This is a genomic window from Microcoleus sp. C2D2 (genome assembly GCF_036702495.1).
Taxonomy (GTDB): Bacteria; Cyanobacteriota; Cyanobacteriia; order Cyanobacteriales; family Microcoleaceae; genus Microcoleus.
Window position 1 is genome coordinate 1 of the sequence record NZ_JAUBTO010000005.1, and the last position, 57,671, is coordinate 57,671.

Here is a 57,671-nt window from a genome sequence, read left to right on the forward strand (position 1 = left end):
TAAAGGTTTCATCCTATTTTACCTTTTTTTGTCTACCCCCTTGACAATTTGCACTTTTTCTTAACTTGTCACAAATGACACAGGAGAAAAACCTTTCGACACCTCTCCGCTGCGTGATCTTTTAAGAGATATCACCGAGCAAGTAGGTTACAACCTGATCAAAGATTTGCCGTTTGATAGCGCAATTCTTGCAACAAATGTATACTTCGAGGGCTTGAAATTAAAAACTAAAACCTATTGGCTTACGAATATTGCAAAAGTTGCCAGCGTACTGCCAAGTCAAACTGACGAATTGGCGATTGCTCAAAACATTAAGGAACACCAGCTTGAGCTTAGATTGGTTTCTTCGTTAATGTGTTCCACTGCTATTCCACAGACTTTCCCTGAGCAAGAACTTTACTACCAAGGCAATCCCATCCCCCCTCTCAATCTCCCTTTCGTTCTCCGTATTAAGAACAGTGCCAATATAGCTGCCAATTTTGTCGATGGGGGAGTTGGCGATGGTATGGTTTTCTCTGATTATCAAGAGTTTTTCGAGGCCTATGGTGAAAAGTTTGATAAGATTTACTTCATTTCTCCCAATTTTGCCAAGACCGAAGCAGAGGCTTTGCAACGAATCAGTGTAGCCAAGCGTAGCGGTGCCCTTGAAGAAGTTGAAGAACCAGAACCCGCTATGGATCCTTTATTGATTATGGACACCTGGACAAATGAGTTCCTTAAAGACATCAAAGATTACAATTCTGACGGCGATTTGGCAGACAATATTTATTATTGTAAGCCAGAAGTAGAAGGTTTTAATGCTTTGAATTTCAGCAATGAAAAAGAACAATACGATGCCACAATTGCCTGGGGAAAGAACAACCCGGACAAGATTGCCATTGATATTAACAGTCTTACACTGTAGTTAGTCTAGGGCGATTGAGTGTTGTTCTATCAAAGGTTTTTTTGGGTAACACAAGCATCGTAGTAGATCAAGTGGCATGGTTATAGCCAATAACTCTTAAATCGCAAAAGAAAAACTCAACTCGGCTTGTCCGAGCCAGAAAATGACCCGCTCTCCGAAAGAACCCCTAGGAGTCTTAATCCCTCAAGAAAAAGAAAAGGCTCTTTATGAATTCTAGGGTTCTAGAAAGGCATTCTAACAGAAACCTCCTACCTTAAGTTTTAGGTTTCTGTTTAACTGTCTTGCTATCTGTCCTAAATGTCCTTTTACTTACTTTCTCGGTAAGGTAAGATCAATTCGTAAACTTGATAATTGATAGGAGTTGTCAGATGTCGATACCAAGAGAAGAACTGGAACAAATCTTTAAGAGGGCTGATATCGACCAAGATGGTTTTGTAATTGTACCAGAGATCCTAATGGCGGGTGGTCAGCATACAGGCTTATTGGAATCGTTGATGAGTGGCGACACAGATCAAGATAGACGGCTGAGCTTAGAGGAGTTCCTAAAGTACATGGAGCAGAAGCAAGCTTAAATCTAACAGGTTTAAGGACATCTGTGGACCACTCTAATCACTCTAGGACTTAAAGGCTGTCCCCTAACTAAAGAGGTGTTGACCGCTAGCACGGGTCACCTTGAGCGTGAGTATCCCTTCCCTTGACCTTCGAGCAGCTAGTGTATGACTTCCGGGGTAAACTCCAGGAAGTTTTACCAGTGATACTCTCTATGTTGTGAAAATCTAGTAATAACTGTCTTAACTATACTTCTAATTTTTTTTGCTTAACTGTCTTAACTGTCCTTACATTTTCGCTCTGGCCTTGAGAAGCTCTTAACCAATAGCAGTACATCAGCAATTATAGAAAGAATTTAATAGGTAAACAGTAAGTAGAAACCTGGGCAATATTCAATACGCTTGGGTTAAAACTGTTTATTCCGGGCGAGATCCCTTGCAGCATCCCCCTGATAGTCGGGGGACGCAAGAGTAAGTTCTTGTCCCCCCCTTAAGAAGGGGGGCTAGGGGGATCGGGCTCGGGCCCAAGCGTATTGGGGCAATATTTTTTTCTATAAATCGTGTATACTAAATAGTGAATCATCAAAAAAACAAGAGGTAATGTATGAGCAATATTCAAGAAGTACTACCTGCTTCAGAATTCTTGAAAAAGAACTTAGGTATTTCCGAGGTTCCTACTGAAGCATATCTTAACTATGGATATGCACTGCTTGCTATTGCTGGAGCAGACGGAGAGGTTTCAGAAGCCGAACTTAACTGGTTAGTAAATCATCAACGCATGGCTGGGGCTCCTGAAGAAGTAATAGAAAAATACAAAACCTTTGAGTACAAAAACGCAGATTTAGAAGCCCTGCTGGCTAAGGTTTCAGTAGATGTTTCTACTTGGTCAAAATCAAGGTCATTGTTGTATCATGCAATTCAAATGGCTCGTGCCGATGAGGATTACTCAACTGAAGAGCAAAAAGCTGTAAAAAAAGCAGCTAAACTGCTGAAAGTTGAAGATGATATTGCACTTGCTCTCAACCGATTGGTAGAGACCGAAGAAGCAGTAACGGCATTACGCAAAGCGCTACTACAGACTGAGGTTTTAGCTTAATTTAGCAGAACCCCAAAATCCCCAGCAGGTTGATTTAGAGGGTGTGGGGTTCCCACACCCTACACCAACATAGAGTGCAAGCTGCTATGAATTTCCTGGTGGTGTGGGGTAAAATATAAGGACACCTCCATTTCTTGTGCGATCGCGCAGGGTACCCCAAGGGAACTTGGAGGTCTTTTTCTTTCCCTACCCCCGCCACCCAAATTTTTGGTCAAATGAAACCAGAATTCAATTTTTTTGAGCATTGGTATCCTATGATACCAGTCGAAGACTTAGATCCCAAGCAACCAACTTCAGTAACACTTTTGGGACTGCGTTTAGTTATCTGGAAACCCAAATCATCTGAAACTTTCCAAGTGTTTTTAGATCGTTGTCCCCACCGCCTTGCGCCCCTAAGTGAGGGGCGCATTGATGACGAAACAGGGAATTTAATGTGTAGCTATCACGGTTGGCAATTTGATGAACAGGGAATTTGTACTCATATTCCCCAAGCGGAAAATCCAGAACTTGTGAGTAAGAATAAAGAAAATCTGTGTGCTGTAGCACTACCAGTTCGTCAGGAACATGATTTACTCTGGATTTGGCCAGATGCAAAATCAAGGGAACAAGCTGCAAATACACCCTTACCTTTATCACCGCAAATAGATGCAACTAAAGGCTTTGTTTGGTCTTCTTTTGTACGAGATTTAGAATATGACTGGGAAACCCTTGTGGAAAATGTGGCAGATCCGAGTCATGTTCCTTTTTCTCATCACGGCGTGCAGGGCGATCGCAAACAAGGAAGACCGATTGCGTTCAAAATTGTGCAATCAACACCCAATTTGATTGAAGGGGTAATAGGTGGACCTTTTCAAAGAAAAATCACTTTTGAACCACCTTGTCGCTTGGAGTATGCGGTCAGTTTTGGCGGTGACGGCAAACAGTTGGGATTAATCACCTACTGTATACCTGTGTCTCCTGGGAAGTCTAGAATTGTCGCTCTATTTGCCCGTAACTTTGGTCAAACTCTCTATCGTCTCAAACCCCGTTGGTGGGATCACATCACCAATCGCAATGTTGTTCTTGATGGAGATATGGTTCTTCTACAGCAGCAAGAGTATTTTCTCCAACAAGTAAAATCTACCGAAAGCTGGAAAACTGCCTATCAGTTACCTACAAGTGCAGACCGTTTAATAATTGAGTTTAGGAATTGGTTCGATCGCTATTGTCACGGACAACTACCCTGGAGCGAAGTTGGAATCAATGTTCCACCGACACGGAATATCAATAACGATCGCCAACAAATGCTCGATCGCTACAAACAACACACCCAACATTGTAGTAGCTGTCGAAAAGCACTTTTGGTCGTGCAACGCTTGCAGGCATTGCTTTTAGTCTACTTTGTGATTACTGTTTGCGCTGTTGCTCTCCTTCCCGATGAATTGCGACTTTATGTGGGTTTACCCTTAATTGTGATAGCACTACTAGGTCTAGGAGCTTACGCTTGGCTGAGATTCTGGCTTAGTCCTAGATTTTACTTTGTGGACTACATCCATGCACACAAATAAAGGCAATTTTCAGGCACTTTTCTAGGAAACGCTATAGTTCAGGTAGAATCAAGAAATAAAAACAACTTTTATGCAAGCCATCAAGCTTAACTTGTGGCGATCGTTTGTACAGAGTGACATCTCCCACATCAACTGAGTACAGTATGATGTGGGCTTCTTGCAGCCCGATGAAGGGTATGCAAAATTTCCTTCACGGTACTGTCATCCATAGTTCCTACTACAGAAAGATTCCCGTTACGGCGTTTTATACTGGGGAAAATGTCCAACCCCAGTTTCTTCAAGTTAATCGCGGCATTTATATCACGATCGACCATTAAAGAATGTTGTTCATCCCAATATTCTCGAATATTACAATCTGCGAAAACAATTTCATTCCGATAGCACAGAAGCATTGAGGTGTATGCAGGTTTTTGCGAAACGACGACTGATCCAGCTTTTTCGGCTATGTATTCCAGCGTCTTAAAGAATTGACCAAATGCAGCATCCAACCAAGACTTATTTAGTCCTGCAAAGGCTGATTGACCGTTCGGTAGGTAAGTCCCCTCATCATCTTGCTTAACTTTATTCCGTTTTGTTAAGCTCTTGAGATTTAAGTCTTCGTGAAAATAGAACTTAGCGCCTGACCTCACAAGCTTGTGAGCCGTCTTATAGTGGAAATCTTGACGAGAACGAGCTATTTTTTGGTGCTGTTTAGCTTCTTTTTTGGCTAAGAAGCGCCTAGCTGCTTTGCCTCGTTTCCGCTTGTTCCGCTTTCTCGAAATACGGTCTAACTTAGCTTGATTTTTGCGAAGTGGTTTTAACGAGGGTAGCTTTTCACCTGAAGACGTTGCCAAATAAACATCTTCGTGCAGCACTGCATCCAAACCCACTGAGTTATCCCATGTAGGGTTAACCTTGTCAAAAGTGAATTCGGGAACAGAAGCATCTTCAAGCATTAACTGAATAAACCAACCATCAACCTTCCTAGTAACACTAGCTTGCTTGATGGTAAATCCATCAGGGACCCTGCGGTGCATCCGAACTTTTACGACACCTAACTTTGGCAATCGAACATACATCCAATTCTTGCGAACCAGTTTAATCCAATCACTGTTAGCCGTCGAAAAAGTCATTGTGCGATAATCCGCTTCAGTCTTGAATCGGGGTTTACCCGATCGCCCACCCTTGCTGTCCCCAGCGATAAACCGTTCAAAGGCTTTATCTACTCGCTTAGAAACATCTTGCAAGATGGTTGAGTCTACCTGTTTAAAATCTAGTAGCTCACCACTATGAAAGACTTTTACCAAATCCTTTTTAATAATCGGCAATTGTTGTTTTTGTGAGTAGTAGTTTGGTTTTTCCCTAGGCGCAGAGATACTAACAATCAACGGACAAGCATTAACAGTAGTGCGGTTCATTTCCCACCAATCAAAACGATCGCCTAGCTGGCGATTATACCAGTAACGGCAAATCCTTAGCCAATGGTTAAGAGTTAGCTTTTGCTTGATGTCGGGATCAAACTGATACTGATATGTTGTTTTCATTGCGTTACGACCTTTACGCATTTATTTTTACGAAAATACCAAAAAATCCTATACATTGTCAAGCAATTGAATAATTATATTGAACAGTAAAATTAATTTATTAAATAAAGAGGTTGTTCGTCTTGTCATCCACCCATTCACGGTTCAAAACTGTATATTGAATTGGTCAACGGGTGGAATCCTCACCTCACACGCCTTTCATCCCACACTAATCGAAGCGATATAGTGTGGGGATTCCCGTCTGGTCAGCTAAATAGTTTACGACCCTCAACCAGTTGAGATATCGCGCCGTACCCCAACAACCGCGCGATATCTCAGCTTCGTCAGTTAGGGTAAGAGCATTGGCGCAACTATTGGGGCAAACAAGAGGCATGACAGAAAAACTCTTTTGTCACTTGCATCTTAGCCACAATCCTGCACTTGATTAGACCTCTTGCAAAAGTCCTTTTCATAAATTTATAGGACGGGCTCTTCGGCCCGTCCCACAAGAAAAAATAACTCTTGTGGGATGGGCCGAAGAGCCCGTCCTAGTTATTTTTGCAAGAGGTCTATTGAATGCGCGTTTCCGTTCTGGCGGAAATTTGGTGAGAAATTTTTCTGAAATGACCAGCTAGGTAACGTTTCAGCCACCGTATGGCCGCTCGTTGCAGCGAAGCTACCCTTTCCCCCCTCTTGATGTCCTTGGGCTTGCAAAAACAGCCTCAGTAACACTTGCAAGCTATCCCGTGGATAGCCACGCGGCATCAACCCCAACAGAGTATAATAAGAGCCCTTGGGCAAAGCTGTAGTATCACCACCCCAAGGGGTGGGTGGGCAAGAATTTTTTTCATTGTTCTTGCTAGCTTTTGGTTTCACGCCCTTTTCTCATTAAATACCCCTCTTTGGCAACTAGAGCATTTGTACTGGTTTAAGATGTGAGTAAAACTAAACGCAAACGAGGAGTTATACTAACTTCCATAGGACTTAAACGGTTACAGTCAGCAATTCTTTCTGTAGAGATAGCAGAAAATAAAGGCAAACACTTAAGTCTAGAAAAACTAAGCTCGCGCATTGATGTTTCCACTAAAACTCTGAGTAGATTATGGTCTTTAAGTGAACGTGTAGACCAAAAAACTGTAAAACTCTGCTTTAGCGCCTTTAAGCTGGAATTACACAGCGAAGACTACACTATCCTTAATGAAGCAAATGAGGCTGAAACATCTGAGTTTTTGTCGGTTGGTTCAAATACAGAAGATTCATCTCAACCTTCAGAATTTACCTCATTTGTCGAAGAACATCACGAACAAACTGAACAGATAAAAAAGCATTGGTTATACCCGGATGGCCCCGTACCTCTAAATTCTCCCTTTTATATTGAACGTCCTCCACTAGAGAGAAAGGTTTATCGAGAAGTAACTCAAAGTGGTTGCGTGATTCGGATTAAGGCTCCAAAACAGATGGGTAAAAGTTCTCTTGTGTTGCGGCTTTGTGCCTTTGCAGAGAAGCAAGGGTATCAGACTGTGAATCTGAATTGCTACCAATTTGATAGTGAGTGTCTAACTGATTTAAACAAACTGTTGCGTCGTCTTTGCTGGCAAATTGCCACAGAATTAGGTATTGAACCCAACTTCAAGGAAAAATGGAATGAAGAAATTGGCTATAACTTGAGTAGCAGCTTCTATTTACAAAACTATTTACTCAGTCATTGCCAAAGTCCAGTGGTTTTGGTGTTGACGGAAATTGACCGTTTTTTTGAATATCCTCACATTTGTAAAGACTTTTTTGCTTTGTTGCGGTCGTGGTGTGAGGAAGCACGACACAATCCCAACTGGCTAAAGCTGAGGTTAGTAATAGTTTACTCTACGGAAGAGTACATCTCTATGGATATTAACTTCTCGCCTTTTAATATTGGTCTACCAATTCGTCTGAACGAATTTACTCAAGCACAAGTAGAAGATTTAGCTATGCGGTATGGCTTAAACTCATTTGAAGCTAAGGATTTTGCCCAACTGATGTCGCTAGTAGGAGGACATCCTGCACTGATTCAGATTAGTTTGTACTATCTTTGCTCTCAAGAAATGACCCTGCAAGAACTGATACAAAATGCGCTCACCAATGGTGGCATCTACCGCTATCATTTATGGCGACAGTTAATTAAACTGCAAGAAAATCCTAGACTCGCAAAGACTTATACTGAAGTTCTGGCAGCAAATCAGGGTATTTCTCTTAATTCTATTGAGGCTTACAAGCTTGAAAGTTTGGGATTAATTCGCTTAGAAGGCGATCGCGTCTTACCGCGCTGCGAACTTTACCGTACCTATTTTGCAAAACAGCTATCGACAATTGTTTGATAGAGCAACAGCCAGCTTTACAGAAAACTTTTGTCAATCAACGCAAGATTGCCAGTCCATTGTGAGCAAGTTCTGTGCTAATTTCTATGAGTTAATACGGTGGCGTTAATTTAGCATCTGAGCAGTAGGTAAGCAGCACTTCAATTTAAAGAGGTTGCTTCCTGTTGTGATTGCGAATTGCATCAGCTATTTCATCAACTTTGTCTGCTCTCACTCCCACACAATTGTTAGCTTAGCTAGCTTGACAAAATCTACGTTTGTAAAGCTAAGAATTTCTTGGCGATCGGACTTTCCTTGAGTACCTTTTTTTTGATACAGTTCAATTAATCCAAATAATGAATTTTTGATTAAAATTATAATAATTGGAAGTTGATGCCTAGCTAAGGTTTCTAAATCGCTGCTTCCGGAATGAAAACCCCCATCACCGCACAACAAAAATACTTTTTTATTTGGATAAATCAATTGGGCGGCAGCGGCAGATGGCAGTCCACTACCAAAACAGGCTAAACCTGCGTCAGTAAAGAATTGCTTTGTTCGCTCTGTACGGCTGAATAGGACTGCGTGGTGGCGATAGTAGCCAATGTCAGCAATTAAAATACCTTCATCTAAATGTTCATTTATACATTTAATAATTTGTATGAGATTCAGTGGAGTGTCATTAATAGGATTTTTATGCTAGTAAATTTCGTTGTATCGTTCTTGCAATTTTGAGATAATTAGCGGTTGTTTAGGTGTTTCTACATCCAATCTTTATGCTTTGAAAGTATGCTTAATGTCTCCCAATAGTTTGTAGTCTGGCTTGTCTTTAAAATTGATTATTTGGCTATTACTTACGCTACTAATATGAATAACTTGCTTTTTACTACCATAAGACCACACTGTCTATAAAAATGGTGTGCCACAGTTACCTGAAATACGGTAGTTACCTAAAATACGCTGTACTACATCAAGCTGTACTGCTAAATAGCAATATTTACTTTTAATAATTTATCTACAAATTGCTAATCATTATGTTACTGTAGGTATTTGATAATCACACTTAAATATGAGATATCAAGTAGGGGGTAGTCTCGGCAGTGACGACCCCACATACGTTACCCGTCAGGCAGATGAACAACTTTATGCCAGCTTGAAAGCTGGCAATTTCTGTTATGTATTCAACTCTCGTCAGATGGGCAAGTCATCGTTACTACAACGCACAAGTTATCGTCTTAAGGAAGAAGGGCATAGCTGTGTTTACTTAGATATGACTCGCTTGGGTATTGAAGATATTACACCAGAACAATGGTACAAAGGCATTATTATCAGCTTATTATATAGTTTAAAACTAGCGTCACAAATTGAGTTTCAGCGTTGGTGGGAAATGCAAGCAGGTATTTCCTATGTGCAAAAACTACACCTATTTTTTGAAAATTTCTTACTACCAAATTTCAAGAGCGATTTTTTACGAAACGGCAAAGTTAAACGCATTTTTATTTTTATTGATGAAATTGATAGCCTGCTGAGTTTAAGTTTCCCAATTAACGACTTTTTTGCTTGGATTCGTCAGTGCTATAACCTACGGCCACATAACTCAAATTTTGAACGCTTGGGATTTGCACTATTTGGTGTAGCTAGTCCCTCCGACTTGATTGCTGATAAACGCCGCACGCCCTTTAACCTTGGTAAAGCAATTGAGTTACAGGGCTTTGGACTGCATGAAGCCACGCCCTTGCTTCTAGGATTAGAAGAAGTAGTCAGTCAACCACAAGCAATACTGCAAGAGGTTATTTATTGGACAGGTGGACAACCGTTTCTGACACAAAAACTCTGTGATTTGATTACTGAAGTTGCCTTTGAAACTACTGCAGGAATGATTACCCTACCTGCAGGTACAGAAGCCTTGTGGGTAGAGCAATTAGTACGATCGCAGATTATTCAAAATTGGCAGTCACAAGACGAACCCGAACATTTGCGTACTATTCGCGATCGTATCCTATTCGACGAACAACAGGCAGGGCGGTTGTTGGGTATTTATCAACAGGTGTTGCAAGCAGAAGAGGCCGGGGATCCGGGGAGCACAGGAGAAGAGTTTTTCCCTGTGTCCCTGTGCCCCTGTGCCCCTGTGCCTCTTCATTCTGTTCTAACTGATGATAGTCGAGAACAGACACAACTTTTGTTGTCCGGTTTAGTTGAGAGACACAACGGATCTCTCAAAATTAAAAATCCTATCTATCGGAATGTTTTTAATGCTCAATGGGTGTTAAGACAACTAGATAATCTCCGTCCCTACTCGCAAACATTTAACGCTTGGGTAGCATCGGGTTACAAAGATGAATCGCGTCTGTTGCGAGGACAAGCTTTAAAAGATACTCAAAATTGGGTAGTGGGCAAGAGTCTGAGCGATTTGGATTATCACTTTTTAGCCGCAAGTGTTGAATGCGATCGCCGAGAAGTGCAAATGGCATTGGAAGCAGCACGGGCCAAAGAGGTAGAAGCACGACTGGTACAAGAGAAAAGAACGGCTTTATTACAGAGATATCTATTAGTTGCAGTAAGTATTGGGTTGCTCGTTTCTAGTAGTTTGGGAATAGGAACTTTCATTTTGTATCACCAGACTCGCCAAAGTGAAACTCAAGCCAAAAACAGCGAAATTCGAGCGCTTGTATCTTCTTCTGTTGGATTGTTTGCCTCAAATGGCAGATTGGATGCACTTGTAGAAGCAATCAAAGCAAAAAAAAGACTGCAAAAATTAGGTAAATCAAATACAAATCTTGCACCTCAAGTAGAAAATGCACTGCAACAAGCAGTTTATGGAGCAGATGAGTACAACCGTTTTGGGGGTCATACAGCAGCTGTTCTAGCTGTAGATGTCAGTCCTGACAGTTCTCTAATTGCCTCAGCAAGTCTAGATCGCACAATCAAGCTTTGGCGACGTGATGGCACACTAGTTGCAACTCTCAAAGGTCATAAGGGAGCAGTTAGGATAGTACATTTTAGCCCTGATGGTCAAACACTCGCCTCAGGGGGTGAAGATGGCACTATTAAACTGTGGAACCGAAATGGTCAGTTGCTAAGAACTTTAAAAGGTCACACGGCTTTAGTCTGGGGAGTAGCTTTTAGTCCCGATGGTCAGTTCCTTGCCTCTGCCAGTTGGGACAAAACGGTGATAGTCTGGAAGCCCGACGGCACAAAAATCAATAGGTTTCAAGGTTACCTAGATGGATTTAATGGAGTAGCCTTTAGTCCCGACGGTCAGCTTATTGCTGCCACAAGTATAGACAAAACAGTCAAACTCTGGAAACGAAATGCTACAGGCTGGCAAAACCCCAAGTTAGTACAAACTCTCCAAGGTCACACTAGTTGGGTTTTAGGAATAGCTTTCAGCCCTGATGGTAAGACTATTGCTTCATCAAGTGATGATAAAACTGTCAAACTTTGGCACCGAAATAGCATAGATGGGAGCTACCGCCAGTATCAAACTCTTCAAGGACACAGTGCTGGGATTTGGAAAATTGCCTTTAGTCCCGATGGTCAGACTATTGGCTCCGCTAGTCTCGACAAAACAATTAAACTTTGGAACATTGATGGTACAGAACTGAGGACACTTAAAGGACACACAGCGTCAATTTGGGGAGTGACTTTTAGCCCCGACGGCAGCTTTATTGCTTCGGCAGGCGCGGAAAGCGTTGTCAGACTCTGGCAGAGTGAAAACCCATTCCAAAAGTCTATCATTGTCCATCAGTCCGGGGTTTGGTCAATCGCTATCACCTCCGACAGTTCGACCCTAGCCACAGCTAGCCACGAAAATGCCGCGAAATTTTGGAGTCGCGAAGGCAAATTACTCAAAACTTGGACTGAATCTGGAGGCTCAATCTCCCAAGTTTCATTCAGTGGAGATGATAAATTAATTGCTCTTAAAATTAACAATGATACGGTAAAACTCAAGAAGCCAGACGGTACCAATGTTGCTACTTACAAAGTTCCTGACAGCAAAATCATCGAAGCGCTAATAAGTCCTGATGGTCAAACGCTGGCGATCGCAACTGTTAAAAAGATTGTTCAGATATGGCAGCGCTCACGCCCTGCACCGCAGATCCTCAAAGGACATCAAGCAGAAGTGTGGCAAGTTGTATTTAGTCCAGACGGTCGATTCATTGCTTCAGCCAGTGGCGACAGTACCGTTAAGCTGTGGACGCTTGACGGTGAGCCAGCGCTGCGGGAGGGTTTCCCGCAGCAGGCGACTGGCAAACTCCGAAGGGGCAGATTGTTCAGAACTCTTGTAGGACACAGTGCAGCAGTATGGAGGGTTGCTTTTAGCGCTGACAGTAAAATGGTAGCTTCTGGAAGTGGTGACAATGCTGTTAACCTGTGGACACTGGATGGGAAGTTGCTGAAAACTTTCAAAGGTCACAGTGCTGCGATTTGGGGAGTTGCGTTTAGTCCCAATGGAAAAATACTTGCTTCTGGTAGCGTAGATGCTACTGTCAAACTCTGGAAGCTTGATGGTACGGAAATAACGACCCTTAGAGGACATACCGCTGCGATTAGGCAAATTGCTATCAGCCCCGACGGTAGTTTTCTAGCTTCAGGGGGTGATGACAACACGCTCGTTCTTTGGAATTTGCAGCGAATTCTCCACCTAGATGCACTGACTTATGGTTGCAAGTTGGTGCAAGATTATCTGAAAACTAACACAGCAGTTGAGAAAGGATCTCGATCCCTCTGCAAGGACTTTTAGAGCCTATCCGAAAAATCCGTTACGCTCTAAACTGACCTAATAGACAGCCATAAACTCTCGTCAATCTCAACAAAGATATCCGCAAGGTGGATTTGGGCGGATTTGGTATAATATCAATTCCGGCAGTCAGGCCGGAATGATATCAAATCCGCGCCCAGAAAGTCGGGCGTAAAGTCGAACCCCGAGGCCAACAAATAATTCGCGCCATTTTCATTTTTTTGACCCCTCCTTCTACAGTCAACACTCAACAGTCAACAAGCAGCGACGGTGCAGCCGGAATCGATATAATAAATCAAGACTGATAAAGCTTTTCTACCATTAGAGCCAAGCGTTTCATAGCAGTTTCAATCTCATCATTTGTCGCAGTCAAACTGATGCGCAAACACTCGTGCTTGTGCTGCCAATCTTCCCGCAAACCTGGAAAGAAAGAACTTCCAGGCACGACAATTACGCCGACTTTCTTCAACTCTTGATACAGTTCCCAATCAGTCATTGGCAAATCTTTCAGCCACAGCCACGCGAAAATTGCTCCTTCGCCCCGGTGCAAAAACCACGGCAAATCCTTCGGCATTGCTTGTTCAAGGGTGCTTTCTACGATCGCAAATTTGCTTTGATAGTACGGCCGAATTACATTGATGGAAATATCCGCAAGAGCGCCGGAAGCAATGGCCCGAGTTGCGATCGCCTGTCCGTATCTCGGCGAATGAATGCACATATTGGTCTGAAAAGATTCTAATATTTGAATGATTTTTTCATCGCCGATCGCAATTCCGATTCTTTCACCCGGCAATCCGGCTTTCGACAAACTCATACAGTGCACGATATTGCCCCCAAAAATCGGCGTCATTTCGGTAAAATTCAAAGACGGGAAGGGAGGGCCGTAGGCGGAATCAACCAACACCGGCACGTCGAAAGCGGCCGCTAAATCGGCAATTTTCTTAACTTCGTCGTCGGTGAGAACGTTGCCGGTGGGGTTGCAGGGACGGGAAAAAATGACGCAACCGGTGGTTTGGTCGATCGACAGTTGGCTGAAATCCGGGCGGTATTTGAACCTGTGAGCACCCGCATCAATATCGAGGGTGGGTTTGCAGGCGACTACCGCTTCGGGAATCAAGCTAACGCCGCCGTAACCCGTGTAGTCTGGGCTCAACGGTAGGACGATATTTTTAAGGCTACCCCCCCTAGCCCCCCCTTGGTAAGGGGGGGATTGATTGGCCGTTCCCCCCCCTTGGTCAGGGGGGGGGGCGGTGTAGCCGCCGAAAGCGTTGGCTGCGTAGAAGTAAATCGATTGACTTCCCGGAGTAATTAGGATATTGCGATCGGTCAAATTCAATCCGTAACGCTGGTTGAAATCCGCCAAAACCGCATCGATAAACGGCTGATAACCTTGACTGGAACCGTAGCGACAAACCACCTCACCGTATTCCGGGCCCGCCAAAAGTTCCGCAGTGCAGTCGCGCCACAACTGCTCGACTTCCGGCAAAATCACCGGATTTCCGGCGCTCAAATTGATAAACTCCTGCCCGCTGCCGGCTCTGAGTGTTTCAATAATATCTTTCATAATTGCCCGAACTCCCGTGAGGTGGGACATCTGAGCGCCAAATTGAGTCAGGGCAGGGTTCATAGCAAATGCAGCGACAATGATAGAAGTTTACAGTTTACCCATAATAACTCCTGTCGCAGGCGTTAGCGTAGCTTGTCTGGGGCATCGGTTGTCGATCGAGCGTCTGACTAAAAAAATGGGATACAAGCCTCCCCCTTCTAGGGGACTTTCGGTTCGGAATCTCTCCGAGAGGTTTTTGAATAAACAGCACCGCATTTATTCAGGTGTACTCTACAATGGTTGTGTGTTAAATCTAACCTACGAGTACAAGCTCATTCCTACCGATACGCAACGCCAGACTTTCGACCTGTGGCTCAATATTTGCCGCAAGGTCTACAACTTTGCATTGCGAGAACGAAAAGATTGGGTTAATTCTCGTAAGTGTGATATCAATTCGTGCAGCATTAAGCAGGAATACATGATCCCTGCTGATGCACCGCGTCCAACCTTTGCCCGCCAATGCAAATCATTAGCATTCGCAAAGAAGTTAATTCCTGACTTGAAATTGCCTCACACCCATGTCTTGCAGCAGGCGTTGCGCCAACTAGAGGCAGCGTTTGTGGCGATGTGGGAACGAGGACACGGTTTTCCTAGATTCAAAAAACGGATGCGCTCATTTGTGTTTCCTCAATTGAATCTAGAATCCGTTAAACAGTTTGATGGTACCGATTGGGTCAACCTACCCAAGATTGGGTTAGTAAAAATGCACCTGTCGCGTCCAATCCCTCAAGGGTTTGAGGTTAAACAAATTCGCGTTATTAAAAGGGCTTCTGGCTACTATGCTATGCTCACTTTGCAATGTGATGTCGAAGTGCCTCAAGCCTCACCTTCAGGGCATGGATTAGGGATTGATTTAGGGTTAGGACATTTTTTGGCAACTTCTGATGGTGAATTGATTGATAGACCTCGATTCTTTGTGGATGGACAACGCAAGCTGAAATCGCTGCAACGTCAACGGTCGCACAAGAAAAAAGGCTCTAGGAAGTCCCGTCAACTTCATCACCGAATAGCCAAGCACTACGAATACATCTCGAACAGTCGCAAAGATTTTCATTTTAAGACCGCTCATCATTTATGCAACGCAGCCCAAACATTATTTGCTGAGGATTTGAACCTCAAAGCAATGTCAGCCGGAATGATGAGCAAACACACGCTTGATGCAGGGTTTGGTCAGTTCCTGAATATCTTGGGTCATGTTTGCTTTAAGCGAGGTGGATACTTCGCGTCTGTAAACCCAAACGGAACAAGTCAAACCTGCCCCTTATGTCAAACCCATACAGGCAAAAAAGAACTATCCGAACGGGTGCATAGATGTCCTGAGTGCGGCTATGAAACGAATCGAGATGTTGCAGCCGCGCAAGTAGTTTTGCAGCGTGGATATACAGCGGTTGGGCAAATCGCAGTGAATTTTGGGGAGGGCAAGCTACGTGAGTAGTCCCAATGAACCAAGAATCCCCGCTCATAAGAGGACGGGGAGTTGTCAATAATTCAATAAACTCGATCGGACAGCATTTTATTTTTTCCCCTGTACGCGCACCGGATCGTAAGATTCTGGGCATTTGTGGAGCCCTATCGAGCGATCGAACAGTGTTTTTTGCCTAAAAATTAGCGAACGGAACAGCACTATCTAATTGAAGAGTTTTGGTAAGATTTCACGCCGCCGCGCCCGATGAATTGCCCATACTTGACAGCAGCCATTAGGAGAATCTAAGATGAGCAGTACGCCCCGAGCGCAACAGAATTTTATTGGCTCCGGTTTCTGCTATAATTGCAGCTTCAATCCAGCCTCAAGAATCAGATTTGTTGCTCGCTCATTTTCATGATTCGCCGTTCGCTGACAGCGGTGCATTTCATCATCAATCCGACTAAAGCCAAAATAGCTCGTAACCTCGCCCTTTGAGTGGTGTTACATAACAAATACGTAAATTCCAACCAAAATTAACAACCGTAAAATTTAACACAACAATGACACACTTTCCCCTTACAGAATACGAGCAACTTACAGATCCTAAAGCCAAAGGAGTGTACGAAGAAATCTTGACAGAATTGGGGTTTGGCATCGTCCCCAACCTGTTCAAGTCAATGGCAATCAACCCTGACCTATTAGAAGCAAATTGGAAAAAATTCCGGGGAACAATCCTGCAAGGAGACTTACCCCGCACGCTTAAAGAAATGGTCGGCGTCGCTATTTCCCAATCAAATAATAGCGAGTACGCTCTCCAAGTTCACCTGCACGGATTGTCAGCGTTGGGGATGAGCGAAGAAATCCTGCGAACCCTAGTTTCTGACTTTGCCAATTGCCCTTTGCCAAAACGTGATAAAGCCGTAATTTCCTTTGGCTTGCGGGCTGCTACAAAACCCCTGGAAATGACAGAAAGTGATTACCAAAACCTGCGGGATTTAGGGCTAGATGATTCAGAAATATTTGAGATAATTGCGACAGCAGACTTGTTTAGCTTTGTCAACCGATATACTGATTCAATAGCCCTCGAAATAGATGCTTTGTAATCTATATTTTATACCCATATTATGGGCGAGCGGCTAGAAGATCTAGAGCGAGAAGAACTTCTGTTGACAGCCCGCCGTTTGTTAGCAGAAGCTCAAGCGCTTTCCATCCGCATTTCCGCCGTCAACGAAATTGCCACTGCCATTAACCGCACCCTCGATCTCAACCAGATTTTACGAGTAGTAGGCAAGCAAGCCAAATGGCTGCTCGACTTTGAACACTGTAGCGTTTGCCTGCACAGCACTAACGCTTGCATGACCTTATTTGGCCCGCATATCCCTGTAGATTTTTCAGTCCTGACAGAGGGCGGCCCTATTAAGAAGGCTTTCACCACACGTCAACCTCAATTAATTCTAGAAGCGGGTGCTACTGCTATTTTATCCCCCTACGCTTCGCAAATTATCCTTCCCTTGGAAAGCGAAGGTAAGGTTTTAGGGACAATTAATTTTGCCACAACCACGCCGGGAGCTTACACTCAAGAAGACTTGCGGATTGGCTATCTTTTGGCTTTGCAACTATCCTCAGCCATCCGCAATGCTGAACGCTTTAAAGAGATAAATAGCCTGTATGCCGAGCTCGATGCCGAAAAGCACAAATCTGACCAGCTACTGTTGAACGTGCTCCCGGTTGAAATTGCCGAGGAACTTAAAAATAACGGCAAAGTAGAACCACTTTATTATGATTGCGTATCGGTTTTATTTACTGACTTTAAAGGCTTTACTCAGTTATCTGAAAAAATGACGCCGCGAGAGTTAGTTGACGAACTAGACTATTGTTTTTCTTATTTCGATCGCGTGATGGATAAATACTCTATGGAAAAATTGAAGACTATTGGCGACAGCTATATGTGTGCGGCGGGAATTCCTAAGCCTCGCCCAACACACGCCTTTGATGCTGTACTTGCTGCCATAGAAATTCGACAGTTCATGGATTTGCGAAAAATGCATAAAGCTCAACAAAATATTGCTTATTGGGATATCCGGATTGGCATTCATTCAGGCCCAATACTTGCTGGAGTAATTGGCAATAAAAAGTTTTCCTATGATGTCTGGGGAGATACAGTTAATACTGCATCTCGGATGGAATCTTCCGGCGTACCTGGAAGTATCAATATCTCTCAGGCAACGTTTGAATTAGTTAGAGATTTTTTTGAATGCGAATACCGCGGAAAAATTCCGGCTAAAAATAAAGGCAACTTGGATATGTATTTGGTTCATTATCTTAAATAAATTTGGGAATGGCTAATTGCTAAAAGAGGATGGCTAACCGAGCCATTATACGATTTTAGATTTTAGATTTTAGATTTTAGATTTTAGAAGTGGGAATGACTGATAACTATCATGGTTGGGCTCGCGGGCCTACAGTTGCCTTTTTTTTTACTGGTGTTAGATATAGCGGTTGTTGGGTAGATTATGTAGACAATTTAACTTAAAAAGCTTGCCAACACAGGGTTTCGGCCTACTCCATCTTTATGAGGAGAAAGGCTATATTAAAATCAAACTAAACTATGAACTTAGAATATATCGCTCGAAGTTTTTTCTCGCGAGATCGGTATCGTATCGCAGTGCCCCCAGGCTATATTAAAATGATCGAGTTGTAGATTTTAATTTTTAATTATTTATGCGTATTTGGCAAGCCGATTTTTACCGCCGCCCTCTCCAAGACGAAACTGGCAAACCACTGTGGGAACTCTTACTTTGCGACTCGGAAGGCAGTTTTCAATTTAGCGCTGTTTGCCGCCAGGGGGCCGCAAATTCTAATTGGCTAGCCTCGCAGTTGCAGCAGCAAGCTCAAACCCAAAATTTGCCCGACTTGATTCAAGTATTTAGACCTCAGTCTCTGGGCTTAATCGAAGCTGCGGGCAAAGTTTTGGGTGTCAAGGTAGAAGCGACTCGGCGCACTGCGGCTCTGAAAGTGTTGCTGCAACAACGCGCAAAAGAATATTCGAGTATGCCTAATTATACAGGTGAAACTTACAGCCCGATCGCCCTCGACTCGCCGCCGCCCGTACCCTTACCCGAAAACCTCTGGGGCGATGGCTGGCGTTTTGCTTCCCTACCCGCCGGCGACATTGAAGATGCTTTCCAAGGGCGTCCCCTGCCAATTTTGGAAATGCCAGAATTGCTGTTACCGCTGAATTTGGGCTTGGCCTCAACAGTACCCGTACCGGGAGTTGTGATTGACGGCGGACGCCAGTCTATGCGGTTGGCTAAATGGCTTCAGGATGCCAAACCTTTGGCTTTGAATTATATCCCTGGAGAACCTGACGGATTGATATTAGAAGCTGGGTTAGTAGATAGGTGGGTTGTGGCTACTTTTGAAGATAGCGAGGTGAAAGCAGCGGCCCAAATTTACCAACAGCGCAAGCAATTAAGTAAAGGATTACATTTTTTGTTAGTGCAGCCCGATGATAGTGGCATGACTTATACAGGCTTTTGGCTGTTGAATTTTGATCGATAAGATGTAAATAATATTATTTGTGAAGTCTCGCGCGCCCCGAAAAATAGTAAAACACTGCCCGAACTCAGTTCCAGCAGATACAGACTAAAACACAACTTTTAAAACAGCTTCTTGAGCTAGCAAGAGATAGTGCGGTCAATTTATTCTACAACTAAAATCAATCCGTTTTGGATGCCCTGACACACTCGGTGGATGTGAGACTGGTCTTTCTCGTTAAGACCTTTCTGGGCTAGCATTGCTGACTTCAGCAGCCGTCTGTCAAGGGGGGTAATTTGGCGAAAAGCAAAGATGCGCTCGACGATCGCCTCGATCGAGATTTTGGGGACATTAGCAGAGCTGACTGTCATGGCCTTAACACGTTATAAGTACGTAACAGAACTGTGTACCTTTATTTTTAAAGATTTCGTGAAGTTATATTGTGATTTATATCACATACTTATTGTGACAATATAGTGTATGTTCGGTGACTGTTGTCACGAAATCTTCAATTATCTTTACCCCAACTTAACGATGGCCCGATAGAATCACTTGTAAAACTCAGGCAGAAAGTAAAAATGGCACAAGCAAAGATCGGAATTATCGGCGGCAGCGGTTTGTATAAAATGGAGGCCCTCAAGGATATTGAAGAGGTAAAAATTGATACACCTTTTGGATCGCCATCGGATGCCGCAATTCTGGGAACTTTGGACGGTACGCCCGTAGCATTTCTGGCTAGACACGGCCGCAACCACACTTTTTTGCCCTCAGAAGTGCCTTACCGGGCAAATATTTATGCCATGAAGAGTTTGGGAGTTGAGTATTTAATCTCAGCGTCGGCGGTTGGTTCCCTGAAAGCAGAGGCGAAACCTTTAGATATGGTAGTGCCGGATCAGTTTATCGATCGTACAAAAAATCGAGTTTCTACCTTTTTTGGAGAAGGAATTGTTGCTCACATCGCATTCGGCGATCCGGTTTGCCGCGAATTGGCTAAAGTCTTGGCAAGTGCGATCGAATCCTTGAACCTCCCCGACGTTACCCTGCACCGGGGCGGCACTTACGTCTGCATGGAAGGCCCCGCATTTTCCACAAAAGCAGAATCCCACCTTTACCGCAGTTGGGGGGCGACAATCATCGGGATGACAAATTTGCCAGAAGCAAAATTAGCCAGAGAAGCAGAAATTGCCTACGCAACTTTAGCATTAGTCACCGATTATGACTGCTGGCATGAGGATCACGACAGCGTAACAGTAGAAATGGTAGTTGCAAACTTGCACCGCAATGCAGCAAATGCCCAAAAAGCCATTCAAGAAACAGTCCGGAGGTTAACAGAAAATCCCCCCGTTTCCGAGTCCCATTCAGCTTTGAAATATGCAATTCTGACTCGGCTGGATCGAGTGTCTGCCGCAACTAAAGAGAAAATGGGTTTGCTATTGCAGAAGTATTTGTAGTTGAAATTGAAGCGGTAATCATCAGGTTATGGGTGATTCCAGATGTGTAAGGTGCGCAGTGCGCACCCTACATCATAGGGAGAAAGCAGAAATATTTGGGGTCAAATCAATATCAAATTGAGGCGAATTACTATTTGCCAATGACCGACCGTATTACGATTTTTCCTTCTCTTTATGTAATTAGCAATTTGAATAATTTTAGTTAGAATCCAACGGTGTTCGTGGGTCACTTACGAACCTACTTTAGTTTTTAAGGGTGATGGCAAAAGGGTATAAGTGGATTTTTTTTAATGCTAGCCTTTTGAAACTGGGAATTACAGTGAGGTAAGAGGTAGGAACACAGCAATGCCCATTGGTGTCAACTGCCATCTGAAAGCCGCTCTTAGACTTAAGTCCCTGTCTAATAGCTTAAGTCCTCTCAAGAGGACTAATTAAGTTTAAAAGTCTTCTTAGTCTTCTTCAGAGGACTTGCTCTTTGAGGCAGGGATTTTAACCCCTGTCGGACTAAGGGTTTGACTCTAAGTTCACACTAATGGGCTCTGGGAGTGTCCTGACGCGGATCGATAAGTAATTTTTTCAGGTGGTAATTTTACTAGGAAGTTATGATTAATAGTGCAGTTGATTCAAATCAAATCATTGATGTTGCAGTTGTGGGTGGTGGTGTTTCTGGGGCCTACGCTGCTTGGCGGTTAGCATCTCATCACAAATCTTCTAAGATTCGTCTCTATGAATTGAGCGATCGCATTGGTGGTCGGTTACTATCAATGACAATGCCGGGGATGCCTCATGTTCAGGCTGAGTTAGGTGGGATGTATGTGACGGAATCTCAGACTATTGTCTGGGAATTGATTAAGTTGCTGAACCTGAAGACAACACTTGCTGACTTTAGTAGTCCTGGAGTACGGGCATATATTCGGGATAGGCATTTGTTGATGAGTGAATTTAACCAACAGGATAAAGTACCTTATAATTTACGGCCGGATGAAGAAGGTAAAAATTATCAGGAATTGTTCGATTTGGCTGTTGGGCGGGCGATTCCAGGGAAAGATTTAACTCCTGCTTATTTTGCTTCCGAAGAGTGGAAGCGCGATCGCGAAACCCTGAAAATTGACGGTCAACACTTGTATGATTTGAGTATTTGGGAAGTGTTGCTGAAGGAAATTAGCAACGAGGCATACAATCTCTGTTTAAATACAGGCTTTTTCTATTCGGATTTGGGTACTTGGAATGCGGCTAGTGCGATCGCTACGAGTAGATCTCTTCCCTACAGCGATACTTGGTACATCATGGCTGATGGCTACCAAACATTACCGAAAACCCTCGCCACAGAATTTGAGAGAGAGGGTGGGGAAGTGTACCTAAATCATCGCTTAAAGACCTTCGATCGCACCTCTGAAGGGCTGATTAAGTTAAATTTTGTCGATCGTCCTGGCCATTCCCTCCCGCCTGTGTTCGCGAAACATCTGATTTTGGCAATGCCGAAGCGATCGCTAGAACTGTTGGCAGTAGAAAATCAGCCGAATTTCCTATTTAGAAATTCAACTTTTCAGGATAATATCCAAACAGTTAGCGGCGATCCCGCTTACAAACTTTTCCTCGGCTACCATCATCCTTGGTGGCATCTACTAGATATTCAGGGTGGTAATTCAGCTACAGATTTGCCCATGCAAAAGTGTTACTACTTCGGTACAGAAAGCGCACAAGGGGGCGATCCGAACAATCACAACTCGCTCTTACTAAGTGTTTTTTCTGATAATATTGCTGCGGGTTTTTGGCAAACGATGGCCTATAATCCAGAGGATCCAGAAAAACGTCCAGCTTTTCACGGACAACTACCCGAAACACGGGAATTGAGAGCTTTTCTAAAAAGTGATGGTGGTATAATTATAGACCCCTTAGTTCCTTCTCAGAATATGGTACAGACGGCCCAGCAACAAATCAAAGCCCTACACAATTTAGCAGATATTCCAGAACCTTATACCGCCCTTTGTATCGACTGGCAAAAAGATCCCTACGGGGGTGGATGGCACTCTTGGAACCCCCGCTGCCAGCCTTGGGAAGTGATGAAACAGATGCGGCATCCGATTCATGGCGCTAATCTTTATGTCTGTGGCGAAGCCTATTCAAATATGCAAGGATGGGTGCAAGGAGCGCTGAATAGTGCAGAATTAATGTTAGAGGAAAACTTTAACTTGAGTCGGCCTGCATGGTTGCCACCATGTTACGATATGGGCTCGTAAAGTTCATTTTACTGTTTCCCAGCCCGCCAAGGAATTAAGTCCCTGGCTAATAGCTAAAGTCCTCTGAAGAGGACTGAAAAACTCATTCTACCTCGACCATATTTCTTGTGGAACAGGCATCTTGCCTGTTCAAAACTCGCTTTTTTGGAGATGTCTATTAGTCCTCGACCGAGGACTTTCGCTTTGAGACAGGGGCTAAAACCCCTGTTGGACTGGTTTGACGTTAAGTTGACACCAATGGAAACTCATTACCGACTTCCTAAGATAAACTCTCCCACTGAGGATTCTGTAAAATAATCGCATCCTGCTGCTGCTGCAAATAACTCGGAATTTCCCGCGCCAACTCCCGACGGCGCGAGATTCATTGCTGTTGCCACTAAATACATGGTTTGATACAAAACCCCAACGTGCTTTAATATTAGACTATAGGCCATTGATTCATAGCCCCAACTTACTCTAGAAAACCGAGAGGATAGCAGAATTAAAATCTGTGGTTCTACCTCTATCTGTACTGCCAAACCTGCACTTTTTAGCAAAGCTTCTACCTGCTTTGTTTTCCCAGAAATTTTACAAAGTTGGTGATCTTGGGGTGCATAATAATACAACCCAGCATCAATGTTTTCACAGAAATTGATAGCAGTATAAATCTCTAAATCGTAGCAAGCACCTCCGGTTGGGTAAGGCCTATTGCTGCAATCCATGTTATCTCTGGGGACAATCTCGCGCAATCTCGCGGAACGATAGAGAAATTCTCCTAATTGTTCAACAGTAATCGGCTTTTCTCCATGTTGCCGGATGGATTTCCTTTCTTCTAAAATTGCTGTAAAAGGTCTATCTATTTGTTTCAAACTGTCGATGTTGGGTTTATAAAGATTAATAATCTCGTTGGATGGTTTGGCTTTGAGCACGGGTGTCGGTTCAATTTGCCCTAAAAATCGAAAGGTTTTACCAATCTGATTGGAATGTCTGCCGCCTCGACTGCGGGAGTGAAATAATAAATCGTGAAATTCCCATTGAGTTAGAGTTTCACTTTGTTCAAAGCTGCTATTGTTGTTAACAGATGATAGCACTTCAGCAGTCAACAAAAAGCTGATAAATAATCGGGCCGTAGCTTCAGAAATACCCGGGATTTTGGTTAAATCCGAGATGGCTTTAGGTTGCGAGAGTTCGTTGATTAAAGCTGCACTGCGCCAATCTTCGAGGATAATTTTCGCTTTGGAAAGGGGCGATTCTACCACAAGATGTGATTTTTCTGAGTGGCAATAGGCAAAGCGTGAAAGTTGATAGTTGTTATCAGTAACTGTCTCTGATAATTGCCATTTATAGGGTGTGGCTATGGGGACTGCTGTAGCGAGGGAACTGCCATCGATTTCTAAGGTATGGTAAATTAAACCCAGGATGACAAATTGTTCTAGATAGTAGTAGAATTTAGCGAGGGAGGAACTGCCCTCGGTAGAAACTACCACTTGAGTTAGGGCTTTTTCAGTTGCGCCTGCGGTAGAAATAATTTTAATCGCGGCGACAATTCCGGCGGAGAGTTTGTTGAGGTTAAATTCCATGTAGGGGGCTTTTAAAATTAAGCCTTTTTCGGCATCTTCTATTATAGAAATTTCTGGCTTAAAAGTTAGAATAATTTGGGGGATGGTGTCACTCATAAATAACCTTAAAAGAATATGGGAAATGGGTTTATTTGGTGTTCTGGGATGGGTGCATCTCGCCAGCCTAATTTAACGGGAATGTCATAAAGTCGCCCTGGTGCTAAGCGCTTCCAAAAGTGCCGCATTCCCGGTACTATGACCTTAATTACATTTAACCCAATGTCTGGTCTGGTTTGATCTAAAACAAAGGTTTCTAAGCCTAATGTTTCAGCTATTTTTACGCACTTTTCAACGTCGGCTTTTAAATCATCGCTGGCTAAGGGGGGATAGTCAGATAGTAATTTTAAAGGTTGGGAAGTATCGGGCGTTAAATAAGATTTATTTTCTAGGGTGGCGGTTTTGTACCACTCAACGCTGAGGCCGTCGGAAACGCCGTAATTTGTGCTACCATCGCTGTTGAAGGTTAATACTGCGGGTAAAGATTGATTGACTTCTGTTAAGGCGCGAGATAGGGCAATTTGGGGGTCGAAATGTGCGCCAAAACCAAAAATAATGTCTTCGATTTCTCTATCGATGCGGTGAGAAAGGGCGGCAAAAACGGGGATGTTAAAATCGCTGGTGAGGTCTAAAACCCACAGCGATCGCTCTATACTTTGATAATAGTTTCTGAGTTCTTGAATGTAGGAATCGTTAAAGCTATCTAAATCAACCGCGGGGACTTTAACCCGATTGTACCACCACAAGGCAACGCTATCTCGCTCGACTAATTCCATAAACCCTTGCAAAATTGCCTCTTCTTTGGTATGGCCGGCGGCGGCACCGTTGGAGTCGGCCCAACAGTCGGGTTTTTCGGGTTTGGGATAGCCGTAATAACAGTAAGCTGTGGGTAAATATTTGACTCGTTGATGAGTTAATGACCAAATTGGTGTCCAGTCAATTTCTCTGCAGGCATCGAAGGGTTCGGGGACTCTTTGAAAGAAGCTTTTACAGGTTCTATTCCAGTCGTCGCGAGTGCTATATTGTACTTCACTAAAACCCATGCAATCATTAGGGTGAATGGCGGTTTCTCCCATTGTTTGATAGCTGCCTTTTTGTCGGATTTCGTCGCCTTGAAATACGCCGGAATATCTCTCAATGGCTTCTCCCAAGGCGCTGGCTTTGGCTTGTTCGTCGGTTTTGCCTTTGCCGGCACTTCTGCCGCGTAAGTTTTCTTTGAGGAAGTACAAGTCATCGAACATCGTAGCGAAATTGTGGCCGGCTAAGTAGTTCGGTGTTAAAGCATTGGCTGTTTGGGGAACTTTGAGTAAACCGCGCACAACTCCGGTTATGGGACTGATTTGGGTATCAAATTTTTGCAGGGTTTCTGTTGGGGAAAAGCCGCGATGTCCGCCATCGCTGGTAAAGGTTTTTTTCTGGCTTTGCAGGACAAAGGGCTGGATTTCTGGCGGCGGAGGTGAACCGCATTCGGGGCATTGGGGGCGTTTAGTTATGGTGTGGTTGGTGGTTTTGAGGGTTTTGGTGTCAAAGGTAATTATTGTATTTTCTAAATTTTTATTGTTGCCTTGGACAATCCATTTGGCTAGTTCTGTGGCGGCTAAATTGAAACTTATTTGTAGGGTAGTAGGGAGGTAAGATGGGGGTGTTAATAAGGGTTTGGTTTGATGTTTTTGACGCTGGATGAAGCTTTGGGTAGGGCGATTTGCTCTCAGGCGTTGGGCGAGACATTCCCAGCAGGCGGTGGTTTTGGGGTGAAAAATTGGGCCGGTCCAAATTGTTGAACTTGTAGGTTTTATCAGTAGCCAAGGGTGGCCAGTTTGGAGAGCTTTTTGGTTAAATTCTCCCAGTTCTGGTTGCAGGTAATCGTCGGTTAAGATTAGGGTGATTTCGGCGGTGGTTGAAGTTTGAATGCCGAGGGTTTCTAGGGCGCTGATACAGGCTTCTGCTGGGATTTTGCTGTAGGAAATGACGGCTACTTTCAGGGATTGTAAGCGCGATGTGGCTTGCTGAGGGGAGATGTTTAAGAGGGTGTAGAAGGCGGCGGTTTCTTCGGGGAGGGAGGTGTCGTTTTCGATCAGGTGGCCTTGTTTTTCTAGCAGGGCTAGGGTATAGTAAATTTCAGCCGGTGAGGCTTGACTTCGCAGTTGGGCGACGATTTGATCGGGGGTGTTGTGGCCGTTAATTAAGGGGGTTAATAGTTCGTAAAGGTTGCCTGAGAGGACGAAGGAATCTGACTCGGAGATTAGGAATACTCCCACCGATTTGATGATTTCGACTGTGAAGCAATTTTTAAACTTTGGTTGGTAGAGCATCCAGAAGGGTGTTTAATATAATTTTTGAAGTAATTTTAGTACAGAGTTAGATTTTTATACTCTATAAAAGTCTCGTCCTCTTGGCCACCCCGTCCCAGCCAACTATCCTCAAGGGGCCCCACTGCGACTAGAAGCCAAGCGGGGCCGAAAAACACGCAAGCTACGGGTACAGCCGGAGGTAAGCTAAAGCGACTTTATCAGCAACTGGGCCGAATAATTCCGCCTGGGAATTCCTCAGCCCGCCCCTGACTCCAATCACTAATCTGTGCATCTGTCAGATCGTCAGGCTTCTGCGGCAATGGCAGATCACCAATCATCGTACCTTCAGGAACGCCACTTAACCAAGCCTGGGCGATCGCCTTCGACATGGACTGTTCGCTCGCCGTCAAATCTTGTTTTACAACTGACATAATATATTCCTCTGTTAGATACACCTAATCTTGTTTAGGCAATTAATTGTGATACTCTACAACAGTCTCATCCTTTTTGCCACCCGGTCCCAGCCAACTCTCCTCAAGCGGCCCCACGGAGACTAGAAGCCAAGCGGGGCCGAAAAACTGGCAAGCTACGAGTGTAGCCGGAGGTAAGCTAAAGCGACTTTAGCAACTGAGCGAAATAGTTCCGCCTGGGAATCCCTCAGCCCGCCCCTCAAGCCAAGCAGTAATCTGTTCCTCTGTCAGAGCATCGGGTTTGGGAGGCAGGGGTAGGACATAAATCACTGTTTCCCCTTCAGTACCTCGAAGAACAGGAACTGCATCGGCAGCCTGATTTACTTGGACTTCTACGAAATCTTCCAAAATTAACCCATTGTCTCGCAGCGTGGCTGCGGGTTCGTTGAGTAGCCGATTATACAAAGCTTCGTCCAACCATGCTTGACCAATCAGTCGGGCTATTTGTGTTTCCCAACTTTTCCAATCCTGGGGAAAAACCATAATTTTCTCCTAGCTCCCTTTTGCGGGAAATATAGATTTTGCTGTTATTGTATAACAGATGAGCTCTCTACAGTTTCGATCGGCAACTATTGACTGCAACCTGGCTGATTGTATTATGTTAAATGTTGTAGGGGCGGGTTCACCAACAATATTTAGTTAAGATAGATTATCTCATAAACCCGCCCCCACCCAACGACAAATCTCCCGATGGCTTCATGTCATATCCTATCCGATGAATTGACCATCATAATATTCCGGCCGGGGCGGGTTTATCAGATGGTTGATTTTCACCAAATATTGTTGGTGAACCCGCCCCTACAGCTTTTCGATCGTGGTGTGGTGCAAAATGTGAATTTTTACGGACTTTTTCGATAATATATGGGTTTTCATTCAGGATCGGCTAGCATTACTAACAAGCACAATACCAACTAGGGCACACACTATGCTCGGACTTAACGGATATCGCATTGTACAAGAAATTCACAGTGGCGTAAAAAGTCTGGTTTATCGAGGCTACCGGGAACGCGATCGACAACCTGCGATCGTTAAACTCCTCAAATCCGAGTACCCCACCCTTGAAGAAGTCACCCGCCTTAGAAATGAATACAAAATTGCCCAACCCCTAGACTGTCCCAGCATCACCAAAGTCTATAGCCTAGAAAACTATCGTAACAGCTTTGCCCTGATCTTAGAAGATTTTGGCGGCTCCTCCCTCGACCACTTACTTGCTAACCAAACCTTACCTGTAACAGAAGTTCTGAGAATTGCAATTATCTTAATAGATGCCTTAGATTACTTGCACCGCAATTCGATTATTCACAAAGATATTAAACCTGCAAATATTATTGTCAATTCTACCACCAACGAAGTAAAACTCACTGACTTTAGCATTTCCTCCCGCCTGCAACAAGAGAATCAATCTGTGAGCAACCCCTCAGAACTGGCGGGTACTCTAGCCTATCTCTCCCCAGAACAAACCGGGCGAATGAACCGCTCGGTAGATTACCGAAGCGACTATTATTCTTTAGGAATTACTTTATACCAAATGCTCGCGGGTCAGTTACCTTTTGTCACTGAAGACCCGATGGAATTAATACATTGTCACTTAGCTAAACAGCCTTTACCACTTTGTGAAATTAGAGAAGTTCCCCAAGTTATTTCTGATATTGTAATGAAACTATTAGCCAAAACCGCTGAAGAGAGATATCAGAGTGCAGCGGGATTAAAATTTGACTTAGAAACTTGTTTAAATCAGTTGCTTGCTACGGGAACAATAGCACATTTTGCCATTGCCACCCGCGACAAAGGTAGCCAACTCCTGATCCCACAAAAACTTTACGGCCGCGAACAGGAAGTAAGAGAATTATTAGTCGCCTTTGAAAGAATTAGCCAATCCTCTGTCACCCCCAACCCCCTTAGTAAGGGGGCTTTAGAAGAAGAGGAATCCACTCTTACCCCCCCCTTACCAAGGGGTGCTGGGGGGGTTCAAAGCTATGCTTCAGAAGAATCCTCTGTCACCCCCCCACTGAGCTCTCCCACCCCCCTTAGTAAGGGGGCTTTAGAACAAGAAGAGTCCACTCTTACCCCCCCCTTACCAAGGGGAACCGGGGGGGTTCAAAGCGATGCTTTACAAGAATCCACTGTTACCCCCCCCTTACCAAGGGGGGTCGGGGGGGTTCAAAGCCATGCCGAAATGATCCTCGTTTCCGGCTATTCCGGCATTGGCAAAACCGCCATCGTCAACGAAGTTCACAAACCCATAGTCCGCCAACGCGGTTACTTCATCTCCGGCAAATTTGACCAATTTAACCGCAACATTCCCTACTCAGCCATCATCACCGCTTTTCAAGCCTTAATCAACCAATTACTCACAGAAAATGCCGCCCAAATTGCCAGTTGGAAACATCAACTCTTAGATTCCCTCATCCCCAATGCCCAAGTCATCGTTGATGTCATCCCCGAAGTAGAATTTATTATCGGCCCCCAGCCAGAAGTGCCGCAATTAGGGCCAACAGAATCACAAAACCGCTTCAATCGAGTTTTTCAACAATTCCTCAAAGTCTTTTGTCAGCCCCAACACCCCATTGTACTTTTTTTAGATGACTTACAGTGGGCAGATGCAGCCTCCCTGAAACTGATGCAACTGCTGATGAGTGACTCTGACAGCCAATATTTGTTAATTATTGGAGCATATCGCGATAACGAAGTCAACCCCACTCACCCTTTAATTCAAACCTTAGAAAAAATCCGCGAATCGGGGGCAAATCTCAACAACATCACCGTCCAACCTTTAGCCATCAATCATGTTAGCCAACTGATTGCCGATACTCTCAATGAATCCGCAGCCACAAAACGCATTCAATCCTTTTCAGAACTCCTGTTTAGCAAAACCCAAGGCAACCCTTTCTTTTTAACCCAACTGCTGAAAACCCTCGCCTTGGAAAGCCTGCTGCATTATGAAGCCAGCAGCGATAAATGGCAATGGGATATCGAGGCAATCCAAGCCATTGGCATTACCGATTTAAACGTTGTCGAACTGATTGCCAGAAACATTCAAAAACTGCCAAAGGTTACTCAAAAAGCCTTAAAACTTGCCGCTTGCGTTGGCAACACTTTTAACTTAGATGTTTTAGCCATTGTCAACGAAGCATCAGAATTAGTAACGGGGGCACAGTTGTGGCCGGCGCTTCAGGCGGGTTTGATTTTACCCCTGTCGGAAGCCTACAAAATTCCGTTGGTATTTGTCGAGTCGGAATCTGAATCAGTGCGGCTGCAAGATGTGAAAGTAGATTACAAATTCTTGCACGACAGAGTGCAGCAATCTGCCTATTCTTTGATTCCCGAAACCGATAAAAAATCAACTCACTTCCAAATCGGTCAACTGCTGCTGCAAAATACCACAGCAGAAGAACGCAAAAACAATATTTTTGCCCTGGTTAATCAATTGAATTTTGGCATAGAGACAACCACAGAGGAATTACCGCTACTGGCCACCCAGTCAGACAAAAACCTGTTAGCAGAACTTAACTTGATTGCCGGTCAAAAAGCTAAAGCATCCGCCGCCTTTGAAGCTGCTGCTAATTATTTTAATCTGTGTTTGGGACTGCTGGCTGCCGATAGCTGGCAGAGTGATTATGACTTGACGCTGCCTATCTATGTGGAAACCGTAGAAGCTGAATATTTAAACGCTAATTTTGCACGGGCGGAGCAGCTTTTAGAAATTGTGTTACAAGAAGCAAAAACGCTTTTAGATCGGGTGAAAGTTTACGAAGTAAAAATTCAGTCTTATATTTCTCAATATAGGTTTTCAGAAGCAATAGAGACAGGGCTGGAAGTTCTGGAAAAATTAGGGATATCGCTGTCTCAAAAGTCGGAATATCCCGGAATTTTGATTCAGGCAATGTTAAGAAAACTGGCAGAAGAAAACAAACAAATTGAGGATTTAGCAGACCTTCCCGAAATGATCGATCCTTATCAGTTTGCCACAATTTTGATTCTTTTAAAAGTCAATCCTGCTGCTTATATGACGAATCCTGCATTAGGATATCGGCTTTTATCTGCAATGGTAGATATCTGTTTAAATTACGGCAATCCTCCTTTAGCTGCTAGCGTTTACGTTAATTATGGTATGTTTTTGACTGCGTTTGGAGATATTGACTCAGGATATAGATTTGGTCAGTTATCTTTAAGATTGCTGGAGCAATTTAATGCCCAAAATATAAAAGCAATTGTTCTACAGTGCTTTAACGCATTTATTAGACACTGGAAAAACCATGTTAGGGAAACCATAGACTATTTGCAAGAGGCTTTTAATAGTGGGTTAGAAACCGGAAATTTAGAGTATGCCGGCTATGCAATTTTGAGCTATCACGAGCATAGATTGTATTTGGGAGGCGACTTAGAATCTCTAGAAGCTGAAAGTCGAGAATATCTTTATTTGATCCAAAATCTTAAACAAGATTATTCTATTGAAGGCTTAAATAGGATTCGGCAGTTTATTTTGAATTTGCTGGGTCACTCAAACCGACCAAGTGAGTTAACTGGTGATGAATATAATGAAAAAGATTTTCTTAAAGCTGCATTACAAATGAATAACTATTTTAACTTATTTTTTATATACTATTTTAAAACCCTCCTTTCATATTTATTTAAAGAACCAGAAGCGGCAGTAGAGAATGCTCGAGAAGCAGATAAATATAAAGCACCTGCTGGCAGTCTGATGGCTACAGCCCAACTCAACTTTTACTACTCCCTCAGCCTCCTCGCTCAATATCCCAACGTCAGCGAAACCGAACAGAGAGAATATCTCGAACAAGTAGCCACCAATCAAGAAAAAATGAGATTTTGGGCAAACCATTGCCCCGCCAACTACCAACACAAATACGAGCTAGTAGAAGCAGAAAAAGCCCGACTTTTAGGAGACTATCGCGCCGCCATCACCCTCTACGATGCGGCCATTACCGGAGCCAGAGAACAGCAATACACCCAAGAAGAAGCCCTCGCCAACGAACTTACCGGAGAATTTCACCTAACTCGCGGCCAAGAAAACATGGCTCGCTTCTTCCTACTAGAAGCATACTACTGCTACATCTGCTGGGGAGCCAAAGCCAAAGTCAAAGACTTAGAAACCCGATATCCGCAATTCTTCGCCCAAATCAACGCTCAAAAACCTGCTGAAACCAGCCTCACCTTAGCCACCATCATCACCAGTAGCAGCAATTCCGAAGGATTTGACTTAGCCTCCGTCTTCAAAGCAGCCCAAGCCATCTCCAGTGAAATAGTCCTCAGTGAATTGCTGACAAAATTAATCAAAATCGCCCTTGAAAATGCCGGCGCACAAACCGGATATTTGCTGCTCAAACACTCAAACACATTCACCATAGAAGCCGTCGGACAAGTCGAAGGCGACAACATTACCCTATCACTCATTCCCGATCGGCCCCTCGCCGAAGTCCTGCCCATGAGCGTCATCAACTATGTAGAAAGAACCCAAAAAAGTGTCGTCTTAAACAATGCTACCACCGAGGAAATCTTTGCCACAGATCCCTATATTGTTGCCCATCAAACCAAATCCATACTCTGTACTCCCATCATCAATCAATGTCGCTTTATGGGTGTAGTTTATTTAGAAAATAACCTAGTAGAAAAGGCTTTTACCTCAGCGCGAATAGAAGTTTTAAAACTCCTATCGGCCCAGGCATCTATCGCCTTAGAAAATGCTACTTTGTACCAAACCTTAGAGCAAAAAGTAGAAGAGCGCACCGCACAATTAGCCCAAGCTAATACAGAAATATTGGTTTTGAACGAACGGCTAAAAGTAGAAAACCTTCGCATGAGTGCCGAACTAGACGTAACCCGCCGCCTGCAACAAATGATTTTGCCTCAACAGCAGGAATTAGAGTCAATTGCAGGGCTAGAAATTGCTGCATTCATGGAACCGGCTGATGAAGTTGGCGGCGACTACTACGACGTACTAAATCACGGCGGTAAAGCTACAATTGGCATCGGCGACGTGACAGGACACGGTTTAGAGAGTGGCGTGTTAATGATTATGGCGCAAACAGCAATTCGCACTTTGTTTACCCACAATGAAACCGACCCTGTTAAATTATTGCAGACAGTCAACAAAACGCTTTTTGACAACGTAGAGCGCATGAATTCCGGTAAAAATATGAGCCTTTCTTTGCTGGAATATCGGGGGGACAACATCCTGCGTTTGAGCGGACAGCACGAAGAGGTGATTGTCGTGCGTTCCAGCGGCGAAGTAGAGCGGATTGATACCATCGAGTTAGGGTTTCCGATCGCCTTGGAAGCAGATATTGCCGATTTCCTTGCTACTACTGAAATACATTTGAATTCGGGGGATGTTGTCGTACTCTACACAGATGGAATTACCGAAGCTTTTGATATGAATAAAGATCAATACGGTATCGAGCCAGTGATTGAAGTTGTGGCCCTTAACAGGGAACAGTCAGCAGCAAAAATTAAGCAAGCTGTTATTGACGACGTGCGGCGATACATGGGGGAGCAAACAGTATTTGATGACATTACTTTGGTAGTAATCAAACAGAAGTAATATCCGGAAAGCGTCGAAACGACAGCGATGCGAGTTGGCGTGTTAACACCTAAATTCCCTAATTCCTGCTGGCGTTCATAGATGTCTACTTACTTAATTTCCTCACTTCTTTAAGCGGAGATTCTCAATTTAATTGTTACTTTTGCAGCGGCGAAAAAGGCGGCACATACCTCTTGGCATTCCAACTTTCGGTCAAGCTACAATTGAAGTAGCTATAACAGCAGAAGGGACTGGCACAATCATTTAACTAAACGCAGCCATCCATCAATAACGGGCAATTATAGCTATAGCTATGTTATTTGATTTGCGATCGGGACTTTTTTTAACGAACCGCAGAGGACGCAGAGGACGCAGAGAAGAGAGAAAGAAAGAGGTTCGCACATGATTTAGGACTGCTATAGTTAGCCCTGTCTTAGCTGATTTTCTGTTGGACGCAGTCTGTGCGAGGGAATTTGAAGTCTTTCCTGAAGCAGCCGCGCTTCCCCAAGAAGAAGAAACCACCTTTAATTGTGGATTCGCGGCATCGTCATCTTTCTACAGCTTTGCTTCAGCTTGCTCGGCATTCATGCCAGACAGGGCTAGCAGTCCACACCCTACGTAGTTCCGATCAATTAATCAACTGCTTGAATGCGTCGTGTTCGCGAATTTTTTCCAAGTCTGCTTCAGTTTTTGCCAATTCTTTACACAAATTGGGATTGAGATTGAGGGCGCGTTTCAAATTTTCAATGGCCAAGTCAATTTGGCCTTGTAGCGCATAACATCTGGCTTTATTGTACCAAATTCTGTAAAAGTCTGGTCGGATTTTAGCAGCATTGTCGTAGGAATCAATCGCAGCTTCGTATTTTTGCAATTTTGAGAGTGCAACGCCTCGATTGTTCCAAGCGTCAGTATAATCATTTTTAATTTGTAGGGCTTGATTGTAAGATGTTACGGCCTGTTCGTACTCCTGCATTTTGGAAAAAGCAACGCCTCGGTTGTTCCAAGCGTCGGCGTAATCGGGTTTGGCTTGAATTGCTTGTTCGTAACAGCCGATCGCCTCCTGGTACTTCTGCAACTCCAAGAGTACCACGCCTCGATTGTTCCAAGCGTCGGGATAATTCGGGCGAATTGTAGTAGCTTTTTCGTAAGAGGCGATCGCCTCTGGATATCGCTGCATTCTCGTGAGCACTACTCCTCGGTTATTCCAAGTATCGGCTAAATCCGGCTGAATTTGCAGGGCCCGGTCGTAAGCGGCGATCGCATCTTCATAACGGTTTTCAAAGAAACAAGCATCTCCCTGTTTAGCATAGTCGCCTGCCGTCAATAGCTCTTGGTAATTGCCATAGTTAACCGGAGCAAATTCTTGAATTTGGGCATCGGGCAATAACAAGTCTGTTTCAGCATCGGCCGGGTGACTTTGGTGTTGAATTTCGCCTAAGATACTTTCAGCGTCCGAAATTAATAGTTTTAATTGAGAGATTGTATCGTAATGGAGACTTTCAATTTCTTGGCGAGCAACTGTTGTCTGCTTGGACAATTTGCTCAACAGAAACCAAACCCCGACTCCGGCTGCTGTCGGAAACAAAGTTAAGGCAATTACGAGCCCGTTCAGCAGTACGGCCGTGCGCCCGAAAGCAATGTCAACTTCTTCTTGAACTCGATCGCGAATCTCTTCTTTCAGTTGCTGCTGTGGCAATTGCTGCTGAACCAACTGTGCCGCCGTCGGTTCAGATGCAAAAACGGTATTGGCGCAGACTAGAATAGTCGAAAGGGCGATCGGGCTAATACTGGTTCTAAAAATACTTGACAAACGCATTGCCTTAGTGATAAACACCTGATTTGCGATTTCCATGTGTCAACAGATGCTGGTAAGGATGATCCCAGACTAGCCCATTTGTTCAAAAACTATTAAATACACGGTATCTATTGTGCAGTCCCCTCCGATCAAATTGCTGACGCAAGAATTGCTAGACGAAGTTGCCGCTTCCTCCCGCCGCAGTCCCCGCCAGCGACAAAACTACAATTTCCATGATTTGTCTGAAAAAGTGCAGCGGTTTGTCAACGTGCTGCAACCGGGTACTTACGTCCGCCCTCACCAACACCTGCGCCCGCCCGCAGTTAACGGTTTTGAGTTTTTCGTAGTGATTCAAGGAGAACTCGGTATTGTTATTATGAACAAAAACGGTCAAATTCTTCGTTCCTTGCGAGTCAGCGCTGCGGGCCCGACTCGCGCTGTCGAACTTCCAGAGGGCACTATTCACACATTAGTAGCTTTGGCACCGGATACTGTGATTTTGGAGTTCAAGGAAGGGCCTTATGAGGTGGCGGCGGATAAAGATTTTTTGGGAGGTTTTCCTGCGGAGGGAACTGCGGGGGCGCGGGAATTAGTCCTGATTTGGGAGGGGGAATTTAACAGTTGACTAATGACTGTTGACTGTTGACTGTTGACTGTTGACTGTTAAAAATCTAAAATCTAAAATCGATTGACTGTTGACTGTTGACTGTTGACTGTTAACTGCTGACTGTTAAAAATCTAAAATCTAAAATCTAAAATCTAAAATCGATTGACTGTTGACTGTTAAAAATCTAAAATCTAAAATCTAAAATCTAAAATCGATCGATTGATTACTAATGACTGATGAATCTAATTGTCGTCATCCGATTGTATAAATCCGGGGCGGTGCGAATAATTTTTCTCAGAAGTTCATCCGTCACCCAAAAGACGACGGGAAAGGAAAATTTCTTGCTGAATTCGCTGCATAGTAGGTTGGTAGAAACGAGCAATCGATCGATCGCCTGCACTGATTCCAAACCGAGGATCATTAAAGCTGGAGGCTGTTCCCCGTCTACTTCGGCAGCGATTGTCCTGTAGAGAGTTGTGGCCGATTCGGGCAAAAACAGTTGTCGCGGTTTGACGGCACAAGTTGCTTGCAGCCGATCGACTATTTGCTGCCGCAAAGCCAGTGAGTTGCAGTTGACTAAAATGAAAGAAAAGTAACCTTGGGAAAGACGGAGCGCCCGAATTAAAGTTGAGAACGACCGCTCGTTATATTTAGCTGAGTCGTACTTAGCTCCATCGTCTTTTGCTGTATTTTCTGAGCTTTTCTGGACAAACATAAATTGCAGATTTTTTATCTAGTTTTAGAGATTTTCTACATTAAACGATGTTTCTAAATAAAATCTGAAGCTCGGAATTTTTTTTCATTTAGGAACATTTCGGTCACTCTAGCACGGTTTTAAATTAATATCAATAGTCTGAGCGACTAATTTGGCCCCGGCCGCTCAAAAAGCCACCGGCGACTGTCCAACCAAAGTATAGCAGAAGTCCGATTTCCGTCGGAAGAAGCAATATTTCGCAAGGGTTTGTGCAATTAAGAACTTTCTAAATATGGCGCGAGCTTGCTAAATAAAATGTAATTAAACATACAAAAAAATCACCGGGAATTCTCAGCCAGGGGCAAAGTAAACCAAAAACTTGCCCCAGCACCGGGACTGCTAATTACCCCAATTTCCCCGCCGTGAGCGCCAATAATTTGCCGACAAAGATATAGACCCAAACCTAAACCGACGGAGTGTCGGGATTGATAACCCCGAACGTAAAGGTCAAAAAGATGTTCGCACTGTTCCGGCAATATTCCGGCCCCGTCATCTTCAACGGTACAGTAAATCATTCTACTTGAGGAATTGGGGATTGATAATTGGGGATTTGTAATTGGGGATTGTGGATGGTTAATCGGTAATTGGTCGATGTCTTGTTTTCCTTTTTTTTGATTTATAATTAATTTATCACCCTTGATGACTTGAGCGGAAACTGTTAAATTGAGTCCGGGCAGATTGTGCTTTAAAGCATTAGCTATTAAATTAGAAAACACGCGCCTTAACTGAGTATGATCGGCATTCACGGCGGGCAAATCATCCGGGATCAAATTTTTAAAAGTAGCTTTAGCCTCATTCATTAAAGGCTCCAAATCTGCCGCAGCAGCTTCAACTACCGCCCTCAAGTCAAGCCGATCGCAGTGCAAAACCAAACCGCGCAATTCCCCGGCGTGAACTTCCAAGAGCGAATTTATCAACCGCAACTGCTGCTCGCTACCTTGAATCATCCGCTCCAAAACAGAACGGGGAATTGCGATCGAATCCCCAGTTTTCCTCTGCCAATTTTTCAGCACCATTAACATTCCCGCCACCGGGTTTCGCAAGTCGTGAGAAAGAGCGTGGATAAACAGCCGCAGCGATTCTTGTGCCTGTTTGCGCTGCGTGATATCCTCAATTAAACCCTCATAATAAAGCACGGAACCGCTGCGATCGCGTACCGCCCGCGCCTTCTCGGAAATCCAGACAATACTGCCGTCTGAGCGGTAAATTTGAGACTCAAAATCCGACACTGTGCCGCTTTCCTCGATCGATCGCAAAAACTCATTTCTGCGAACCGGATCGACGTACAACTGTCGCTCGATATCAGTAAACTTTGCCGTCACTTCTTCCGGGGAATCGCAGCCGTAAATCCGCGCCAAAGCTGGATTTGCAGTAATGTAGCGGCCATCAGGAGTGCTTTGAAAAATTCCCTCGCCGGCATTCTCGAAAATGCTGCGGTACTTCGCCTCCGCCACCTCCAACTGCTGGTAAGCAGATTGCAACTCGCGCCTGGTACTAAACTCTGTCCGTTGCAGACATTCGTACCAATAAACGGACAAGTCACATATCAAACAAAACCAAAACAAATATAAGTACAACCCGGTCAACTTAAAAGGAGTATACTTAGCAAAATTTAGATTTAAAACCAAATTTAGGCTGAGGTGGCAGCACAAAACGCCTAGTTGAGAAATCAGGTGGAGGCGCCAGCGGACGGGCATCAGGGTAGCTTGGGTCAGAAACGCTAAAGTCCAGGTAAAAATCGGTAATTCCCCGGCTTGTGCGAGGGCTAACCCAACCTGTACAACGACAGTCAGCGACCACGAAAAACCCAAAAATAGCAAACCGGGATAGCGCTGTCCAAAGGAGGTTTTTTGCAACACAAAACAGGTCAGCAAACCCAATTGTACAGCAGCGCTCGTGTACAAATAAACAATTTTAAACTCCTGGGGATCGGAGAATGTTTTGCCCATAAAATAGACAGTTATGGTGAAGGCAAAAAAGATGGCGATTCCCACAGCAGGGCGCAGCCTGTCTCGGAGGAAGCGATCGCGCCACACCTCGTAAACCGTTAAGACCTGAACTGATTTTGCATTACCCACATAGCTCATACCATTTTAGATTTTAGATTTGAGATTTTAGATTGAGAAAGATCGATCGTCCGAGTTGACAGCAGGTAGCGAAAACCAGAAAGTCGAGCCACCTCCGGGAGTGCTTTCGACGCCGATGAAGCCACCGTGAGCTTTGATAATTTGCTCCTGACAGGTACAGTCCCAAACCCAGCCCTGTTAATTGTCGGCTATTAGGGTTTGGAACGTAAAGTTCAAACAGAGATTCCCGCTGTTTGGCGCTGATTCCCACTCCATCCATTTTAGATTTTAGATTTGAGATTTTAGATTGAGGAAGATCGATCGTCCGAGTTGACAGCAGGTAGCGAAAACCAAAAAGTCGAGCCACCTCCGGGAGTGCTTTCGACGCCGATGAAGCCACCATGAGCTTTGATAATTTGCTTGGACAGGTACAGTCCCAAACCCAGCCCTGTTAATTGTCGGCTATTAGGGTCTGGAACGTAAAGTTCAAACAGAGATTCCCGCTGTTTGGCGCTGATTCCCACTCCATTATCTATTACAGTACAGCGAACCATTTTTACGGTGACTCTGGGCAATTTACTGCCGATATTGCCAATTTGACCTTGATAGCGGGGCATTTTGCAACTGCCGTCGAGGTAAAATTTGGCCCGGGTTTCCTGATTTTTCTGGGTGGCCTCGCACATCCTAGGACGATCGCCCGCAGCAGAGGCGAGGTTAGGGATATAGCGGGCGATCGGATTATTTAGCGATGTTAAAGCCTGTGAATTTTCTTCATAAGTTAGCGCTTTTTCAACTTCAATTACCTCAGCTTTTAAAGTTATATGGACTCCCGGAGGATTGTGTTTAATAGCATTAGTCAACAGATTTTCCAGCACCCGCTGCAAGGGTTGCCTGTCGGCATTGACTTGTGGCAAATCCGCCGGGATTTCCTGAGTCAAAGTTGCTTGATTCTTGGCCAGCATCGGTTCTAAATTGGCAACAATTGCTGAAGTTAAAGACTGCAAATGCAGCGGTACAGTATTGAGAACAATACCTTTGACCTCGCTAGCGTGAGCGTCGAGCAGGGCATTAACCATAGTCAACTGGTGTTCGCTGGCCCCAACGATCCGCTCCAAAATCGATCGAGAAACCGGAACATCCTGTAGAGAGTCAGAGGGCGATTTGTTGAGCAAATTTTTCAGCAGTATTAACATTCCCATAACTGGAGTGCGGAGATTGTGAGAAACTGCGTGCAACAATAGGTCTTTCAGGCAGTTGGTTTCTTCCAGTTCGTGCATTTTTTGCTGTAGTTGGCGGGTGCGTTCCTCCACTTGAGATTCCAAGTTGGCATTGAGAGCTTTTACCTGCTGCAAAAGTTGGGCTTGCTGGAGAGCGATCGCCACTTGGGTAGCGAGTTTTTCCAACAAATCAATTTCAAATTCCTGCCACTGGCGGGGCCCCGAGCACTGGTTGACGGCCAAGATCCCGAACAATTTATCCCCCAGGACGATCGGCACATTTAACGTCGCTCGAATTTGATAGTCGCTATAGTATTGGGCCACTGTATCGCTGACTTGCACCGTAGCAGTATTGCATACAGATCGGACGCGGTGGTTAGCATAAAAAGTTTTCAAATTTTCGAGGTAATTCTCGTCAGCGAGCACCCACCCGAGAATAGAACGGCATTGGGCACCCACAGACTCAGCCACAACCTTACCGTACACCGGGCTGGCAACATTTGTCCCCAGAGCGTCCACAATACCGATGAAAGCGCGGTCTGCCTTGAAAAATTGCCGGACTTCGGCAACAGTAGTGTTGAGAATTTCCTCGAGGTCGAGGGAGTTGCGAATTCGCAGGGCGATTTCACACAGCAAGCGATCGCGATCGGAGGACGCTCGCAAAGCCTCGGACGCCCTGTGGCGTTCGGTAACGTCTTGCACTGTGGCGGCGATCGCCCCTGACTCAATTGCCGACTGTTCGCAGACAGTGCGTTCGGAGCCGTCAGCCAGCACAATTCGGTAGTTAATGCAATAGGGTTTGCGCTCAAACATAGCTTGGCGGTGCGATCGCGCCACCAACTCTCGGTCTTCTGGATGTACCGCCTGCAAAAAAACGGATGGTGTCGGTTTGACAGTTCCCGGAGCAAAACCCAAGAGGCGGTAAAGTTCGTCCGACCACCGCAATTCGCTGTTGGGCGTACAGTGTTGCGACGATTCCTGAAAGTTCTCAGTTGCTGCGACGGCGGTGCAATTTAAATCCCAATTGCCCAACTGAGCGATGCGCTGAGCGTTCGCCAGACTAGCTTCGCGCGATCGCAGCATGGCCGCCGTGCGGCCATGCTCAAAAAGCGCTTGCTGGCGTTCTGCTACGGCGGCCGCCAACATCAGAGCCACAAGGGCGATCGTACCGGTAAAAGCTTGTAAAAATAACACCGCTTGTTTGAGATTATCGCTTTTGGCCAAAAACGGGCCGCCTCCCTGCACCGCTCCCCAAATCGCGATGTAAGACACGATCGAATAAGCAAAAATCGCGAACGGCGGTGGAAACCGCACGGCTGCCCAAACTATCAGAGGAAAAGGCAGATACTCCAGCGGATACTGAGCGATCGCCGCCTGTGTTTTTGAGCAAAAAACCAGCCAGCTAACGCTCAGCAATAGAGTCAGCCAGAGCGCTTTTTCTGAATAATTAATAATTAAAAATAGAAGATTATAGCGGTTTTTATTTGCAGCAAATATGCTTGGATAATTTGTAACTTGGACTTGGTAACTTGGAATTTGAAATTGGGAATTTACCCAGTTAAAAAATGCTTTTGATCTTGAAATAATCCCAGGTTTTATTTCACCTTTTACACCATTATCAAGAACAGGCATCTTGCCTGTGAAGCGATAAAATTCATCCCTTGGGGAACAGGCATCTTGCCTGTTCCTAAACAAGTAATTGAGAACAATGAAACATCTCAGTTTTAGTGGAAATTTAAAACTGTTAACCGCGTGGTTCAAAGTCAGCAGCACTGGCGTCACAATCAAAATTCCCATCCCGTCTCCGAGCCACGTAGTCCACCAGTTCCGAGAAAAATTGCTCCACTGAACCCAACCAAAAATGCACGTGCCCAAGTTGCCCAGGGTAGAGCCGAGGAAAGTAGACCCGATGACAGCGCCCGCCACCAAACCCAGAACATCTCGCAATCTTGCGAGTTTGGTAGAAAATCCGCTCCGACTGAGCAAAGCCTCCCCAGCCAGCGCTTGCAGGGTGACGCTAAAGGCTGATGTGACAATGACGGCGGACGGTATACCGGCGCTCAAGTTTAACAGCACCGAACCGAGGGCAATTCCCGGCCACATCCGCCGCCCTTGCAGTAGCAGTGCCGCTAGAGCAATACCCGCGGGCGGCCACACCGGGGAGGCTTCGGCTTTCACCAGTCCCAGTATCGACGCTGCAAGTTTTCCGGTAACAAAGTAGGTCACAGCCAGGATACCGGCGTACAGAAGCGGTCGAGTGCGGCGGTTGAGCAGTTTCATTTTTTGTGCAAGAGAATCCTCCATTCCTAGTTTTTAATTTAGGCGGCTCCTGGGCGATCGCGCTTCCTCCTGGCGACTCACCTGACTGGGCGAGTGGGGAGTTGACTGTTGACTGTTGACTGTTGACTGTTGTTATTCGTAGCAGCTACCCACTAAGCTGTCACGCATTTAAATTGCATATTCAGGGCGGACGAGACACCCCACAAGACACCGAATTGTTTGTTGACATTCTATTTAAATGCCGCAACAGCTTAACTACTGACTACTGACCAATGACTACTGACTACTGACTACTGACTACTGACTACTGACTTTTTAAAATCCAAAACTCCGCTTGCCATCAGGCTTAACCGTAAGCCAATTCGTCTTTGCCATTGCCAGTTGTTCCTCAGAAACTGTAGCGTTGGTAAGATTCGCCCCGCACAAATTTGCCCCCCGCAAATTCGCCTTAGCCAAATAAGCCCCCGTCAAGTCAGCACCTCGGAAATCCGCGCCTTCAAAATTGGCAGTGCTGCAATAAGCCTCAGTCAAGTTAGCATCTCGCAAATTCGCCTTAATTAACCTGGCGTGACCCAAATTCGCCCCCGACAAATCCGCTGCTTGCAAATTTGCCTTCACCAACTTAGTCTCATAAAAATTCCCCCCCGCTAACTGCAATTTTTGCAGTTGCAGGCCAGACAGTTCGCAGCCAGCAAAATCGCGCCTGCCTTTAAAATATGCCGCTCGCAAGCTGTTGGTGTCCCACTTAGGAGCAACTTTCGGTATCTTTGACCCTGGTAAACTGCCCGTAGAATTTCCAACCGTCCCGAAACTTCTGCCGGACTCAGCCAGAGTTCGGGAAACTCTCGGCTGCATCCCCGTGTTCCCGGATTGGCTCAAGGAAGTTCTACCAATGCGGCTTTGGTTCGATCGTAAATCTTGATTGATTTTGTTCTGAGGCGGTGACCACGAAGAACCCGCGTCATTAAATATTGTCGGTTCTTCAACTGTAGCATTCGAGCCGTTGAATTGAGTTGCCAAGCCATCAATAAGACTTGGGTCTTCAAATTCGCCGGAGAGAGCTCTGAGGACATCTGCTGCCGATTGGAAGCGGTGGCCAACCATCGGCTTGAGCATTTTTTCGAGAATCCGGCCAAAATATGGACTCACCTGAACGTGGGGCTGCCAAACAATTTCGCCGGTTACTCCATCAAAATCTAAATCCTTGGGCGACTTTCCTGTGAGCAAGTACAAGCAAGTCATGCCCACGGCGTAGATGTCGCTGGCAAATATCGGCCGCAGCGCCATTTGTTCCGGGGGAGCGAAACTAAATGTGCCGACTGAAAATTTCGTGTTGGCGCTGGAGTCGGTGGGGTCTGATAATATTGTTTGGCTAACTTGGTCTTTTACCGCTCCGAAGTCAATCAGAACTAAGTGACTGTCTTGAACTCGGCGAATAATATTTGCGGGTTTGATGTCTCGGTGAATTACTCCTTGGCTGTGGATATATTGCACTACTGGCAGAATTTCTAATAGAAAATTTTTAACGTCCGATTCATTGAAACGGCCTGACTGCTTGACTTCTTGTTTCAAAGTCGAGCCTTTAACATACTCTTGAACTAAGTAAAATTGCTCGTCGGTTTCAAAATAGTCTAGCAGCCTCGGTACTTGCGGGTGGTCGCCCAGTTGGCCGAGGGTTTTCGCCTCTCGCTTGAATAATTCCCGCGCCATTTCTAAAACTCGCGGCGACAAACTACTGGGTCGCAGTTGCTTGACCACGCAATTTGGTTGACCGGGCAACGAGATGTCTTTTGCCAGAAATGTAGCTCCAAAACCTCCTTGTCCTAAGGGTTCCATGACTCGGTAGCGAGCGCGCAGCAATAACCGCGCACCGCACGTCTGGCACTGGAGAATAGAGTCAGGAGGGTTTTGAGGATGGGGACAGCCCGGATTTACGCAGTAGCTCATATTGATTGAGTTTGCCTATGTTTTTCTGATTTGGCCAGCGTCGCTCGACTGCACAAATTGCCTGTTCCTGCTTCTGCTAGAAATACTAATCTATCAGTTGCCGGCGGCCCGTGCGTCCGGTTGCGAATTGGAATTGCACCTAAGTCTTTTAGGCAGATATCTTTTCCCTATTTTTATTATCTCGCTGCTGCGAGTTTTTGCCGTTGATTATCCTTAAAGATAGTTTAAAGACTTGCTAAAATTGTCCTTTTTTGTGTAAAGTCTTTCTACACTTAGAGGCTTTTTGCGCTGTTAGATGTCTCTAGCATACCTCATTCTCTGAATGAGAATGGTACTCATCCCCCAGCAGCGATCGACCTTTAGGCCGAGGCTGGTTTTTCCTTATCTATACCATAAAGGTATTGACAATTTGAAAATTTTATGGTACCAAAGGCTTGGCCGAATAAATTGTGTGACTGCACAGTCGAAGCCGGTCGGCGCAGACTAATGAGTAATAACTACCGATCGCGGACAACTAACTACTGACTAAATTATGCGTATTTCTCTAAACTGGCTGCGGGAATTGGTGGATGTGTCGATATCCCCGGAAGAATTAGCCGAAACCCTGACAATGGCAGGGTTTGAAGTCGAAGATATCGAAGACCGCCGCCCTTGGGCAAGCGGCGTAGTTTTGGGCAAAATCATCGCCTGCGAACAGCATCCGAATGCAGACAAATTGAGAATTTGTCAAGTGGATGTCGGCTCTTCACAAGCTTTGAATATTGTTTGCGGCGCACCCAACGCTAGAGCCGACATTTACGTGCCTGTCGCTGTTGTCGGAACTTTTCTGCCGACTATTGATTTAAAGATTAAACCTGCTAAATTGCGGGGCGTTCCTTCCGAAGGAATGATTTGCTCTCTGGCAGAATTGGGACTGGCTAAAGAGTCAGCCGGCATTCACATTTTCGAGTTAGAAAATCCCGAATTGGGCAGCGATATTCGCCCACTTTTGGGTTTAGACGACGTGATTTTAGACTTGACAGCAACTGCCAACCGTGCTGACGCTTTGAGCATGGTGGGTGTAGCGCGGGAAGTGGCGGCGCTGACAGGGGCGAGTTTGAGAATTCCCGAAGCGAATGGTGTTGCGATTGAGGGCAAAGAAAGTCCTGGTTTGGCAGTAGAAATATCCCAAGCGCAAGGATGCCCGATTTACATCGGCACGGCAATTGAAGGTGTGAAAATTGCTGCATCTCCAGCTTGGTTGCAGCAGCGGTTGCAGGCGGCGGGAGTGCGGCCGATTAATAATGTAGTTGACGTAACTAATTACATTTTGCTGGAATGGGGACAACCGCTGCACGCTTTCGATCGCTCACGCCTGCAATCTTTCACCGGTACTCAAGATATCAGCATCGGCGTCCGCTTTGCCAAAGCCGGGGAATCCTTCAAAACTTTGGACGGACAAAACCGCAAGTTGCAACCACAAAATCTGTTAATTACTGCTAGCGATAAACCCGTTGCCTTAGCTGGGGTAATGGGTGGCGAAGATACGGAAGTTCACGAAGGCACGCAAAATTTAGTTTTGGAAGCAGCGATTTTTGACCAGGCAACGATTCGCCGTTCTGCGCGCGCTCAAGGCCTGCGCAGCGAGGCATCGATCCGCTACGAACGGGGGGTGAATCAGGCGGCCTTGACGACGGCCTGCAACCGCGCTGTCGCCCTAATTTTGGAGTTGGCTGGAGGCACTGCGACGGTGCAGAAAACGGCGAGTTCGGGCGATGATTTGAGTTTTAGCCGATCGCTCGAATTGCGTTTAGACCGAGTAAATCTGGTTTTGGGCCAGTTGAAAAGAGGAGAAACGGGCGGTTCTAAATATCTGGAACCGGAAGAGGTAAAAAATATTCTCACAGCCTTGGGATGCGAAGTTGTGGCGACGGAAAAAAAACGGGTGTTTGCGATAACAGTTCCTCCTTACCGCTACCGCGATTTAGAAAGGGAAATTGACTTAATTGAAGAAGTTGCCAGACTCCACGGCTACGACAATTTCTGCGATACTTTGCCCAGCAAAACGGAACCAGGTTATCTGTCGCCGGAATATGCGGCAATTCGGAATGTGCGATCGGCTTTTCGGGCGGCCGGTTTGACGGAGTTGATGCACTATTCTTTGGTGAAAACTGAGGGAGACAATCAGGTTGTGCTGGCGAATCCGCTGTTTGTGGAGTATTCGGCTTTGCGGACAGAAATGCTGTCGGGTTTGATTGATGCTTTCCAGTACAATTTGGAACAGGGAAATGGCGCACTAAACGGTTTTGAAGTCGGCCGCATTTTCTGGAAAGAAGACGGCGGGCAGGATGCCCACCCCACAATTAATGGAAAGCAGGATGCCCACCCCACAATGAAGGAAGCGGATGCAGTTGCGGGGATTATCGGCGGCGATCCGACTGTGTGGAAATGGCAGCAGTCCGGGCGCGATCGACCTTTGACTTGGTTTGAGGCCAAGGGGGTTTTGGAAAGCGTGTTTCAGGAGTTGGGTTTGTCGGTGGAATATCAAAGGGATTCTTCTAATACACGCTTGCATCCTGGCCGCACGGCTGCGTTATCGTTAAACGGGAAACATTTAGGGGTTTTCGGACAGTTGCACCCGCAATTGCAGCAGGAAAAGGGTTTGCCGGAGCAGGTTTACGTGTTTCAATTAGATTTAGCGGTGCTGTTAACTGAATTAGGGCGATCGAGCAATTCGACTCGCAAGTTTGCGGGTTATTCGAGTTTCCCCCCTTCTGACAGAGACATTGCGTTTTTCGCACCAGTTGAAGTTCCGGTTGTTGAGATGCAGAGTGCGATGAAAAAGGCGGCCGGTAGTTTGCTGGATTCCGTAGAACTGTTCGACGAATATCGGGGCGACAACGTGCCGGCGGGACAGCGGAGTTTGGCTTTTCGGTTAATTTACCGCGCGGGCGATCGCACATTAAGCGAAAGCGATGTCGAACCCGCCCAACAAAAAGTGCGCGATGTTTTAGTTGAAAAATTCGGCGTTAGTTTGAGAAGCTAAAGGGCCGCTACTCACCAATCGAAACCGCCAGGGAATGAATTCCCTGGCGGACTCAGGGAAAAAGCGTTAAATTGACACCAATGGCCGCAACATATCCCCAACCATAAAGGAAAAATTGGGAAACTGCAAAGGAGAAATACTCCCATCATCCCCGAGAATCACCCGACTTTGATAACCATCCTGACTCGGTTCTCGAAAAACGTGAAGTTGCCGATTATTAACATCCAAAACCCAATAATCTGCAATTCCAGATTGAGCATAAAGATTTGCTTTTATCCCCAAATCTGTTCTCAGCGTAGTATCGGCTACTTCAATAATCAGATAAACTTCAGACGGAGTTGGATGGCGGTCTTCATAGTAAAGTGGATCTCGCACAAGTAAAGCAATGTCAGGTTCCGGTTCCGAGAAATCATTTAACCGAACTGGATCTTGTATGCTTAGCAATACCAACCCCCATAAAAGGTTCTGTAATAGCTCTACAGTCCGTTTTAACGCTGCACCGTGTGCTGTTCCTTTTGCTGCCATTTTTACTATTTGTCCTGCCAATAATTCTACTCGTTCATCTGCCTCAAGAATCCCAATTTCGGCCATGCGGTGATACTCGTGAACCGTCAACAAACGAATGTCTAATAAAGTCATAGCAATCTTCTCCTATCTAACAATCATCTCTCTTTCCCCTCTTCCTCTGCGCCCTCTGCGCCCTCTGCGGTTCATTAATCTTATTCTTAAAATTTTAGTTAAATCCTCTTACTCTTATTGTACAATAACTTTTAAACAAATTCATCTAAGGCTCAAAACCGTGACCAAATATGTGATGTGGGGAAGTTACTGCGAAGACGTTCTCGAAAAACGCGCTCCGTTTCGAGACGCTCATTTAGCCGGATTGGCTAAGCAGAAGGAATCGGGCGTGTTAAGTACGATCGGGCCAACAAAAGACTTAACAAAAGTTTTTGCAATTTACGAAGCGGAAGATGAGGCCGCTGTGCGACAATTGGTGGAAGCCGATCCTTATTGGGTAAATGGGGTTTGGACTGAGTACGACGTGAAAGAGTGGATTCAAGCTTTTTGAAGGGGTTAACAGGGTGAACATCTTAAGATTGGATGACAGCGATTTAGTTCCAGTTGACTATGGCGATTTGCTGGACAAGATTTTAGAAGTTTTGCAGGGAAACAATCCGTTTAAAATATCAGATGACCGCGACCGTCTGATCGTCGATATTGATGCCCTTGCTGCTGATGTTGCCAAAAAGCAAGTGCGGCCACCTTTGGGTTCTTTTGAACCCCAAGCAAATTCTGCTACTGTTAATTTTCCGTCGCAAGTTGAGGATCATTTTGGCGATAGAGTCAGGCAGATTAAAGAGTGTTTGCGGCAACACTTAGAATCTAAATTCCCACCAAATGATTCTCTAGAAAAGTTTGTCGCTAGCTTAATCACTCCTTTGAATTCACCCTCTTTTCGGGGAAGCGGTCAAGAATTAGGTTTCAAATACGATTTTGGCAAACGCCACACGGATTTAGAAAAAGAAAAGCTAACTTTGCAAAGCCGGGACTCTGGGAGTCATGCGACTTTAAAACTGCATAAATTGACGATGGCTGTGCGAAATACCGATATTTTTGAACAACAGCTAAAGAAGGGTTTGGAAAACTACATTAATGAAAATGCCGAGACTAGCGACGATAAACAAGAACTCAACCATCGTCTTGATGAGATGGTTAAAAATCCCGACTCAGATTTTCACAAATTGATCCGGCTGGTAGATAAAGAAACAATAGGAAAACTCCACAAAGAAGCAAAAATTACTTATTTGGAGTATTTGCTAGAACACATCCGCGCTAGCAGCAGCACAGATACTGTAGGCATCATCTATTTACAAGACTTGGTTCGCCGCCTCAGATTGATAGAAGATTACATCAACGACAGCAGTAAATCTGATGGCGACTATAAAGTAAATTATGCAGGCTTTGAATTTAATTACAGAGAAATTTTTGCCAGAGCGGAAGTTTTAGATGCACTGCCAATTATTCCAATTGTAGCAGGTTACTTGGGAGAAAGCACCGACGCCCCTCAAAGTGAACGTAAATTTATTTTTGGTTTAAAAGTAAAATTTGATAACTCAGTTCAAGCGCGCGGTGGGGAAGAAGTATTTGAATATTATCTAAATCTACTAAATCCCGACAGTGAAGAACACCAAGCAGAAATTGCAGAAGATTCCCTTAGCGAAACATTCGCCAGCAAGGTGTTAAAAATAGCATTGCTGTACTATTTTGTGTTTGCTTCTCGGAGCGACCCACTCGCACAAAATTACGACCCTGAATCTGAACTCAATTATCACCCGATCGCCATATTTGAGCAAAGAGTATTGCCAGTCCTACAAGATTCTGACGACGAGGCGAAAAGAGAGCTGTTTCGCAACTTTATTAAAGGGTTTAATCAGTTTAATATCAAGCACAAAATCACCCATCTTAAAAGAATGCTGAAAGGTTTTCTGGAACGCCAGGCTATTTTACCAAGCCGAACAGAAACGCGACACGTAAACCTCAAAATGGGCCTGGTAGAAGACATTGAAAATATTTTGAAGACTGGTAAATTTTTTAATGAGGTTATGGAGCGAAATTACAAGCAGACACTCCATTATATTGCCGTCGAACAGCCTGGTGTGGATGAAACAGCCATCTGTCAGCTACCAGTTAATATTACCATAGAAGATGTCCGCTATTTTCCTACTGATGAACGCCAAACTTTCAGCATGGAATACAATATCGAAGGTGTCAATGTTTTGCCTGTACTTTCTGCACCTAAAGCCGACCGCTCTAGAGCAATATACAACAAGCATTTTCAGACCAAATTAGTTTTGTTTCCCTATGACGACAGACGACTAGACAGCGGTGATAAAGGTTTACAACCGGCGGCGGCTTTTGTGTATAAATTTACCATGCTGCTGCTGTCTTATATCTGTCTTAGGATATTGCTCAAAAATGCTGCTGACAACTTGTTTATTCCGATGGTGAGACTTCACGAAGGCGACGACCAACACCCTTCGCCCTCAGAAAAGTTTATGGCTAACCTTTCTAAAACATTGTCTCATATTTTGAGTGAAAAACAACGCTCAACTTCTCAAGGATTTCGCATTAAGCAACAGCCAAATGCTTACAAAATCAAAAATGGTTTAAGTTCGTTGTATTCAATACTTCCTAAAAAGTTTCGTTTTGACAATGTGCAGCTAGCTCCTGAGTTAGACAAGTTAGCAATTATTGTCGTTTCGAGTCGGGATAGTGATGCGAAAAGAGGTAATCAAAACCGTTTCCAAAGAAAAGCCAGCTTAATCGGAGAAGTTGTCGGAATTAATCGCCTAGATGACACCACCATTCAAGTGGAAATGCTGAAAACATTTTCCGAGAATTACAGCGTCAGCCGTCTGTATACTGAGCCGTTAATTCTTGAAGATGCAATGAGTCAGCTTTATCAGCAAGGATATCGGAATTTTGCATATATTTCGCAAGCACCTTATATGAGCACGCTGCACATTACTCAGACTGATGAGGATGAGGAATTGTCTTTTATGTCAAAAAAATTGCTCCGAACTTTGAAGGGAGAGCGGCGAGATCTCAAAATTTATCCGATATTTTTTGACAAATACTACGTCCGCAGTTTTCTAGGCGATCGGGGAAAATCTTTTTACATTCAAGATGCAATGGAGCTTTCGAGCTTGTTTGCAGATACCAGTCAGCAAGCTGTGATGTTTTTCAACTTGTTTAACGGGATTAAAGTAAAGCAGCCGGGAGAAAAGAACTTTTACAACGGCGTGATTTCCTACTCGACGCTGTTGAATATCTATCAAGGTATTCTGGACGATCGAGATATTCGTGAAGGCTTAATTTATGATGGTGCAATTAAAGATACTTTGCTGCATTATCTAACAATATTCCACTTTTCCCGGTATGAAGCTCGCCACAATATTAGTTTAAAACTTGACCCCTACGAGCGGATTATCGGAGATGACTCCGTTGGTGCTTTATCTATATTTAGTCATGCTCGCGGTAGTGCCGATTTTAACTCGCTGGCCTTCTTGAATAAGGTAAGAGAAGTATTAAGTATCGGTGAGGGAGGTACACAATTATGATCGGTGAAGATTTTGGACGGCTGTTTGAGGTGGGATTCAATATCGGCATTCTGGCATATATCCAAAAGGAAAATATAGCTCACAATTTCGGAGATTCTTACAGTCTCGATTTGGAGAAACTAAAATTGCCAAAGATGATAGCGGAAATAATCCGGGAAGCTAATCTGCTCGGGAGTTTAGATGGTAAAATAGTTGAAAAATGGAGTTTATTTTTTGTCCAAAAAGGCTTTCTTGGGGGGTTAAATTTCTTTCGGGAGTACCTTAAATCTACTGGCTGGAATTTCCATCAAATGAAAATTTTGTACTGTCAGTGCAGTTTTAGTCAGGCTAACAGTATCAGAACCTACAACAAGGATGAACAAGCAGCTTTTAAAGAGGTATTATCTCAGTTAACAACTGCAAACCCGAGTTTATCAGATGATGAGATTAACTTGTACACCCGGCGTTACTCGAAAAAAGGCGAGTTTTTGCAAGCGGATACACTCATCCTGTTACAAAATGGTAAGGATTTTAGAATTCTCTGCGTGGATTTATCGGTGTTTTCTCCCGCGTTAGCTTCGGAGGCGGTGAATCTGGATGAAATAGAGGTGATCCGGAAGTCTTTACTCAGAGAAATTAGCTATTTGCGATCGAAAAGTGTTTTTTCTAATCTGCGAATCGATACCAGCACTTTAGGTGTTGATTTCTCGGAGGATTTAAAACGCTATTTTACAGCTTTTAAGTATAAAGATAAGGAAAGCACTAAGTTAATTCAGGCGGGTAGCTACGCTCACAGCTTCTACGGTTTTCTGCAAACAACTGGTATTATTCCGAATGATTCTGAGGTTTTGCTGAATGTTGTCGGTTATAGCGATCGCAATATTAGCACTATTTCTTTACGTCAGGACAAAATTGACCTGTTGGCAACTTGTGCCAAGATTTACCAGAATGAACCGAAAGGTAAAGAGATTAGCGATGCTCGGAGCGAAGTTTTGGATGTTATTCAACTCAACGCGGCTAGCAGTTTTAAAGAAGGCAAAAACTTTGTTAATGCTCTGTTAGGAATTGGTAAAAATGTCACTGAACCTGTACCTCATACAGAGCGGATTGATAATTTTGCTAATTCCATAGATATTATATCAGATAAACTGGCAGATGATTTGCAAATCGATCGCGGATTACATCTGAGAAATGCTCACGCTCAATTGATTGTGAAAGCGCTTCAATCTGATGAAAATTATATCTTTTTGACGGGGAATCCGGGAATTGGGAAAACAACTGCGATCGCCAAATTCCTAAGCAGCCATATCGACGACGGTTTCTTATTTCTGTACGTCAGTCCCCGCAAGCAAGTAAACTTGGATATTATCGAAAAATTCACAGATAAAAATACTGGTTTGCTGTGCGACGATCGATTATTTTGTATCAACACTAACGCCGATATCATCAAAAGCAATTCAGGACGCTGTACCGTCAAGTACGCATCGAATAGGTATCGCGAAGATTTCACCAAAAAAACTGTTCGCTTCCTCAAGGATGATTCAGGAATTCAGAGGACGGAATATCATCAATCCGAACTTGAAAAAAAGGGAGAAACAGTAATTAAACCCATTAATCCCAAAGCAAATGGAGTGCTCAAGAGCATTTGCGAAGGTATATACGCGCTGATAAATTGCCAGGTATCTAGTAATATCGTAGCTACGGTTTCTATTCAATCGGTGAAGATGAAAGAAAACCGACAAAATACCCTAGAGCATTTAGATAAAATTTTTCAAGATACTTACAATAAACGGGACAAACGGGTCATTCCCGCTAAGATGCAAGAAATATCCAGTCGCATCAAACATATTTTCATTATGATCGATGAAATTACTGGAGATGATGGTGGGGTTGAGTTTTTAGCCGGAATTGGCAAGATTGTCAAAAAACATGATTTGCACAAGCGGGAACACGGCTTTAATACTAAAATTATTGTCGCAGATGCTTCGATAGTTGACCCTGATGTCATCAAACAACACCTTGATAACACGTCACCGGAACCGGACAAAATCTATTTTAAAAAGTTAGCGAAAGATTCGGAACAAATTCAACCTTTACAAGTTATTCCTTTTAAATTCAACAATCTAGCTGCCAAGGTGATTAATGCTAATTCCTACCCTGCGCGCAGTCTAGAGATTACTTATAAGGTATTTGTAGAAACTGTTAAATACAGTGAAAATGCGCCTTTAAAACAGAATAGTGATTTAGTAAAGCGGGTACAATCTGAAATAATTGAGGATATCAATCAGCGATTAGCCATCCCAGGTGTAGAACAAATTATAGTATACATTCAGAACAAGCAAAGATTAACTGAATTAATTAATAAAATTAGAGTTTGTCGTAAAAAGTTTGAGCAGTTTACCGATTATCTGGAAATTCACGCGAATATCTCGGAAGAGGAGAAAGAAAAAATACAGGAATACAAAAATACAGCTAAAGTAATCTTTATGACTGCATCGGGAAGTCGTGGACTTTCTTTCCCGAAAACTAAGCATATTTTAGTGGATATTCCCCGCTTCCAAATTGAAAAAAATCTGATGGAAGTCATACAGGTGATTTATCGGGGACGCGGAGAATATGACAACGGTAAAACCCTTGATGGTGAAGATAAGAAGTTGGTTTTTTACTTATCTGATACCGCAGTTTATTACGCTGATGATGCGGAACTTTCCCTGCAAGAAAGCAAATTGAGTTTGTTGAATTTACTGCTAATTCTGAAGACTGCGGTGATGACGCGAATTTCGGGATACGGTTATTTAGGTAGGGAAAAGTTTTTGATGATTCCGATTGGCGGTAAGTCGGTTTCCGCAGTAGGGGATACTTTTAGCAGCAAAATGGCTTCTCTAATTAAGACATTAAAGAGCGAGAGCCAGCGAGGAAATATGTTGTTTAAGGAGGTTTATATGAGCCTGGAACAGCTTTTGGGTCGTGGGGAGTTTGTTTTGACAAATGATGACAAGTCCCGTCAAAGGGGCGATTTTTACCTGGAAATGCGGGACGATTTTAATCGTAAATTTTGGGAAAAGTGCAATCCTCTTGATGGTTTGTTGAGCTATGATAATTTAGAACTCGGTCATGTTTGCGGTAGTTTGTTGATCGTACCTCTAGCCGATCGCACTTTGGTAGAAACATACCAGATGCGGCTTCATCGAGAAATTAAGGAATGTCTAGAGAAGAAGTTGCTGCACAAAATGCATCTAATTAGGGATAGCGATTCGTCCCCGGAGAATGTAATATCGGCAATTAGAGGAGGTGCGATCGAGTTATTGCAATTTCTCAACAGCTTCGTCGAGAAAACTCAGTATCTCGAGCAGCAAAGTCAGCAGTTCGATCGCTATTATGCCATACCGCTGTTTGCTTTTGTCAGCGCTGAGGAAATGAAAGAGTATTTTGCTGACAGCCAACTGGAAGAACCGGAAGATAGGCGGTTTCGGGATATTTTGTCGGCTTATGTGCGATCGATCTACCCTGTAGATAGTGTAATGCCGATCGGGCACAAGTATCGAGACTTCCCGTTTATTGTGTTTAGAAGCTACAGTTTAGAGCAAAGTCGAGAAAAAATTTTTACAGATAAATATCTTTTAAGTTCCAACGAGTTGAACGTACTCAATTTAATTTTGTCGAAGCAGGTAAACTAGACCTCTTGCATTGCCAAGCTTTCAATTCCTTCAACAATCTGCGTTTATCTGTGTTAATCTGCCTTGCATCTGCGGTTTCTGTATCAATCAAAGACTTATGCAATGCAAGCCTACTGAAACTTGTAGGCTGCGTCAGCTAGCTGTCACCCCGCAGAGAAAATAAAACTCTTCCGGGGCACCATACTTGCTACTTGCTAACTTCAAACGGCGTGTATTTCCCCCCCAAAGCTTCTACGATGGCGCGAGTATTAGCCGACATCATTTTCACATAAGAATCGCCCTCGCTTCCGGCAGCCCCTATCGAATCCGAATAAAGTTGCTGCGCCGCCAATTTCACCCCCGCTTCCTCCGCCACGGTTCTAATCAATTGCGGGTTAATTGTAGTCTCGGCAAAAATAGCAGGAACTCCGGCAGCTTTCACCGATTCTACTAACTTTTGCACCGTTTGAGCGCTGGGCTGTTCCTCCGTACTAATCCCGATCAAACTGCCAGCACTTCCCAATCCGTAGGCGCGGCTGTAATATTGAAAAGCATCGTGAGTTGTTACTAATTCGCGCTTATTTTCGGGGATTGTTTTAATCTCTTGTTCGATCCAACTATCCAAACGTTTTAACTCTTCAGTAAGTTTCACAGCATTCTGCGTAAACTTCTCCCGATCTTCCGGCGACAGGTCGATTAGCGCATCCCGAATCGCTTCTACCATTTGAACTACATTTTCTACATTTCCCCAAACGTGCGGATCGGGTACGGTATTGCCTTCTTTATTCAGTAGCAAAGGCTTGACAACTTCCCCCACTGCTAATTTCCGCGCCTTAATTCCGGCGGCATTCATCATTCTAATTAATCCCGGTTCCAAATTGTAACCGTTATACAAAATTAAGTTAGCTTTTTCTAAAGCTTGAGAATCTTTTGGCACCGGTTCGTAAACGTGAGGATCGGTTCCCGGCTGCAAAATTCCTGTTAGCTGAACTTCGCCACCCGCTACTCGATCGGTCAAATCCTCAATAATTGTGCTGGTAGCAACTACCTTGGGTTTAGCATCTGCCTGTGGAGAGAGGCGATCGCCCTGGGTTTGAGCGCAACTAAATAAACCCACAGTCAAAATGCCGCAAGCAATAGTTCTAATCCAAAATACCTTGGACTTGTCCAATCCACGGGCGGCGGTTTCAATCTCCGACTCACGGCTAAACTCCCCTTTATAGGATTGCTTCACAATTGCCGTCGGTTTTAACTGACATTTTGCACCATTCTCAATAAGTCTTGGACGGGCGGGCAGGATGCCCACCCCACAAGAAAACTCACTCTTCGCTTCACAGGCATCTTGCCTGTTATTGAGCATGGTGGAAGATATCGGTTTTAACTCATATCTGACACCATTCTCAATAACCCTTCTCTGGGCGGGCAGGATGCCCACCCCACAAGAAAACTCACTCTTCGCTTCACAGGCATTTTGCCTGTTATTGAGCATGGTGGAAGATATCAGTTTTAACTCACATCTTGCACCATTCTCAATTACTTGTTTAGGAACAGGCAAGATGCCTGTGAAGCGAGAAAACTCATTCTTTGTGGAACGGGCATCTTGCCCGTTCTTGACAATGGTGCAACATCTGAGTTTTAACCGACTTGACATTTTCGCCACAAAACCTATGGTTTGAGGGGTTTCGAGCTTGCACTGTCGCATTATGTACCTCTCCTGCGTTCCAGATTATTCCTATTTACCGATGATTTCATATTCTTTTCATTTTTACAGTAAACTTAATAAAAAGGAGATAGAGTCACCGCAATGAATACCGCCGCCTTCCCCAACGAGACTCCGTGGTCTCAAATGGTTTGCCACCTCCAAGACACGGCTACCGACACAGAAATTATCGCTGTTAAGCACTTAGCAGTAAACTACCGCACGGTAGAAGCACTCAGAGATATCAATCTTTCCGTCAAACCCGGAAGGCTGACGGGTATTATTGGCCCCAACGGTGCCGGCAAAAGCACGCTGATCAAAGCAATGTTGGGCTTAATTCCCGCAGATCGCGGCACGGTTACCTGTGGCGAAGAAGCGATCGCCGATCGACTCGAAACAGTAGCCTACGTGCCGCAGCGATCGCAAATTGACTGGAACTATCCCGCCACCGTTTGGGATGTCGTGATGATGGGAAGAGTCAGAAAAGCCGGATGGTTTCGCCGCTTCTCGGCAGCTAGCCGCCGCACCGCTGCCGATGCCTTAGAAAGAGTAGGGATGAGTGCTTACAAAGACAGACCGATCGGACAACTTTCCGGCGGACAGCAACAGCGAGTATTTCTAGCTAGAGCATTAGCCCAAGAAGCCGCTATTTTCTGCTTTGACGAGCCGTTTGTCGGCGTTGACCAAAAAACTCAAAATATCATTTTCGACATCTTCCACCAGCTAG

Annotated in this window: 35 protein-coding genes (1 of these 35 running past the window's edge); 19 read left to right on the top strand and 16 right to left on the bottom strand. The window is 44.5% G+C overall.

Annotation, left to right across the window (positions count from 1 at the left end; translation table 11 throughout):
• Positions 1 to 166: 166 nt before the first annotated feature.
• The 4 genes from QUB61_RS02920 to QUB61_RS02935 all read left to right on the top strand — a co-directional run bounded on the left by QUB61_RS02920 (position 167) and on the right by QUB61_RS02935 (position 4,095).
• Positions 167 to 904 carry a hypothetical protein gene (locus QUB61_RS02920; RefSeq protein ID WP_333189806.1) on the top strand — a complete coding sequence of 246 codons (738 nt, stop codon included), beginning with the start codon at positions 167 to 169 and terminating at the stop codon, positions 902 to 904.
• Positions 905 to 1,272: 368 nt separating this feature from the next.
• Positions 1,273 to 1,476, top strand: a complete 204-nt coding sequence (locus tag QUB61_RS02925) for a hypothetical protein (protein ID WP_333123379.1) — start codon at positions 1,273 to 1,275, stop codon at positions 1,474 to 1,476.
• Positions 1,477 to 2,056: 580 nt separating this feature from the next.
• The gene (locus QUB61_RS02930) at positions 2,057 to 2,548 is read left to right on the top strand and encodes a TerB family tellurite resistance protein (protein WP_333123382.1); all 492 of its coding nucleotides are present in this window, start codon (positions 2,057 to 2,059) and stop codon (positions 2,546 to 2,548) included.
• A 215-nt stretch (positions 2,549 to 2,763) separates the two neighbouring features.
• Positions 2,764 to 4,095, top strand: coding sequence for a Rieske 2Fe-2S domain-containing protein (locus QUB61_RS02935; protein WP_333123385.1), 1,332 nt, complete (start codon positions 2,764 to 2,766; stop codon positions 4,093 to 4,095).
• 128 nt (positions 4,096 to 4,223) lie between these two features.
• Here the strand turns inward: QUB61_RS02935 and QUB61_RS02940 are convergent, their stop codons facing one another.
• Positions 4,224 to 5,618: a transposase gene (locus QUB61_RS02940; RefSeq protein WP_333123390.1), complete on the bottom strand. Its 1,395-nt coding sequence runs from the start codon at positions 5,616 to 5,618 to the stop codon at positions 4,224 to 4,226.
• Between the two features lie 531 nt (positions 5,619 to 6,149).
• Positions 6,150 to 6,473, bottom strand: a complete 324-nt coding sequence (locus QUB61_RS02945; RefSeq protein ID WP_333123392.1) for a hypothetical protein — start codon at positions 6,471 to 6,473, stop codon at positions 6,150 to 6,152.
• A 59-nt stretch (positions 6,474 to 6,532) separates the two neighbouring features.
• On the opposite strand from QUB61_RS02945, the gene QUB61_RS02950 reads away from it, so the two are divergent.
• Positions 6,533 to 7,948: an AAA-like domain-containing protein gene (locus QUB61_RS02950; protein WP_333123393.1), complete on the top strand. Its 1,416-nt coding sequence runs from the start codon at positions 6,533 to 6,535 to the stop codon at positions 7,946 to 7,948.
• 210 nt (positions 7,949 to 8,158) lie between these two features.
• On the opposite strand, the gene QUB61_RS02955 is transcribed toward QUB61_RS02950, so the two are convergent.
• Entirely contained in the window at positions 8,159 to 8,611 is a 453-nt protein-coding gene (locus tag QUB61_RS02955; protein ID WP_333123646.1) for a thiamine pyrophosphate-dependent enzyme, read from the bottom strand.
• Positions 8,612 to 8,993: 382 nt separating this feature from the next.
• On the opposite strand from QUB61_RS02955, the gene QUB61_RS02960 reads away from it, so the two are divergent.
• Positions 8,994 to 12,668 (top strand): WD40 domain-containing protein, encoded by a 3,675-nt coding sequence (locus QUB61_RS02960; protein WP_333123396.1) that lies wholly within the window; start codon positions 8,994 to 8,996, stop codon positions 12,666 to 12,668.
• 292 nt (positions 12,669 to 12,960) lie between these two features.
• On the opposite strand, the gene QUB61_RS02965 is transcribed toward QUB61_RS02960, so the two are convergent.
• Positions 12,961 to 14,292, bottom strand: coding sequence for a valine--pyruvate transaminase (locus QUB61_RS02965; RefSeq protein WP_333123399.1), 1,332 nt, complete (start codon positions 14,290 to 14,292; stop codon positions 12,961 to 12,963).
• Positions 14,293 to 14,515: 223 nt separating this feature from the next.
• Between QUB61_RS02965 and QUB61_RS02970 the strand changes: the two genes are divergently transcribed.
• The 4 genes from QUB61_RS02970 to QUB61_RS02985 all read left to right on the top strand — a co-directional run bounded on the left by QUB61_RS02970 (position 14,516) and on the right by QUB61_RS02985 (position 19,237).
• Complete coding sequence (locus QUB61_RS02970; protein ID WP_333123648.1) at positions 14,516 to 15,706, top strand: transposase; 1,191 nt, start codon at positions 14,516 to 14,518, stop codon at positions 15,704 to 15,706.
• Between the two features lie 530 nt (positions 15,707 to 16,236).
• Positions 16,237 to 16,779 (top strand): peroxidase-related enzyme, encoded by a 543-nt coding sequence (locus QUB61_RS02975; RefSeq protein WP_333123402.1) that lies wholly within the window; start codon positions 16,237 to 16,239, stop codon positions 16,777 to 16,779.
• A gap of 21 nt (positions 16,780 to 16,800) precedes the next feature.
• Positions 16,801 to 18,006, top strand: coding sequence for an adenylate/guanylate cyclase domain-containing protein (locus QUB61_RS02980; RefSeq protein WP_333123406.1), 1,206 nt, complete (start codon positions 16,801 to 16,803; stop codon positions 18,004 to 18,006).
• A gap of 391 nt (positions 18,007 to 18,397) precedes the next feature.
• Positions 18,398 to 19,237 carry a Tab2/Atab2 family RNA-binding protein gene (locus tag QUB61_RS02985; RefSeq protein ID WP_333123408.1) on the top strand — a complete coding sequence of 280 codons (840 nt, stop codon included), beginning with the start codon at positions 18,398 to 18,400 and terminating at the stop codon, positions 19,235 to 19,237.
• Positions 19,238 to 19,377: 140 nt separating this feature from the next.
• Here QUB61_RS02985 and QUB61_RS02990 read toward each other — a convergent pair whose 3' ends face one another.
• Positions 19,378 to 19,584: a hypothetical protein gene (locus tag QUB61_RS02990; protein WP_333123411.1), complete on the bottom strand. Its 207-nt coding sequence runs from the start codon at positions 19,582 to 19,584 to the stop codon at positions 19,378 to 19,380.
• Between the two features lie 207 nt (positions 19,585 to 19,791).
• On the opposite strand from QUB61_RS02990, the gene QUB61_RS02995 reads away from it, so the two are divergent.
• Positions 19,792 to 20,664, top strand: a complete 873-nt coding sequence (locus QUB61_RS02995) for an S-methyl-5'-thioadenosine phosphorylase (protein WP_333123413.1) — start codon at positions 19,792 to 19,794, stop codon at positions 20,662 to 20,664.
• A 602-nt stretch (positions 20,665 to 21,266) separates the two neighbouring features.
• Positions 21,267 to 22,904: an FAD-dependent oxidoreductase gene (locus QUB61_RS03000; protein WP_333123416.1), complete on the top strand. Its 1,638-nt coding sequence runs from the start codon at positions 21,267 to 21,269 to the stop codon at positions 22,902 to 22,904.
• 248 nt (positions 22,905 to 23,152) lie between these two features.
• Here the strand turns inward: QUB61_RS03000 and QUB61_RS03005 are convergent, their stop codons facing one another.
• The 4 genes from QUB61_RS03005 to QUB61_RS03020 form a co-directional block, all read right to left on the bottom strand.
• Positions 23,153 to 24,559, bottom strand: coding sequence for a SagB family peptide dehydrogenase (locus QUB61_RS03005; protein WP_333123419.1), 1,407 nt, complete (start codon positions 24,557 to 24,559; stop codon positions 23,153 to 23,155).
• Between the two features lie 8 nt (positions 24,560 to 24,567).
• Positions 24,568 to 26,811, bottom strand: coding sequence for a TOMM precursor leader peptide-binding protein (locus QUB61_RS03010; RefSeq protein ID WP_333123422.1), 2,244 nt, complete (start codon positions 26,809 to 26,811; stop codon positions 24,568 to 24,570).
• A 197-nt stretch (positions 26,812 to 27,008) separates the two neighbouring features.
• Positions 27,009 to 27,221 (bottom strand): hypothetical protein, encoded by a 213-nt coding sequence (locus QUB61_RS03015; protein ID WP_333123425.1) that lies wholly within the window; start codon positions 27,219 to 27,221, stop codon positions 27,009 to 27,011.
• Positions 27,222 to 27,410: 189 nt separating this feature from the next.
• A complete protein-coding gene (locus QUB61_RS03020; RefSeq protein ID WP_333123428.1) occupies positions 27,411 to 27,743 on the bottom strand; it encodes a hypothetical protein in 333 nt (110 codons plus the stop codon).
• A 442-nt stretch (positions 27,744 to 28,185) separates the two neighbouring features.
• On the opposite strand from QUB61_RS03020, the gene QUB61_RS03025 reads away from it, so the two are divergent.
• The gene (locus QUB61_RS03025) at positions 28,186 to 33,819 is read left to right on the top strand and encodes a protein kinase domain-containing protein (RefSeq protein ID WP_333189808.1); all 5,634 of its coding nucleotides are present in this window, start codon (positions 28,186 to 28,188) and stop codon (positions 33,817 to 33,819) included.
• Between the two features lie 607 nt (positions 33,820 to 34,426).
• Here QUB61_RS03025 and QUB61_RS03030 read toward each other — a convergent pair.
• The gene (locus QUB61_RS03030) at positions 34,427 to 35,650 is read right to left on the bottom strand and encodes a tetratricopeptide repeat protein (RefSeq protein ID WP_333123434.1); all 1,224 of its coding nucleotides are present in this window, start codon (positions 35,648 to 35,650) and stop codon (positions 34,427 to 34,429) included.
• 76 nt (positions 35,651 to 35,726) lie between these two features.
• On the opposite strand from QUB61_RS03030, the gene QUB61_RS03035 reads away from it, so the two are divergent.
• Entirely contained in the window at positions 35,727 to 36,218 is a 492-nt protein-coding gene (locus QUB61_RS03035) for a WbuC family cupin fold metalloprotein (RefSeq protein WP_333123437.1), read from the top strand.
• A 208-nt stretch (positions 36,219 to 36,426) separates the two neighbouring features.
• On the opposite strand, the gene QUB61_RS03040 is transcribed toward QUB61_RS03035, so the two are convergent.
• From QUB61_RS03040 to QUB61_RS03055, 4 genes are all read right to left on the bottom strand, one after another.
• The gene (locus tag QUB61_RS03040; RefSeq protein ID WP_333123439.1) at positions 36,427 to 36,915 is read right to left on the bottom strand and encodes a hypothetical protein; all 489 of its coding nucleotides are present in this window, start codon (positions 36,913 to 36,915) and stop codon (positions 36,427 to 36,429) included.
• A gap of 317 nt (positions 36,916 to 37,232) precedes the next feature.
• A complete protein-coding gene (locus QUB61_RS03045) occupies positions 37,233 to 39,041 on the bottom strand; it encodes a PAS domain-containing sensor histidine kinase (protein ID WP_333123441.1) in 1,809 nt (602 codons plus the stop codon).
• A 281-nt stretch (positions 39,042 to 39,322) separates the two neighbouring features.
• A complete protein-coding gene (locus QUB61_RS03050) occupies positions 39,323 to 42,517 on the bottom strand; it encodes an MASE1 domain-containing protein (RefSeq protein WP_333123651.1) in 3,195 nt (1,064 codons plus the stop codon).
• Positions 42,518 to 42,832: 315 nt separating this feature from the next.
• On the bottom strand, positions 42,833 to 44,464 hold the full coding sequence (locus tag QUB61_RS03055; protein WP_333123447.1) for a serine/threonine-protein kinase: 1,632 nt from the start codon (positions 44,462 to 44,464) through the stop codon (positions 42,833 to 42,835).
• 532 nt (positions 44,465 to 44,996) lie between these two features.
• Between QUB61_RS03055 and pheT the strand changes: the two genes are divergently transcribed.
• Positions 44,997 to 47,489 carry a phenylalanine--tRNA ligase subunit beta gene (gene pheT / locus QUB61_RS03060; RefSeq protein WP_333123449.1) on the top strand — a complete coding sequence of 831 codons (2,493 nt, stop codon included), beginning with the start codon at positions 44,997 to 44,999 and terminating at the stop codon, positions 47,487 to 47,489.
• 66 nt (positions 47,490 to 47,555) lie between these two features.
• Here the strand turns inward: pheT and QUB61_RS03065 are convergent, their stop codons facing one another.
• Positions 47,556 to 48,128, bottom strand: coding sequence for a Uma2 family endonuclease (locus tag QUB61_RS03065; protein WP_333123452.1), 573 nt, complete (start codon positions 48,126 to 48,128; stop codon positions 47,556 to 47,558).
• A gap of 160 nt (positions 48,129 to 48,288) precedes the next feature.
• Between QUB61_RS03065 and QUB61_RS03070 the strand changes: the two genes are divergently transcribed.
• From QUB61_RS03070 to QUB61_RS03080, 3 genes are read left to right on the top strand one after another with little or no spacing between them, the layout of a single operon-like run.
• Entirely contained in the window at positions 48,289 to 48,558 is a 270-nt protein-coding gene (locus QUB61_RS03070; RefSeq protein ID WP_190741349.1) for a YciI family protein, read from the top strand.
• 13 nt (positions 48,559 to 48,571) lie between these two features.
• Positions 48,572 to 51,610: a hypothetical protein gene (locus QUB61_RS03075; protein ID WP_333123455.1), complete on the top strand. Its 3,039-nt coding sequence runs from the start codon at positions 48,572 to 48,574 to the stop codon at positions 51,608 to 51,610.
• On the top strand, positions 51,607 to 55,266 hold the full coding sequence (locus QUB61_RS03080) for a helicase-related protein (protein WP_333123458.1): 3,660 nt from the start codon (positions 51,607 to 51,609) through the stop codon (positions 55,264 to 55,266). The genes QUB61_RS03075 and QUB61_RS03080 overlap by 4 nt, the downstream gene beginning before the upstream one ends.
• Before the next feature lie 187 nt (positions 55,267 to 55,453).
• Here QUB61_RS03080 and QUB61_RS39735 read toward each other — a convergent pair whose 3' ends face one another.
• Positions 55,454 to 56,947 carry a metal ABC transporter substrate-binding protein gene (locus QUB61_RS39735; RefSeq protein ID WP_445300167.1) on the bottom strand — a complete coding sequence of 498 codons (1,494 nt, stop codon included), beginning with the start codon at positions 56,945 to 56,947 and terminating at the stop codon, positions 55,454 to 55,456.
• A 102-nt stretch (positions 56,948 to 57,049) separates the two neighbouring features.
• Between QUB61_RS39735 and QUB61_RS03090 the strand changes: the two genes are divergently transcribed.
• Positions 57,050 to 57,671, top strand: the 5' portion of a protein-coding gene (locus QUB61_RS03090; RefSeq protein WP_332949099.1) for a metal ABC transporter ATP-binding protein. 188 nt of this gene lie beyond the right edge of the window; the window shows 622 of its 810 coding nt (coding positions 1-622); the start codon lies at positions 57,050 to 57,052; the stop codon falls past the right edge of the window.

Excerpts from the sequence above, each read along its gene's own strand:
- QUB61_RS02925 (WP_333123379.1), top strand. The coding sequence starts at position 1,273 with ATGTCGATACCAAGAGAAGAACTGGAACAAATCTTTAAGAGGGCTGAT.
- QUB61_RS02930 (WP_333123382.1), top strand. The coding sequence starts at position 2,057 with ATGAGCAATATTCAAGAAGTACTACCTGCTTCAGAATTCTTGAAAAAG.
- QUB61_RS02935 (WP_333123385.1), top strand. The coding sequence starts at position 2,764 with ATGAAACCAGAATTCAATTTTTTTGAGCATTGGTATCCTATGATACCA.
- QUB61_RS02940 (WP_333123390.1), bottom strand. The coding sequence starts at position 5,618 with ATGAAAACAACATATCAGTATCAGTTTGATCCCGACATCAAGCAAAAG.
- QUB61_RS02960 (WP_333123396.1), top strand. The coding sequence starts at position 8,994 with ATGAGATATCAAGTAGGGGGTAGTCTCGGCAGTGACGACCCCACATAC.
- QUB61_RS02965 (WP_333123399.1), bottom strand. The coding sequence starts at position 14,292 with ATGAACCCTGCCCTGACTCAATTTGGCGCTCAGATGTCCCACCTCACG.
- QUB61_RS02975 (WP_333123402.1), top strand. The coding sequence starts at position 16,237 with ATGACACACTTTCCCCTTACAGAATACGAGCAACTTACAGATCCTAAA.
- QUB61_RS02980 (WP_333123406.1), top strand. The coding sequence starts at position 16,801 with ATGGGCGAGCGGCTAGAAGATCTAGAGCGAGAAGAACTTCTGTTGACA.
- QUB61_RS02985 (WP_333123408.1), top strand. The coding sequence starts at position 18,398 with ATGCGTATTTGGCAAGCCGATTTTTACCGCCGCCCTCTCCAAGACGAA.
- QUB61_RS02990 (WP_333123411.1), bottom strand. The coding sequence starts at position 19,584 with ATGACAGTCAGCTCTGCTAATGTCCCCAAAATCTCGATCGAGGCGATC.
- QUB61_RS02995 (WP_333123413.1), top strand. The coding sequence starts at position 19,792 with ATGGCACAAGCAAAGATCGGAATTATCGGCGGCAGCGGTTTGTATAAA.
- QUB61_RS03000 (WP_333123416.1), top strand. The coding sequence starts at position 21,267 with ATGATTAATAGTGCAGTTGATTCAAATCAAATCATTGATGTTGCAGTT.
- QUB61_RS03005 (WP_333123419.1), bottom strand. The coding sequence starts at position 24,559 with ATGAGTGACACCATCCCCCAAATTATTCTAACTTTTAAGCCAGAAATT.
- QUB61_RS03010 (WP_333123422.1), bottom strand. The coding sequence starts at position 26,811 with ATGCTCTACCAACCAAAGTTTAAAAATTGCTTCACAGTCGAAATCATC.
- QUB61_RS03015 (WP_333123425.1), bottom strand. The coding sequence starts at position 27,221 with ATGTCAGTTGTAAAACAAGATTTGACGGCGAGCGAACAGTCCATGTCG.
- QUB61_RS03020 (WP_333123428.1), bottom strand. The coding sequence starts at position 27,743 with ATGGTTTTTCCCCAGGATTGGAAAAGTTGGGAAACACAAATAGCCCGA.
- QUB61_RS03025 (WP_333189808.1), top strand. The coding sequence starts at position 28,186 with ATGCTCGGACTTAACGGATATCGCATTGTACAAGAAATTCACAGTGGC.
- QUB61_RS03030 (WP_333123434.1), bottom strand. The coding sequence starts at position 35,650 with ATGGAAATCGCAAATCAGGTGTTTATCACTAAGGCAATGCGTTTGTCA.
- QUB61_RS03040 (WP_333123439.1), bottom strand. The coding sequence starts at position 36,915 with ATGTTTGTCCAGAAAAGCTCAGAAAATACAGCAAAAGACGATGGAGCT.
- QUB61_RS03045 (WP_333123441.1), bottom strand. The coding sequence starts at position 39,041 with ATGAGCTATGTGGGTAATGCAAAATCAGTTCAGGTCTTAACGGTTTAC.
- QUB61_RS03050 (WP_333123651.1), bottom strand. The coding sequence starts at position 42,517 with ATGAAACTGCTCAACCGCCGCACTCGACCGCTTCTGTACGCCGGTATC.
- QUB61_RS03055 (WP_333123447.1), bottom strand. The coding sequence starts at position 44,464 with ATGAGCTACTGCGTAAATCCGGGCTGTCCCCATCCTCAAAACCCTCCT.
- pheT (WP_333123449.1), top strand. The coding sequence starts at position 44,997 with ATGCGTATTTCTCTAAACTGGCTGCGGGAATTGGTGGATGTGTCGATA.
- QUB61_RS03065 (WP_333123452.1), bottom strand. The coding sequence starts at position 48,128 with ATGACTTTATTAGACATTCGTTTGTTGACGGTTCACGAGTATCACCGC.
- QUB61_RS03080 (WP_333123458.1), top strand. The coding sequence starts at position 51,607 with ATGATCGGTGAAGATTTTGGACGGCTGTTTGAGGTGGGATTCAATATC.
- QUB61_RS39735 (WP_445300167.1), bottom strand. The coding sequence starts at position 56,947 with ATGCGACAGTGCAAGCTCGAAACCCCTCAAACCATAGGTTTTGTGGCG.